Source organism: Streptomyces sp. Da 82-17 (assembly GCF_046098215.1).
In the GTDB taxonomy this organism is placed as follows: domain Bacteria; phylum Actinomycetota; class Actinomycetes; order Streptomycetales; family Streptomycetaceae; genus Streptomyces.
This window is the reverse complement of sequence record NZ_JBJURH010000006.1, coordinates 285,137-341,143: the sequence shown is the minus strand read 5'-3', so window position 1 is coordinate 341,143 and position 56,007 is coordinate 285,137. Positions and strand designations below refer to the sequence as shown.

Annotated in this window: 52 protein-coding genes, 4 tRNA genes and 1 other RNA gene (2 of these 57 only partly in view); 26 read left to right on the top strand and 31 right to left on the bottom strand. The window is 72.7% G+C overall.

Translation table 11 applies throughout. The annotated features are described in order from the left end of the window. The 3 genes from purD to ffs form a co-directional block, all read right to left on the bottom strand. On the bottom strand, nt 1-1,040 hold the 5' portion of the coding sequence (gene purD, locus ACIDOF_RS13350; protein ID WP_409006037.1) for a phosphoribosylamine--glycine ligase. It extends 235 nt beyond the left edge of the window; the window shows 1,040 of its 1,275 coding nt (coding positions 1-1,040); the start codon lies at nt 1,038-1,040; its stop codon lies off the left edge, out of view. Nucleotides 1,041-1,198: 158 nt separating this feature from the next. Next, nucleotides 1,199-3,589, bottom strand: a complete 2,391-nt coding sequence (locus tag ACIDOF_RS13345) for a DNA polymerase III subunit gamma and tau (RefSeq protein WP_409006036.1) — start codon at nt 3,587-3,589, stop codon at nt 1,199-1,201. Between the two features lie 108 nt (nt 3,590-3,697). After that, an RNA gene (gene ffs, locus ACIDOF_RS13340) (signal recognition particle sRNA small type) lies at nt 3,698-3,796 on the bottom strand. Between the two features lie 72 nt (nt 3,797-3,868). On the opposite strand from ffs, the gene ACIDOF_RS13335 reads away from it, so the two are divergent. Beyond that, nucleotides 3,869-3,956: transfer RNA gene (locus ACIDOF_RS13335), tRNA-Ser, on the top strand. Nucleotides 3,957-4,036: 80 nt separating this feature from the next. Here the strand turns inward: ACIDOF_RS13335 and ACIDOF_RS13330 are convergent. Beyond that, a complete protein-coding gene (locus ACIDOF_RS13330) occupies nt 4,037-4,789 on the bottom strand; it encodes a helix-turn-helix domain-containing protein (protein ID WP_409006035.1) in 753 nt (250 codons plus the stop codon). A gap of 6 nt (nt 4,790-4,795) precedes the next feature. Here ACIDOF_RS13330 and ACIDOF_RS13325 point away from each other — a divergent pair, with 6 nt between their 5' ends. Beyond that, nucleotides 4,796-5,167: a hypothetical protein gene (locus tag ACIDOF_RS13325; RefSeq protein ID WP_409006034.1), complete on the top strand. Its 372-nt coding sequence runs from the start codon at nt 4,796-4,798 to the stop codon at nt 5,165-5,167. 182 nt (nt 5,168-5,349) lie between these two features. Further along, nucleotides 5,350-5,766, top strand: coding sequence for a VOC family protein (locus ACIDOF_RS13320; protein WP_409006033.1), 417 nt, complete (start codon nt 5,350-5,352; stop codon nt 5,764-5,766). Nucleotides 5,767-5,786: 20 nt separating this feature from the next. Here ACIDOF_RS13320 and ACIDOF_RS13315 read toward each other — a convergent pair whose 3' ends face one another. Beyond that, nucleotides 5,787-6,641: a LysR family transcriptional regulator gene (locus ACIDOF_RS13315; protein WP_409006032.1), complete on the bottom strand. Its 855-nt coding sequence runs from the start codon at nt 6,639-6,641 to the stop codon at nt 5,787-5,789. Between the two features lie 171 nt (nt 6,642-6,812). Between ACIDOF_RS13315 and ACIDOF_RS13310 the strand changes: the two genes are divergently transcribed. Beyond that, a complete protein-coding gene (locus ACIDOF_RS13310) occupies nt 6,813-7,862 on the top strand; it encodes an EamA family transporter (RefSeq protein WP_409006031.1) in 1,050 nt (349 codons plus the stop codon). A gap of 6 nt (nt 7,863-7,868) precedes the next feature. Here the strand turns inward: ACIDOF_RS13310 and wrbA are convergent, their stop codons facing one another. Then, complete coding sequence (gene wrbA, locus ACIDOF_RS13305) at nt 7,869-8,468, bottom strand: NAD(P)H:quinone oxidoreductase (protein ID WP_409006030.1); 600 nt, start codon at nt 8,466-8,468, stop codon at nt 7,869-7,871. 179 nt (nt 8,469-8,647) lie between these two features. Between wrbA and ACIDOF_RS13300 the strand changes: the two genes are divergently transcribed. From ACIDOF_RS13300 to ACIDOF_RS13280, 5 genes are all read left to right on the top strand, one after another. Beyond that, nucleotides 8,648-9,316 carry a TetR/AcrR family transcriptional regulator gene (locus ACIDOF_RS13300; protein ID WP_409006029.1) on the top strand — a complete coding sequence of 223 codons (669 nt, stop codon included), beginning with the start codon at nt 8,648-8,650 and terminating at the stop codon, nt 9,314-9,316. A gap of 17 nt (nt 9,317-9,333) precedes the next feature. Further along, the gene (locus ACIDOF_RS13295) at nt 9,334-9,888 is read left to right on the top strand and encodes a MarR family winged helix-turn-helix transcriptional regulator (RefSeq protein WP_409006028.1); all 555 of its coding nucleotides are present in this window, start codon (nt 9,334-9,336) and stop codon (nt 9,886-9,888) included. 38 nt (nt 9,889-9,926) lie between these two features. Further along, nucleotides 9,927-10,640, top strand: a complete 714-nt coding sequence (locus ACIDOF_RS13290; RefSeq protein WP_409006027.1) for a TetR/AcrR family transcriptional regulator — start codon at nt 9,927-9,929, stop codon at nt 10,638-10,640. Continuing rightward, nucleotides 10,637-11,233, top strand: coding sequence for an HhH-GPD-type base excision DNA repair protein (locus ACIDOF_RS13285; protein ID WP_409006026.1), 597 nt, complete (start codon nt 10,637-10,639; stop codon nt 11,231-11,233). Before ACIDOF_RS13290 ends, ACIDOF_RS13285 begins: the two co-directional genes overlap by 4 nt. Before the next feature lie 131 nt (nt 11,234-11,364). After that, entirely contained in the window at nt 11,365-12,249 is an 885-nt protein-coding gene (locus ACIDOF_RS13280) for a 2-hydroxy-3-oxopropionate reductase (protein ID WP_409006025.1), read from the top strand. 88 nt (nt 12,250-12,337) lie between these two features. Here the strand turns inward: ACIDOF_RS13280 and ACIDOF_RS13275 are convergent, their stop codons facing one another. Continuing rightward, entirely contained in the window at nt 12,338-13,873 is a 1,536-nt protein-coding gene (locus tag ACIDOF_RS13275) for a helicase HerA-like domain-containing protein (protein WP_409006098.1), read from the bottom strand. 390 nt (nt 13,874-14,263) lie between these two features. On the opposite strand from ACIDOF_RS13275, the gene ACIDOF_RS13270 reads away from it, so the two are divergent. Both ACIDOF_RS13270 and ACIDOF_RS13265 read left to right on the top strand, forming a co-directional pair. Further along, complete coding sequence (locus ACIDOF_RS13270; protein ID WP_003955420.1) at nt 14,264-14,560, top strand: type II toxin-antitoxin system VapB family antitoxin; 297 nt, start codon at nt 14,264-14,266, stop codon at nt 14,558-14,560. A gap of 185 nt (nt 14,561-14,745) precedes the next feature. Further along, complete coding sequence (locus tag ACIDOF_RS13265) at nt 14,746-15,372, top strand: LytR C-terminal domain-containing protein (RefSeq protein WP_409006024.1); 627 nt, start codon at nt 14,746-14,748, stop codon at nt 15,370-15,372. 52 nt (nt 15,373-15,424) lie between these two features. On the opposite strand, the gene upp is transcribed toward ACIDOF_RS13265, so the two are convergent. Continuing rightward, nucleotides 15,425-16,060: a uracil phosphoribosyltransferase gene (gene upp, locus ACIDOF_RS13260; RefSeq protein ID WP_409006023.1), complete on the bottom strand. Its 636-nt coding sequence runs from the start codon at nt 16,058-16,060 to the stop codon at nt 15,425-15,427. Between the two features lie 196 nt (nt 16,061-16,256). On the opposite strand from upp, the gene ACIDOF_RS13255 reads away from it, so the two are divergent. The 9 genes from ACIDOF_RS13255 to ACIDOF_RS13215 all read left to right on the top strand — a co-directional run bounded on the left by ACIDOF_RS13255 (nt 16,257) and on the right by ACIDOF_RS13215 (nt 22,177). Then, complete coding sequence (locus ACIDOF_RS13255) at nt 16,257-16,460, top strand: hypothetical protein (RefSeq protein ID WP_409006022.1); 204 nt, start codon at nt 16,257-16,259, stop codon at nt 16,458-16,460. A 185-nt stretch (nt 16,461-16,645) separates the two neighbouring features. Further along, on the top strand, nt 16,646-17,185 hold the full coding sequence (locus ACIDOF_RS13250) for a hypothetical protein (protein ID WP_409006021.1): 540 nt from the start codon (nt 16,646-16,648) through the stop codon (nt 17,183-17,185). A gap of 55 nt (nt 17,186-17,240) precedes the next feature. Next, on the top strand, nt 17,241-17,669 hold the full coding sequence (gene tadA / locus ACIDOF_RS13245) for a tRNA adenosine(34) deaminase TadA (protein ID WP_409006097.1): 429 nt from the start codon (nt 17,241-17,243) through the stop codon (nt 17,667-17,669). Between the two features lie 109 nt (nt 17,670-17,778). Then, nucleotides 17,779-17,863 (top strand) — tRNA-Ser (locus tag ACIDOF_RS13240). A 99-nt stretch (nt 17,864-17,962) separates the two neighbouring features. Next, nucleotides 17,963-18,223, top strand: a complete 261-nt coding sequence (locus ACIDOF_RS13235; RefSeq protein ID WP_409006020.1) for a hypothetical protein — start codon at nt 17,963-17,965, stop codon at nt 18,221-18,223. Nucleotides 18,224-18,700: 477 nt separating this feature from the next. Continuing rightward, the gene (locus ACIDOF_RS13230; protein ID WP_409006019.1) at nt 18,701-18,865 is read left to right on the top strand and encodes a hypothetical protein; all 165 of its coding nucleotides are present in this window, start codon (nt 18,701-18,703) and stop codon (nt 18,863-18,865) included. Nucleotides 18,866-19,057: 192 nt separating this feature from the next. Beyond that, nucleotides 19,058-19,918 carry an RNA polymerase sigma factor SigF gene (locus ACIDOF_RS13225; RefSeq protein WP_409006018.1) on the top strand — a complete coding sequence of 287 codons (861 nt, stop codon included), beginning with the start codon at nt 19,058-19,060 and terminating at the stop codon, nt 19,916-19,918. A 517-nt stretch (nt 19,919-20,435) separates the two neighbouring features. Further along, entirely contained in the window at nt 20,436-21,290 is an 855-nt protein-coding gene (locus ACIDOF_RS13220; RefSeq protein ID WP_409006017.1) for an RNA polymerase sigma factor SigF, read from the top strand. 128 nt (nt 21,291-21,418) lie between these two features. Then, nucleotides 21,419-22,177, top strand: a complete 759-nt coding sequence (locus tag ACIDOF_RS13215) for a hypothetical protein (protein WP_409006016.1) — start codon at nt 21,419-21,421, stop codon at nt 22,175-22,177. A gap of 55 nt (nt 22,178-22,232) precedes the next feature. On the opposite strand, the gene ACIDOF_RS13210 is transcribed toward ACIDOF_RS13215, so the two are convergent. Next, on the bottom strand, nt 22,233-22,436 hold the full coding sequence (locus ACIDOF_RS13210; protein WP_409006015.1) for a hypothetical protein: 204 nt from the start codon (nt 22,434-22,436) through the stop codon (nt 22,233-22,235). Between the two features lie 188 nt (nt 22,437-22,624). On the opposite strand from ACIDOF_RS13210, the gene ACIDOF_RS13205 reads away from it, so the two are divergent. From ACIDOF_RS13205 to ACIDOF_RS13195, 3 genes are all read left to right on the top strand, one after another. Further along, the gene (locus ACIDOF_RS13205) at nt 22,625-23,095 is read left to right on the top strand and encodes a MarR family winged helix-turn-helix transcriptional regulator (RefSeq protein WP_409006014.1); all 471 of its coding nucleotides are present in this window, start codon (nt 22,625-22,627) and stop codon (nt 23,093-23,095) included. 20 nt (nt 23,096-23,115) lie between these two features. Continuing rightward, nucleotides 23,116-25,599: an MFS transporter gene (locus tag ACIDOF_RS13200; RefSeq protein ID WP_409006013.1), complete on the top strand. Its 2,484-nt coding sequence runs from the start codon at nt 23,116-23,118 to the stop codon at nt 25,597-25,599. A 121-nt stretch (nt 25,600-25,720) separates the two neighbouring features. Next, nucleotides 25,721-26,536 carry a YceI family protein gene (locus ACIDOF_RS13195; RefSeq protein WP_409006012.1) on the top strand — a complete coding sequence of 272 codons (816 nt, stop codon included), beginning with the start codon at nt 25,721-25,723 and terminating at the stop codon, nt 26,534-26,536. 10 nt (nt 26,537-26,546) lie between these two features. On the opposite strand, the gene ACIDOF_RS13190 is transcribed toward ACIDOF_RS13195, so the two are convergent. From ACIDOF_RS13190 to ACIDOF_RS13140, 11 genes are all read right to left on the bottom strand, one after another. Next, nucleotides 26,547-27,326, bottom strand: a complete 780-nt coding sequence (locus ACIDOF_RS13190; RefSeq protein ID WP_409006011.1) for a TetR/AcrR family transcriptional regulator — start codon at nt 27,324-27,326, stop codon at nt 26,547-26,549. 103 nt (nt 27,327-27,429) lie between these two features. Continuing rightward, on the bottom strand, nt 27,430-28,953 hold the full coding sequence (locus ACIDOF_RS13185) for an MFS transporter (RefSeq protein ID WP_409006010.1): 1,524 nt from the start codon (nt 28,951-28,953) through the stop codon (nt 27,430-27,432). 92 nt (nt 28,954-29,045) lie between these two features. Continuing rightward, nucleotides 29,046-31,115 carry an ArnT family glycosyltransferase gene (locus tag ACIDOF_RS13180; protein WP_409006009.1) on the bottom strand — a complete coding sequence of 690 codons (2,070 nt, stop codon included), beginning with the start codon at nt 31,113-31,115 and terminating at the stop codon, nt 29,046-29,048. Next, nucleotides 31,112-32,464 (bottom strand): glycosyltransferase, encoded by a 1,353-nt coding sequence (locus ACIDOF_RS13175; RefSeq protein ID WP_409006008.1) that lies wholly within the window; start codon nt 32,462-32,464, stop codon nt 31,112-31,114. The genes ACIDOF_RS13180 and ACIDOF_RS13175 overlap by 4 nt, the downstream gene beginning before the upstream one ends. 25 nt (nt 32,465-32,489) lie before the next feature. Then, nucleotides 32,490-34,115, bottom strand: a complete 1,626-nt coding sequence (locus tag ACIDOF_RS13170; RefSeq protein WP_409006007.1) for a sensor histidine kinase — start codon at nt 34,113-34,115, stop codon at nt 32,490-32,492. Further along, on the bottom strand, nt 34,112-34,873 hold the full coding sequence (locus ACIDOF_RS13165) for a response regulator transcription factor (RefSeq protein ID WP_409006006.1): 762 nt from the start codon (nt 34,871-34,873) through the stop codon (nt 34,112-34,114). The genes ACIDOF_RS13170 and ACIDOF_RS13165 overlap by 4 nt, the downstream gene beginning before the upstream one ends. 166 nt (nt 34,874-35,039) lie before the next feature. Next, nucleotides 35,040-35,867: an amidohydrolase family protein gene (locus ACIDOF_RS13160; RefSeq protein ID WP_409006096.1), complete on the bottom strand. Its 828-nt coding sequence runs from the start codon at nt 35,865-35,867 to the stop codon at nt 35,040-35,042. Nucleotides 35,868-35,928: 61 nt separating this feature from the next. Continuing rightward, complete coding sequence (locus ACIDOF_RS13155; protein WP_409006005.1) at nt 35,929-36,387, bottom strand: antibiotic biosynthesis monooxygenase family protein; 459 nt, start codon at nt 36,385-36,387, stop codon at nt 35,929-35,931. A gap of 79 nt (nt 36,388-36,466) precedes the next feature. Next, nucleotides 36,467-37,381, bottom strand: a complete 915-nt coding sequence (locus ACIDOF_RS13150) for a DUF2797 domain-containing protein (RefSeq protein ID WP_409006004.1) — start codon at nt 37,379-37,381, stop codon at nt 36,467-36,469. A 106-nt stretch (nt 37,382-37,487) separates the two neighbouring features. Further along, nucleotides 37,488-37,560 (bottom strand) — tRNA-Arg (locus ACIDOF_RS13145). A 267-nt stretch (nt 37,561-37,827) separates the two neighbouring features. Further along, nucleotides 37,828-37,918, bottom strand: a tRNA-Ser gene (locus ACIDOF_RS13140). 281 nt (nt 37,919-38,199) lie between these two features. Here ACIDOF_RS13140 and ACIDOF_RS13135 point away from each other — a divergent pair. Both ACIDOF_RS13135 and ACIDOF_RS13130 read left to right on the top strand, forming a co-directional pair. Further along, on the top strand, nt 38,200-38,664 hold the full coding sequence (locus ACIDOF_RS13135) for an SSI family serine proteinase inhibitor (protein ID WP_409006095.1): 465 nt from the start codon (nt 38,200-38,202) through the stop codon (nt 38,662-38,664). A 275-nt stretch (nt 38,665-38,939) separates the two neighbouring features. Beyond that, entirely contained in the window at nt 38,940-43,970 is a 5,031-nt protein-coding gene (locus ACIDOF_RS13130) for a PAS domain-containing protein (protein ID WP_409006003.1), read from the top strand. Nucleotides 43,971-44,088: 118 nt separating this feature from the next. Here the strand turns inward: ACIDOF_RS13130 and ACIDOF_RS13125 are convergent, their stop codons facing one another. From ACIDOF_RS13125 to ACIDOF_RS13085, 9 genes are all read right to left on the bottom strand, one after another. After that, nucleotides 44,089-45,735 carry a long-chain fatty acid--CoA ligase gene (locus ACIDOF_RS13125; RefSeq protein WP_409006002.1) on the bottom strand — a complete coding sequence of 549 codons (1,647 nt, stop codon included), beginning with the start codon at nt 45,733-45,735 and terminating at the stop codon, nt 44,089-44,091. 147 nt (nt 45,736-45,882) lie between these two features. Next, nucleotides 45,883-46,428, bottom strand: a complete 546-nt coding sequence (locus ACIDOF_RS13120) for a SigE family RNA polymerase sigma factor (protein ID WP_409006001.1) — start codon at nt 46,426-46,428, stop codon at nt 45,883-45,885. A gap of 187 nt (nt 46,429-46,615) precedes the next feature. Then, a complete protein-coding gene (locus ACIDOF_RS13115) occupies nt 46,616-47,329 on the bottom strand; it encodes a glycoside hydrolase domain-containing protein (RefSeq protein WP_409006000.1) in 714 nt (237 codons plus the stop codon). A gap of 336 nt (nt 47,330-47,665) precedes the next feature. Beyond that, nucleotides 47,666-48,832: a lipid-transfer protein gene (locus ACIDOF_RS13110; RefSeq protein ID WP_409005999.1), complete on the bottom strand. Its 1,167-nt coding sequence runs from the start codon at nt 48,830-48,832 to the stop codon at nt 47,666-47,668. Next, nucleotides 48,829-49,242 (bottom strand): MaoC family dehydratase, encoded by a 414-nt coding sequence (locus tag ACIDOF_RS13105; protein WP_409006094.1) that lies wholly within the window; start codon nt 49,240-49,242, stop codon nt 48,829-48,831. The genes ACIDOF_RS13110 and ACIDOF_RS13105 overlap by 4 nt, the downstream gene beginning before the upstream one ends. 5 nt (nt 49,243-49,247) lie before the next feature. Next, nucleotides 49,248-50,297 (bottom strand): acyl-CoA dehydrogenase family protein, encoded by a 1,050-nt coding sequence (locus ACIDOF_RS13100; protein WP_409005998.1) that lies wholly within the window; start codon nt 50,295-50,297, stop codon nt 49,248-49,250. Continuing rightward, nucleotides 50,297-51,211 carry a bifunctional MaoC family dehydratase N-terminal/OB-fold nucleic acid binding domain-containing protein gene (locus ACIDOF_RS13095; protein WP_409006093.1) on the bottom strand — a complete coding sequence of 305 codons (915 nt, stop codon included), beginning with the start codon at nt 51,209-51,211 and terminating at the stop codon, nt 50,297-50,299. Before ACIDOF_RS13095 ends, ACIDOF_RS13100 begins: the two co-directional genes overlap by 1 nt. Nucleotides 51,212-51,306: 95 nt before the next feature. Continuing rightward, the gene (locus ACIDOF_RS13090; RefSeq protein ID WP_409005997.1) at nt 51,307-52,479 is read right to left on the bottom strand and encodes an acyl-CoA dehydrogenase family protein; all 1,173 of its coding nucleotides are present in this window, start codon (nt 52,477-52,479) and stop codon (nt 51,307-51,309) included. A 245-nt stretch (nt 52,480-52,724) separates the two neighbouring features. Beyond that, the gene (locus ACIDOF_RS13085; protein ID WP_409005996.1) at nt 52,725-53,036 is read right to left on the bottom strand and encodes a hypothetical protein; all 312 of its coding nucleotides are present in this window, start codon (nt 53,034-53,036) and stop codon (nt 52,725-52,727) included. A gap of 262 nt (nt 53,037-53,298) precedes the next feature. Here ACIDOF_RS13085 and ACIDOF_RS13080 point away from each other — a divergent pair, with 262 nt between their 5' ends. Further along, nucleotides 53,299-54,192, top strand: a complete 894-nt coding sequence (locus ACIDOF_RS13080; RefSeq protein ID WP_409005995.1) for a bifunctional DNA primase/polymerase — start codon at nt 53,299-53,301, stop codon at nt 54,190-54,192. Between the two features lie 280 nt (nt 54,193-54,472). Here ACIDOF_RS13080 and ACIDOF_RS13075 read toward each other — a convergent pair whose 3' ends face one another. Both ACIDOF_RS13075 and ACIDOF_RS13070 read right to left on the bottom strand, forming a co-directional pair. Further along, complete coding sequence (locus ACIDOF_RS13075; RefSeq protein ID WP_409005994.1) at nt 54,473-55,411, bottom strand: SUMF1/EgtB/PvdO family nonheme iron enzyme; 939 nt, start codon at nt 55,409-55,411, stop codon at nt 54,473-54,475. 50 nt (nt 55,412-55,461) lie between these two features. Beyond that, nucleotides 55,462-56,007: the 3' portion of an aminotransferase class IV family protein gene (locus ACIDOF_RS13070; RefSeq protein WP_409005993.1), read on the bottom strand. The gene runs 240 nt beyond the window's last position; only the last 546 of its 786 coding nucleotides appear in the window; its start codon lies off the right edge, out of view; the stop codon is at nt 55,462-55,464.

The window sequence follows — 56,007 nt, the reverse complement described above, 5'->3', positions numbered from 1 at the left end:
TCGGCCACCTCGTCGAGGCCGCCGATGGGGTCGCCGGTGCGGGGCGTTCCCGGGTAGTTGTGCGAGGCGACGACCACGGTGACGGCGGCGTCCTCGCTCCAGTTCAGCGGCGGCTCGTCGGCGAGGGTGCCCTGCGCGGCGTGCAGCAGGACGCCGGCGAGCGGGGTCTTGAGGCGGGCCAGGACGACCTGCGTCTCGGGGTCGCCGAAGCGGGCGTTGAACTCGATCACCCGCACACCGCGCGAGGTGATGGCGAGGCCCGCGTACAGCAGTCCGGAGAACGGCGTTCCACGGCGCCGCAGCTCGTCGACCGTGGGCTGGAGGACCGTCTCCAGGACCTCGTCGACCAGCTTCGGGTCGGCCCACGGCAGCGGCGAATAGGCACCCATGCCGCCGGTGTTGGGGCCTTCGTCGCCGTCGAGGGCGCGCTTGAAGTCCTGCGCGGGCGTGAGCGGCAGGACCGTCACACCGTCGGTGATCGCGAAGAGGGAGACCTCGGGGCCGTCCAGGAACTCCTCGATCACGACGCGCTCGCAGGCGTTCGCGTGCGCCCGCGCGGCCTCCAGGTCGTCGGTGACGACGACGCCCTTGCCGGCCGCGAGACCGTCGTCCTTCACCACGTACGGGGCGCCGAACGCGTCGAGCGCCTCGTCGACCTCGGCCGGGGTGGTGCAGACGTACGAGCGGGCCGTGGGCACACCGGCGGCGGCCATGACGTCCTTCGCGAATGCCTTGGAGCCTTCGAGCTGCGCGGCCTCGGCGGACGGGCCGAAGACGGGGATGCCCGCCGCGCGCACGGCGTCGGCGACGCCGGCGACGAGGGGCGCCTCCGGGCCGACCACGACCAGGCCGGCGCCGAGCTCGGTGGCGAGCGCGGCCACGGCGGCGCCGTCGAGGGCATCGACCGCGTGCAGCTCCGCGACCTCCGCGATGCCGGCGTTGCCGGGCGCGCAGTGCAGGGCGGTGACCGCCGGGTCGAGGGACAGTGAGCGGCACAGGGCGTGTTCGCGGGCGCCGCTGCCGATGACGAGGACCTTCACACGTGCAGCCTAGCCGGAACGTCCCGGTGCTTTTGTACGGGGCGACGGGCGTGAGACGCGCCGCCTTTCGTAGGTTCCTCTACGTGGCGGGCGGTCCCGGGGCTGCCGTGCGCACGGTCGGCGGCGGGCGCGGAGGTGGTCCGGCCCGGCCGCGTCGGCTACTCGTTCGTGAACTCCTCGACCACGGTCGCGCCCAACTCCCGCACGATCAGGTCGTGTCCGGACAGCGCTGTGTCGTCCAGGTCCGGGTCGTCGTCCGCCGGGACGTCGTCCTCGATGGAGTACGGCGGGGGTTCCGGGGCGGACGGCTCCGGTCGCGGGGCCGGGGCGGACGGCGCCGGCGCCGAGGACTGCTGCGGCGCCGGGCGCTGCGGTGCCGCGGACTGCGACTGCTGCTGCTGGGCCGGGGCCTGCGGCTGGGGCGCGGGCTGGCGCGGGGCCGGGGCCGCGCCGCCGCCGAAGTTGGCCGCTGCGGGCGGCGGGGCTGCGCCACCCGACGGGTCGACGATCGCCTCGATCTTCCAGTGCGCGTTGAACTGCTCGGCGAGGGCCTGGCGGAGCACGTCCTCGCTGCCGCTGCTCATGAAGTTGTCCCGCGCACCGGCGTTGATGAAGCCGAGCTGCAGGGTCTGACCGTCGAAACCGGCCACCGAGGCGTTCTGGCTGAGCAGGATCCAGGTGAAGCGGCGGCGGTTCTTGACCGCCTCCAGGATGTTCGGCCAGAGGCTGCGGGCGTCGATCCCCCCGGCCGGCGGCCCGGACGGAACCGCTCCGGCGGGCGGGCTCTGCGGAGGCTGCGGCGCTTGCGGTGCCTGCGGGGCGGCGGGCGCGGGGGCAGGGCTCGGCGGGTTCGGGCGACCGCCTCCCGCGGGCGCGGCGGTCGGCCAGGCCCCCGGCCGCGAGCCACCGGAAGCCGCACCGCCTGCGGGGGCACCGCCTGCGGGCGCACCCCCCTGACCGGCGCCGGAAACGGTCGGCCAAGCACCAGGCGCCGGGGCACCCCCCGGACCGCCCGACTGCGCAGGCTGAGCAGACGGCTGTACGGGCGCCGGGGCGGGCTCGGCGGGAGCAGGAGCGGGCGCGGAAGCAGGAGCCGACGCGGGCGTCGACGGGGGCGCGGACGCAGCGGCGGGGCTCGGGGCGGCCGGAGCCGGACCCGCCGCTTCCGGCGCTGCGGCAGCCGGAGCGGGCGCCCCAGCCCCGGCCCCAGCGCCCGCCGCGGGAGCCGAACCCGGAGCAGCCCCCGGAGCAGCCCCTCGCACCGCAGCCCGAGCAGCGGCCGGGCCGCCGCCGGGCGGCACGGGAGGACCGGCGGGCGGCATGGGCGCGTGCGCCTCCGGCCCCGGCGCGTACCCCATGGCGGGGGCCTGGCCGCCCCCGGCGTTGAAGTTGCCGCCGCGCTCCAGGCGGTCGAGGCGGGCGAGGACGGCGCGCTCGTCGTCGTAGGCGGCGGGCAGCAGCACGCGCGCGCAGATCAGTTCCAGCTGGAGTCGCGGCGAGGTGGCGCCGCGCATCTCGGTGAGGCCTTGGTTGACGAGGTCGGCGGCGCGGCTCAGTTCGGCGGCGCCGAAGACTCCGGCCTGTGCCTGCATCCGCTCCACGACGTCGGCGGGGGCGTCGATCAGACCCTTCTCCGCGGCGTCCGGCACGGCGGCGAGGATCACGAGGTCGCGCAGCCGCTCGAGCAGGTCGGCGACGAAGCGGCGCGGGTCGTTGCCGCCCTCGATGACGCGGTCCACCACCTCGAAGGCGGCGGCGCCGTCACCGGCCGCGAAGGCGTCCACCACGGAGTCGAGCAGCGAGCCCTCGGTGTAGCCGAGCAGGGCCGTCGCCATGGCGTATGTCACACCGTCGGCGCCCGCGCCCGCGAGGAGCTGGTCCATGACGGACATGGAGTCACGCACGGAGCCAGCGCCGGCCCGCACCACCAGAGGCAGCACCCCGTCCTCCACGGGGATGTCCTCCTTGCCGCAGACCTCGCCGAGGTAGTCCCTGAGGGTGCCCGGGGGGACCAGGCGGAAGGGGTAGTGGTGCGTACGCGAGCGGATCGTGCCGATGACCTTCTCGGGCTCCGTCGTCGCGAAGATGAACTTGAGGTGCTCCGGCGGCTCCTCGACCACCTTCAGGAGGGCGTTGAAGCCCGCCGAGGTGACCATGTGGGCCTCGTCGATGATGTAGATCTTGTACCGACTGTTGGCCGGGCCGAAGAATGCCTTCTCGCGCAGGTCACGGGCGTCGTCCACGCCACCGTGCGAAGCCGCGTCGATCTCGATGACGTCGATGGAGCCCGGTCCGTTGCGCGCGAGGTCGCGGCAGGACTGGCACTCCCCGCAGGGCGTCGGAGTGGGACCTTGCTCACAGTTGAGGCAGCGCGCCAGGATGCGCGCGCTGGTCGTCTTGCCGCAGCCGCGCGGGCCACTGAACAGGTACGCGTGATTGACCCGGTTGTTCCGCAGCGCCTGCTGCAGCGGGTCGGTCACATGTTCCTGCCCGATGACCTCGGCGAACGACTCCGGGCGATAACGGCGGTACAGCGCAAGGGACGACACGCATACGAGGTTATCGGTGCCCACTGACAACCGGTCCCGCCCACGGACACCGCCGATCTGCCCGGGACGGCGACGGCCCTGCCCGACAGGGCGGCGGTCCTGTCCGGGAACGCAAACGCCCCCCACGCACCCGCCAGAGCCGACCTACCCTTGCTGCCTTCCGGCCCTGGGGGAGTTCAGTCAGATAGCGCCACGTGAGGGGCTGCGCCAAGAGTACATGCTCCGGGCCGGGGGGAACGAGTTCGCGAGCACTCCTCAACGTCTTGTATTGTTTGCGGCGGAGGATTCGCCTAGAGGCCTAGGGCGCACGCTTGGAAAGCGTGTTGGGGGCAACCCCTCACGAGTTCGAATCTCGTATCCTCCGCCAGTGCCTCACCGGGCACGAAGTCGAAGGGCCCCACCGTTCGCGGTGGGGCCCTTCGACGTTGTGCGGCTCTGCGTGCGGCTCTACCGCGTACGAACCTGTGCCGCGCGCAGTGATCCCGGAGTGCGGCCCAGCATCGTTCGGGACGTGCGGGTCAGGTGGGGCTGGTCGGCGAAACCGGCCGCCGCCGCGGCGTCCGCGGCGGAGTTGTGCGGCAGTGCCGCGACCGCCTCGCGCAGTCGCGCCCAGCGGCGCAGCAGGACGAGCGGAACGCCCGCCGCCGCCCGCACCAGGGCGCGCAGCCGGGGCTCGGACAGCCCCACGTCGGCGGCGATCTCCCGCAGCGGCGCATCGGCGACGTGCCGTACGGCGTGCAGCACGCGCGCGTCCAGGGCGATTTCGGAGCCGGCGAGGGTGCGCAGCTGTGCGTGAAGTTCGGCGTCCGCCGCGGCGAGGTCGGGCGGCCCGGCGTCCGCGGTGACCGGACCGAGCGCGGCGAGCAGACGTCGTACGGCGTGGGGGTCGAGGCGGACGAGGCCGAGGGACGGGTCGAGGCGCCAGGGGTCGATGAACAGGGCCGCGTAGCCGGATGTGGTGGCGCAGGTGTGGGCCAGCTGCGGGGGCACGAGCAGGCCCGGCGCGGTGAGGGGCGGGCGGGCGTCGCGGCCGAGGACGGCTTCGCCGGAGGTGGGCAGGACCAGCTTCCAGGCGGGGTGCCGGTGGCGAGTGACGGCGAAGGGCTCGGACTCGGCGAAGAGCGTCGCCTCGGGGCCGGTCGCGAACATCCGGAGGCGATCGTTCTGTTCAAGCGTCCAGGCGCGGGATGAGTCGAGCATCGCGGCATGGACTCTATGGCGGCTGTCGCGCTCGCGCTCTTCCTTGTAGTGACGGGTTTCACGCACTTCGTGTTTCCGCGCTACTTCCGGTCGCTGGTGCCGGAGTGGCTCGGGCGGAGCGCCGGCGTGCTCGTGGGGGTTTCCGGGGTGGTGGAGGTGTTCGTGGGGGCGCTCGTGCTGCTGCCCGCGAGCCGGGTGTCCGGGGCGTGGGCGGCAGCGGGACTCTTCGCCGCGTATCTCGTACCGCATCTCGACGCGCTGCGGCCCGTGCACCGCGGGCGGCCGGGTCTGCTGTGGCGGCCTGCGGGGCTGGCGGGGCGGCTCCTGGTGAACGCCGGATACGTGGGCTGGGCGGTGGCAGTGGCGCTCGCGGCGTGACGGGTCCGTTGTCCGTCCAGGCTCCGTTGCCGTCCAGGTGCGTTGCCGTCGAAGGGCCGTTGCCGTCCGGGTGCGTTGCCGTCGAGAGGCCGTCGTCGTCGAAAGGCCGTTGTCAGTGGGCGCGACTAGCCTGAATCGGGACAGCTGGATTGCTTGGTTTCATCCCGATCCGGGAGGTTTTCATGGCTTCGCGTCTCAACCCGTACCTCAGCTTCGACGGCGACGCCCGGCAGGCTCTGGAGTTCTACAAAGAGGTCTTCGGCGGCACGCTCTCGCTGAACACCTTCGGCGAGCTGGGCGGCCAGTCCGGCGGCGCCGACGCCGACAAGATCATGCACGGCATGCTGGAGACGACCAGCGGCTTCACGCTGATGGGCGCGGACACCCCGCCCGGCATGGAGTTCAAGGCGGGCAGCAACTTCGCGGTGAGCGTCAGCGGCGACGACGACGCCGAGCTGCGCGGCTACTGGGAGAAGCTCTCCGCCGACGGAAACGTGTCCGTGCCCCTGGAGAAGCAGATGTGGGGCGACGTCTTCGGCATGTGCACGGACAAGTTCGGCGTCCCGTGGATGGTCGACATCGGCGAACCGCAGAGCTGAGCCGCCGACGCCGCGCGTGCTCAGGACGTGAGCGTCTCGCGGGCCAGAGCGACCAGGTCGGGGATCGCCGGATGGCCGCCCCGTTCCCGCCAGGCGAGCAGGACCGGCACATCCGGTGCGTCGACGAGGGGGCGGTAGGCGACCGCGGGGTGCGCGTTCATACGGGGAGTGGACTCGGGCGTGACGCCGATGGCGCGGCCCGCGGCGATCGCGGCGTGCCAGTCGTCGGTGTTGGTCACCGACACCACGGACGTGGGCCGTCGGGTGGCCGGCCACAGGTCGAGGTTGGTGATGCCGGAGACGGTGTTGATCGCGACGGGCTGGTCGGCGAGGTCCGCGAGGGTCAGCTCGGCGCGCTGCGCGAGCTCACTGTCGGCGGCCATGACGGCCACGCGGCGCTCGGTGAGCAGCGTCGTGGCGACGAAGCCGGGCACGTCGAGCGGAGCCCGCAGGAGCGCCGCGTCCGCCCTGCCCTGGGTCAGCCCGGCCGTGCGGTCGTCGATGCGCAGCAGCTCGAGCGGGGTTTCCGGGTGCCGGCGGTCCCAGCGGCGGAGCAGTTCCGAGGTGTGCTCGCCGAGTGCGGGGCCGGTGTGGCCGAGGCGCAGCGGCCAGGCGGACAGGGCGCCGGGTTCGAGCGCGGCGTCCACGGCGGCGACGGCCGCGGCCGCACGGTCGCGGAACACCCGGCCTTCCGGGGTGAGTTCGAGGTGATGCGTCGAACGGTCGACGAGCCGGGCGCCGAAGTGGTCCTCCAGGGCGCGCAGGGTGCGGGACAGCGCGGGCTGACTCATGTGCAGCCGGGCCGCGGCGCGGGTGATCGTGCCCGCTTCGGCGATCGCGAGGAAGCAGCGCAGATGCCGCAGCTCCACAGCCATGGTCCGCCCGCCTTCCTCACCGCTGTACGGCTACTTCCTCACCGCTGTACGGCTGCCCGTACGGACGTCCCCGTGCGGCCATCCGTGCGGCCATCTGGTCATGCGTCGTGAGCATAACCACGGGTCGTTGTGCATTTCACGTGGGACGGAGGGCTCCGTAGCGTGGAGGGCATGACGACGACCGCCGCCTCCCGCTCCGCTTCCGCGTCCGCGCGCACGCCCGCCGAGGTGGGCGCGGGGACCGGGCCGACGGGCGGGCGGGGCCGGCTCGTCGGCGTGGGACTGGTCGTGGCGGGGGCGCTGTCGACGCAGTTCGGCTCGGCGGTCGCGGCGCTGCTGTTCCCGCGGGCCGGTGCGCTCGGCATCGTGACGCTGCGGCTCGTGCTGTCGGCGGTGCTGCTGCTCGCCGTGTGCCGACCGAGGCTGCGCGGGCACGCGCGGGCGGACTGGGCCGTGGTGTGCGGGTTCGGGCTCGCGCTGGGCGGGATGAACACGCTGTTCTACCAGGCCATCGAGCGGATCCCGCTGGGCCCGGCCGTGACGTTGGAGGTGCTGGGCCCGCTCGCGCTGTCCGTGATCGCCTCGCGGCGGCTCGCCAGCCTGCTGTGGGCGGCGCTCGCGCTGGTCGGTGTGTTCCTCCTCGGTGAGGGCGGATTCGGTCAACTCAACGTCGCGGGCGTCTCGTTCGCGCTCGGCGCCGGGGCGATGTGGGCCGCGTACATCCTGATGAGCGCGCGGGCCGGGGCGCGGTTCCCGCGGGCGGACGGGCTCGCGCTCGCGATGGGCGTGGCGGCCGTGGTCAGCCTGCCGATCGGGGTGGCGAGCGCGGGCTCGGCGCTGTTCGTGCCGTCGACGCTCGCGCTGGGTCTCGCGCTCGCCGCGATGTCGTCCGGACTGCCGTACTCCCTCGAGCTGTTCGCGCTGCGGCGGCTGCCCGCGTCGACCTTCGCCGTCCTGATGAGCCTCGCCCCCGCGGTCGCCGCGCTGGCCGGACTCCTCGTACTCGACCAGGAGTTGGCGGCCCTGCAGTGGCTGGCCATCGCGCTCGTGATCGCGGCGAGCATCGGGGCCGTGCGTACGGGATCGGGGCGGCGTCCGCGCGCCGCACGACTCGGCCGTACGAGACGGCTCACGAGGCGTGCGACGCGTACGGCACGCACGGAACGTACGAAGCGCGGCGTGGTGGCGTCCGGTGGGGACCAGGAGTCCGGGCGGGAGTAGCCGGGGTTACGCGGCCACCTTCTCCGTGAGGCGTGCGAGGCGCTCCCCCTGGTGGCGGGCCGCGTCCAGGGCGGCGTCCGTGACCGGGCCCGCGGATCCGGCGTGCACCGTGCCGTAGGGGTTGCCGCCGGCCGCGTACACCTTCTCGTCCGTGAAGCCGGGCGAGACGATCAGCGAACCCCAGTGGTGCGCGGTGTTGTAGAGCGCCAGGAGCGTGGACTCGTTGCCGCCGTGCAGGTTGTGCGCGCTGCTGAAGCCCGTGAACGGCTTGTCCTGGAAGACGCCCTGGGCCCACAGGCCGCCGGTCGAGTCGATGAACTGCTTGAGCTGCGACGCGATGTTGCCGTAGCGGGTGGGCGAGCCCAGGGCGTAACCGTTCGCCCAGGTCAGGTCGTCGAGCGTGGCGACCTCGACCTGGTCCTTCGTCGCGTCGACGTGCTCGCGCCAGGCCGGGTTGGCGTCGATGGCGGCGTCCGGGGCGAGCTCGCCGACGCGGCGCAGGCGGACTTCGGCGCCCGCCTTCTCCGCGCCCTCGGCCAGCGCCTGGGCGAGGGCGTGCACGGTGCCGGTGGCGGAGTAGTAGATGACGGCGATCTTGGCGCTCATGGCGGACCCATCCTTTTCGCGTACGTCTGCACGTCTGCACGACACCGGGGGCGAAGCGGATTGCTATCCGTTTCCGGTGCCACGACCCAGTGAAGCGGATCGTTATCCGGTTCGCAAGGGGTCCGGGGAAGCTAAACGGATAACTTTCCGCACCGCCGCGGCCCGCGTACGCTCAGGACATGAGCGCCACCCGCGACCAGCCCACCCCCGACGAACCGGCCACGGACCGACCCGCCCCCGACCGGCCGCGCCTCCAGCTCCCCCTCGTCGACCAGCCGCCGCCGGAGCGCGCCGACGCCGCCCGGAACCGGCGGAAGATCCTGGACGCGGCGGCCGGGCTCGTCGCGGAGCGGGGCGCGGACGCGGTCACGATGAACGCCGTCGCGCATGCGAGCGGGATCGGCGTCGGCACGGTCTACCGGCGGTTCGGCAGCGTCGCGCAGCTGCTCATCGCCCTGCTCAACGACCGCGAGATGCAGCTCCAGGAGGCCTTCATCAGCGGGCCGCCCCCGCTGGGCCCGGACGCGCCGCCCGCCGAGCGGCTGCGCGCCTTCCTGCACGCACTCGCCGACCACGTCGACGAACAGCACGCCGTGAGCCTCGCAGCGGAAGCCGCCGATCCGGGGGCCCGGTTCCGCGAGGGGCCGTACGCGACGGTGCACACGCACGTGGCGATGCTCGTCGGACAGGTGCGGCCGGAGGCGGACGCGGCCGTGCTCGCGCACCTGCTGCTCGCCCCGATGGCGCCGAGCCTGCTGCACCACCTGCGCGCCGAACGCGGCTACTCGGCCGAGCGGGTCAAGGGCGCGATCGACCAACTCCTCCGCCTTGACCTCAAGTTCGATTGAGGTTCTACGTTCGCCGCATGACGACGACACAGCGCACGCCGCAGCCGACACCGCAACCGACATCAGAACCGACGCCTCAGCCGACGGCACCGCCCACGACGCAGCAGACGACACCGCCCGCGGCGCGGTTCACGTACTCGCACGACGACGAAGGGCTGCTCAACCAGCCGATCGGGTACTGGAGTTGGGCCGCCAACAAGGCCGTCATCGACTACATCCGCGCGGGCCTGGCGGAAGTCGACCTGACGCAGCCCCAGTGGTGGGTGATCAACCAGGTGCGGGACGGGGCCCGCTCACGCGCGGAGGTGTCCACGATGCTGAGCGGCTACCTCGGAGTGGGTGACGCGCTGCAGGCCGACATCGACGACCTGCTCGCCCGCGGCCTGCTCTCCGGCGAGGCCACGATCTCCCTGACCGGTACGGGCGCCGAGCTCCTCGAACGCGCCACCGTCCGTCAGCGGAAGAGCCTCGCGCAGATCCACGAAGGGGTGTCGGACGCGGAGTTCCTCACGACGATGAAGGTGCTGCAGCGAATGATCCACAACACCGGCGGCAAGGCCTGGCACCACTAGCCGTCCCTCGACAGGACCGGCCCCCGTACCCTGCCCCCATGCCCACCGACCCGGCCGATCCCGCCAACCCCACGGGCCCCGCGGGCCCCACCGGCCCCGCCGCCGAAGCGCGCCCCGCCCCGCCCGAGCCCGGCACCGTCCGCCCCGGTGGCCGTACCGCCCGGGTGCGGGCGGCCGTGCTCGACGCCGCCGGGGACGCGCTCGCGGAGGGCGGGTTCGCGGGGCTCGACCTCGGCGACGTGGCCCGGCGGGCCGGGGTCGGCAAGACCACCGTGTACCGCCGCTGGGGCTCGACCACCGCCCTGGTCGCCGACCTGCTGGCGGACATGGCCGAGCAGTCCTCGCCCCGCACGGACACGGGCGCGCTCCTCGACGACCTTCGCGCCAACGCCCACCTCGTCCGCAGCACTCTCGCCGACCCGCGCCAGGGCCCCCTGTTCCGGGCCGTGATCGCCGCGGCGACCTGCGACGAGCGGACCGCGCAGGCCCTGCACCGGTTCTACGAGATCCGCGTCGCCGAGTGGGCGCCCTGCGTCGAACAGGCCGTCCAGCGCGGCGAGTTGCCCCCGGACACGGATGCGCGGGAAGTCGTACGCGCCGTCTCCGCGCCCCTCTACCACCGGTTCCTGCTCTCGGGCGCCCCGCTCGACGAGGCGTCCGCGGAGCGCGCGGCACAGGCGGCGGCCGCGGCGGCGCGCGCGGGCGCGTACCGGGCGACGCCCGCGCCGCCCTGCGCGATCATCGAGGCATGAGCAAAGCATCGAAAACCGCCGACATCCACCTGGCCCAGGAGCCGAAGGCCGACGCGCTGCTCGGGCGCAGCCCCCTGGCCGCCCTCGTGGGCATGCTGCTCGACCAGCAGGTCCCGATGGAGAAGGCGTTCGCCGGGCCGTACGTCATCGCGGAGCGTCTGCAGGCCGACGACCTGGACGCGCACGACATCGCGGCGTACGACCCGGAGCAGTTCGCCGAGCTGATGAAGGAGAAGCCCGCCGTGCACCGGTACCCCGGCTCGATGGCCGGCCGGGTGCAGAAGCTCTGCCAGTACCTGGTGGACGAGTACGACGGCGACGCCGAGGCCGTCTGGCGGGACGCGAGCAGCGGCAAGGAACTCCTCGCCCGCCTCAAGGCCCTGCCCGGCTACGGCGACCAGAAGGCGCAGATCTTCCTGGCCCTGCTCGGCAAGCAGTACGGCGTCACGCCCACCGGCTGGCGCGAGGCGGCCGGCGTCTACGGCGAGAAGGGCGCGTTCCGCTCCGCTGCCGACATCACCGGGCCCGAGACGCTCGCGAAGGTGCGGGCGTACAAGCAGGAGATGAAGGCCGCCGCGAAGGCCGAGAAGTAGCGGGTCGCGCCGGACGCCCGGGGCTGTCCTTGACAGGGGATTTCGCTCAACGGAGCATTGATTCCGGATAACGGAAGCAATGTGCACCGACAGCGCGCGACACCGTGAGCAGGAAGCAGGGGCAGGCAGTCATGGCAAAGATCGGTTTCATCGGCCTCGGCATTATGGGCAGCCCGATGGCGGTCAATCTCGTACGTGCCGGGCACACCGTCACCGGCTGGAACCGCACCGCCGCGAAGACCGCACCGCTCGTCGAGGCGGGCGGCGCCGCGGCCGACACCATCGCGGACGCGGTGCGCGACGCGGACGTGGTGATCACCATGGTCCCGGCGTCCCCCGAGGTCGAGGCGGTCGCGTACGGGCCCGACGGGATCCTGGAGAACGCCCGCCCCGGCGCCCTCCTGATCGACCACTCCTCGATCACCCCGCAGACCTCCGTCGACCTGGCCGAGAAGGCCCGCGACCACGGCATCCGCGTCCTGGACGCCCCGGTCTCCGGCGGCGAGGCGGGCGCGGTCGAGGGCGTCCTGTCGATCATGGTCGGCGGCGACAAGGCCGACTTCGACGACGCCCGGCCGGTCCTGGAGGCCATGGGCACGACCATCGTGCACTGCGGTCCGCACGGCGCAGGACAGACCGTGAAGGCCGCCAACCAGCTGATCGTCGCCGTGAACCTGGAGGCCTGCGCCGAGGCGATCACGTTCCTGGAGAAGTCCGGCGTCGACCTGAAGGCGGCCCTGGAGGTCCTCAACGGCGGCCTCGCCGGATCCGCCGTCCTGACCCGCAAGATGGAGAACTTCCTGCTCCACGAGTACCGGCCGGGCTTCAAGGTCGACCTGCACCACAAGGACATGGGCATCGTCACCGAGGCCGCCCGCAACGTCGGCGCGGTGCTGCCCGTCGGCTCCGTCGCCGCCCAGCTGATCGCCTCCGCCCGCGCTCAGGGCTGGGGCGACAACGACCACTCGGTGCTGCTCAAGGGCGTGCAGCGGCTCAGCGGCGACGAGACCGCCTGACGTGTGCGGCTGAGGCCGTGGCCCTCGAAGGCTGAGGCCGTCGCCCTCGAAAGCTGAGGCCGTAGCCCTCGAAAAGGGGCCGGCGGCCTCAGCGTCTGCGGCGGGTGCCGAACACCGACCGGGAGATCTCCCGCCCGATCTGCGTACCCAGGGAGCGCGCAAGGGACTTGAAGATCCCCGAGCTCACCACCTGATCCACCATCGAGCCTCCACGCTCCCCGGAACGCGCCGGCTCCCGCCGTACGGACTTCTCCGCCTCCGCCGCGTCCGCCGCCGCCCTCTTCTGCTCCTCCCGCTCGGCCTCCCGCGCGGTGAGCACCTCGTACGCGGACTCCGGATCCACGGCCTCCGCGTACCGCGCGTACAGCGTCGAGGACTTCACCGCGCGGTCCAGCTCCGCCGCGTCGACCGGGCCCATCCGGGACTCGGGGGCGCGCAGCCGGGTCGCGGCGACCGGGGTGGGCGCCCCCTTCTCGCTCAGCACGGTGACGACGGCCTCGCCGGTGCCGAGCGAGGTCAGCGTCTCCTCCAGGTCGTACGCCGAGTTCGGGAAGGTCTTCACCGTAGCCCGCAGCGCCTTCTGGTCGTCCGGCGTGAAGGCGCGCAGCGCGTGCTGGACGCGGTTGCCGAGCTGGGCGAGGACGTCGCCCGGCACGTCCTTCGGCGTCTGCGTCACGAAGAAGACGCCCACGCCCTTCGACCTGATCAGCCGCACGGTCTGCGTGATCGCCTCCAGGAACGCCTTGCTCGCCCCGTTGAACAGCAGATGCGCCTCGTCGAAGAAGAAGACCAGCTTGGGCTGCTCCACGTCGCCGACCTCGGGCAGGTTGTTGAACAGGTCGGCCAGCATCCACATCAGGAACGTCGAGAACAGCTGCGGCTTGTCCTGCACGGCGGGCAGTTCGAGCACCGACACCTGCCCCCGCCCGTCCGCGGCCGTACGCAGGAACTCGCTCACGTCGAACTCCGGGTTCCCGAAGAACGGCGCCATGCCCTGCGCCTCGAACGCGGTCAGCGCCCGCAGGATCACCCCGGCCGTGACCGTGGAGAGACCGCCGATGTTCTTCAGCTCCGGCTTGCCCTCGTCCGAGGTCAGGAACGCGACGACGGCCCGCAGGTCCTTCAGGTCGTGCAGCTCCAGGCCCTTCTGGTCCGCGTAGTGGAAGATCAGCCCGAGCGACTGTTCCTGCGTCTGATTGAGCTGCAGCACCTTCGACAGCAGCACGGGCCCGAAGCTCGTCACCGTCGCCCGTACGGGAATGCCCTGCCCGAGCCCGCCCAGCGCGTAGAACTCGCACGGGAACGACCTGCCCTGCCAGTCCTGCCCGACCTCGCCGGAGCGCTGCCGCAGCTGGTCGTTCGCCTCGCCGTCCGCCGCGAGCCCCGACAGGTCGCCCTTCACGTCGGCGAGGAAGACGGGCACGCCCTGCGCGGACAGTTGCTCGGCGATCAGCTGCAGGGTCTTGGTCTTGCCGGTGCCGGTGGCGCCGGCGACCAGGCCGTGCCGGTTGAGCATCGGCAGCGGGATGCGGACCTGCGCGTCCGGCAGGCACGCGCCGTCCCACAGCAGCGCGCCGAGGTCGAGCGCGGGCCCGGCGAAGGCGTAGCCCGCGGCGATCTCCATGGCCTCCTGCGGCAGCGCCCGGCCGGAGCGCACATGGTCCCCGGCGACCGGCGGCGCGGACTGCGCGGCCGGTGCGGGGGCAGGGGCGGCGGGCGCGGGATCGGCGGTCGCCTCGTCGGTCACGTCAGCCGCGGGGGCCGGGGCCTCGCCCGTCCGGGGGATGCGCTCGGCGGCGGTAGTCGGGGCCTCGCCCGCCGGTGGCGTGGGGGTGTCGATGGGGGCCGACCGGTCCGGTGTCCCCGCGGGCGTCCGCGGCTCGCTCTCGCTCATTTCAGGCCCCTGTTCCCGGTTTCACAGTCACCGGTATGTCGGCTTTGCGGCGGCATATTCCAGCCTCGCACTCGGTCGCCATGGCTGCGCCCGGAGCCCCTTGCCCGGTAGGCTTTCCGTGTGATCTTCAAGCGCATCGGAAACGGCCGGCCGTACCCCGACCACGGCCGGGAAAGCACCCGGCAGTGGGCGGACGTCGCGCCGCGCCCGGTCCGCCTCGATCAGCTCGTGACGACCAAGGGCCAGCTGGACCTGGAGACCCTCCTCGCCGAGGACTCCACGTTCTACGGCGACCTCTTCGCGCACGTCGTGAAGTGGCAGGGCGACCTGTACCTGGAGGACGGCCTGCACCGCGCCGTGCGCGCCGCGCTCCAGCAGCGCCAGGTCCTGCACGCCCGCGTCCTCGAACTGGGCTGATCCCGCCCGGACTTCGACCCGTACGCCCGCCTTCGGCGGCACGGGGCGGTGCCCGCGGCTCCGAACGTCCGCCGCTGCCCTTCTCGTACGCATCCGCCCCGCTGTTGGCCCTTTCGGGTTGGCTCGCGCCCGGGCGATTGATCATCTAGTAGGCATTGCGCTCCGGCCGCATTACGCTGCCGCTCATGAGCATGCTCACACCCCCCGGAATGGGCGGCGAATACCGCATCACGGGGGACAAGTACCCGCGGATGCGACGCAGTCGGCACCGCCGGATCGTGCTCGTCGTACTCGCGTCGGCCGCGGCCCTCGCGCTCGTCGGCTACGGCGTCGCCCAGCTCGTCGACGTGTTCTCCGGCGACGAGAAGCGCGGCACCGTCGCGGCGGACCGGCCCGACTGCAAACCCGCGCCGAAGCCGTCGCCCTCCCCGAAGGCGCTGCCGAAGCCCGCCCAGATCACGGTCAACGTCCTCAACGCCACGCCCCGCAGCGGCCTCGCCAAGAAGACCGCCGACGAGCTGAAGAAACGTGGCTTCACGATCGGCGAGGTCGGCAACGCCACCAAGGAGTACGACAAGAAGGTCGACGCCGCCGCCGTGCTCCTCGGCCCCAAGTCCGCCCTGGAGAGCGGTCTGCCCGTGCTCGGCACGCAGCTCGCGGGCGCCGAGCGGAAGACGGACGACCGCAAGGGCAAGGAGATCGACCTCATCATCGGCAAGGCCTTCACCGCCCTCGCGAAGAAGGAGGACGCCGAGAAGGCCCTGACCAAGCTGGCCGAGCCCGCCCCGACGCCCTCCCGCGGCAACTGCTGAGGCCCCCGGGAAGATCCCAGGGGCCTCGGAAGGCGTTCAGGCGTCCGGAGAGCTACTCCGCGGCGCCGTACATCCGGTCGCCGGCGTCGCCCAGGCCCGGCACGATGTACCCGTCCTCGTTCAGGCGCTCGTCGACCGCGGCCGTCAGCACCGTCACCGGCGTGCCCGCCAGCTCGCGCTCCATCACCTCGACGCCCTCGGGCGCCGCGAGCAGCACGACCGCCGTCACGTCGTCGGCGCCGCGCTTGATGAGCTCCTGGATCGCCGCGACGAGCGTGCCGCCCGTCGCCAGCATCGGGTCCACCACGTACACCTGGCGCCCCGACAGGTCCTCCGGCATACGCGTCGCGTACGTCGAGGCCTCCAGGGTCTCCTCGTTGCGGACCATGCCGAGGAAGCCGACCTCGGCCGTCGGCAGCAGCCGCACCATGCCGTCCAGCATGCCGAGACCGGCGCGCAGGATCGGCACGACGAGGGGGCGCGGGCGGGCCAGCTTCACGCCGGTGGTCGGGCCGACCGGGGTGTCGATGTCGACCTGGTCGGTGCGCACGTCACGGGTGGCCTCGTAGGCGAGCAGGGTGACCAGCTCGTCGGCGAGGCGGCGGAAGGTCGGGGAGTCGGTGCGCTTGTCGCGCAGCGTGGTGAGTTTGTGCGCCACCAGCGGGTGGTCGACGACGTGCAAGCGCACAGGATCCTCCGTGGGTCTGATCTGCGGTGGGTCTGATCTGCAACAACGGCCGCAGCAGCGACCCGCCTCTCAGGCTACCGGGGCCCCGCCGCCCCCGCGCCCGCCGGCTCCGTACCCCCTCGGTCGCATCAAACCGGCCACCCGGGGGAAAGTGGAGGGAACGGACGACCCCCACTGGGCAGGGTGGTGGAGCCAGATGCAGGACGGCGACGCAGAGCCGGAGCAGCTCGACGACCAGCGGCTCGATCCGCTGGAGAGCGATGCGGAACGGCGCCGCCGCCGCGCCCAGTTCCTGCGCGAACTGCACGAGGCGAAGGAACTGCGCGCCCGGGTCCAGCCACGCAAGGCGCGCGCGGCCCGCATGCGCCAGCAGATGCGGATGCGGACCTTCCGCTGGTAGTCGCCGGAAGGGGCCGCGGGACGCGGCACGCGGCTCGCCGCAGACACAGCGGGCGGAAGACCTCTCGCGGCGGCTCTGTTTCTGCCACGATTCCGATGGGCGGGCGCACTTCGCGGCTCCCCCGCCCGCCAACCTCCGCCGGGGGGAACCCCAACCGGCACGCCTGAAGACCAGTGGGAGTCACGGTGTACTTCGCCGCACTGCTCGCGCGCACCGAAGACGGGTGGGAAGCGAGCGACACAGAGCTCGACGATGTGGAGACCCTGTCGGATCTCACCGACCTGGCCCGCGAGGCCACGTCGGGCGGATACGACGACGAGACAGTGCTCGTTTTCATCGAGCAGGAGGACGCCTGGTTCGGCATCGTGCGCGTCGAGGGTGAGGACGACCCTCGTATCTACGTCTCGGACGCGGCCGCCGCGTCCCGCAGCAGCTACGGCGAGATCCTGCTCACGGACGAAGTCCTCGGCCGTGAGCCCGGCTCGTCCGACGACTCGGCGCACCTGGAGGAGCTCGTCGACCTCGACGGCACCGAGGACGGCGAGCCGGAGAGCAGCGCCGACGACGACAGCGACGACTCGGTGCCGGCCGGGCCGCTCGGGGACACCGCGATCCTCGACGACCTCGGCCTGTCCGAGAAGGAGCTGCTGACCCTGAACACCGACGCCCTGGGCACGATCGCGGACGCCCTGGGCGCCTCGGACGTCCTCGAGGCCGTCCGCTAGTGAACGAGCTGCACCACCTGTGAACGACCCGATACGGGACCGCTGGCAGCCGGCGATGCGACTCGCCCTCGAAGAGGCCGAACAGGCCGCACTCGGGGGCGACGTGCCCGTCGGCGCCGTGGTCCTCTCCCCGACCGGCGAAACCCTCGCCACCGGCCACAACGAACGCGAGGCCATCGGCGACCCCACCGCGCACGCCGAAGTGCTCGCGCTGCGCCGGGCCGCGGCCCGGCTCGGCGAGTGGCGGCTGCCCGGCTGCACGCTCGTCGTGACCCTCGAACCGTGCGTCATGTGCGCGGGCGCGCTCGTCCAGGCCCGCGTCGCGCGCGTGGTCTACGGCGCCAGGGACGAGAAGGCCGGCGCGGCCGGCTCGCTCTGGGACCTCGTCCGCGACCGCCGCCTCAACCACCGCCCCGAAGTCATCGACTCGGTCCTCGCCGATGTCTGCGCGGACCAGCTGACCCGCTTCTTCCGCGACCGCTGAGCCCCAGCCCCGGTGGTCGTACCCGTGAGAACCGCTCAACGAAGCCTTCGTAGCCGCTTCGGGGATACGGATTTCAGAGCACGGGCACCTTTGGGCTAGGATCTCTCTCGGTAGCGTGTCCGAGCGGCCGAAGGAGCTCGCCTCGAAAGCGAGTGTGGCGCAAGTCACCGAGGGTTCAAATCCCTCCGCTACCGCTCAGGGAAGTGACCCCGATCCGTACGAACGGACCGGGGTCACTTTCGTTGTTGGCGGCGACGCGCTGTGCGGGCGCCCGCACAGCAGAAGGGTGAGCGATGTCCGAGGAACTGCCGGACAAGGAGAGCCCCGAGGAAGCCGGCGTCTGGGAAGTGCGGCTGGGGATCTACGCGACCGAGCGGCAGGCCGAGGAGGTCAAGGAGCAGATCGCCCGGCTGCTCTGCCCCGACCCCGACCACGCCCCGCCGTGCCCGGTCCCGTGGTCGGTGAACGTGCTGCACGGCTCGGACCTGGACGACGAGGACCCGTATCCGGAACTCGTCGAGCAGGCGCGCGCGGAGCGGGGCATGGGGTCCTGAGGCGGCCCGTGTACGGCGAGAGCCCCGGTGCCGTGACGGCGCCGGGGCTCTCGTACGAGGAGGCCGGGGGAAGCAGCATCGGGGGGACAAGCCGCTCCCCCCGATGAGGACCGGACTCACAAGTCCACGTCGCGTTCAGGGGGAAGCTCACGACGCGGACCCCGCAGTGGAGCCGGGTCCCTGCCCTGCGGATTCCTGCCAGATCCGCCGGGCTCACCACCCATACTGCTCCGCCGACGCCCGCCCCGGGCCCGGCAAAGGGCCTTGGCGTGAGGGCCGTTGGTCCTTAAAAGCCGTGTGAGGGCGAGAGCGCCCACCCCGTGTGCGTACGAAAGCGCCGGCGCTGGGCGCGTACGAGCGTGTCGGTGCACCGGGGGCGCGGGCGCCGGGGCGTGCGGCCACTGGCGTGATCCACTCCGCGCGTTAGACTCACCCGACTGCACGCCGGGGACAGGATCAGGCAGGGGAGGCCGGGACGTGGTGCAAGCCAAGAAGATCGCCCTTTACGTGGTGGCCGTCTTCGTCCTCTACACGATCATCAACTCCCCCGACCGGGCTGCCGACCTCGTCCAGGTGGGCTTCGAAGGGATATCCGACGCCGCCCAGGGCGTCGGCGACTTCATGACTCAACTCGTGCAGTAGGCAACGCTCGTACGACCTCTCACCGGAATCGGTGGGGGGTCTTTTGTACGTTTGACCCCAACTTGCCCTCAACACGGCGTTATCGGGTGCTTGCACACAGTGCACATGTCTTGTGATGCTATGACCGCTTTTGACGGATGAGTGGAACGGTTCGATCAGAACGGTTCGTTTCGAAAAGGGGTGGCGTTGACCGTGCCGGCCAGTACTACGCCTCAAGTGCCGCCCCAGGACGCCCCGCAGGAGGCGGACCGGGCCGCGGCCGGGGCGGCGGAGGCGTCGCCCGCCAGAAAGCGGGGCGCGGACACCCGAGCGCTGACCCAGGTGCTGTTCGCCCAACTCAAGGACCTCACCCCGGGAACCCCGGAGCACGGCCGGGTGCGCGCCGCCCTGATCGAGGCCAACCTGCCGTTGGTGCGCTACGCGGCGGCACGTTTCCGCAGCCGCAACGAGCCGATGGAGGACGTCGTCCAGGTCGGCACGATCGGCCTGATCAACGCCATCGACCGCTTCGACCCGGAACGGGGCGTGCAGTTCCCGACGTTCGCGATGCCGACCGTCGTCGGCGAGATCAAGCGGTACTTCCGCGACAACGTCCGCACCGTGCACGTGCCGCGTCGGCTGCACGAGTTGTGGGTGCAGGTGACCGGCGCCACCGAGGACCTCACCACGGCGTACGGGCGCTCCCCCACGACCGCCGAGATCGCCGCGCGGCTGCGGATCTCCGAGGACGAGGTGCTCGCCTGCATCGAGGCCGGACGGTCGTACCACGCAACGTCGTTGGAGGCCGCGCAGGAGGGCGACGGGCTGCCGGGGCTGCTCGACCGGCTCGGGTACGAGGACCCCGCGCTCGACGGCGTCGAGCACCGCGATCTCGTCCGGCACCTGCTGGTCCAGCTGCCCGAGCGGGAACAGCGGATCCTGCTGCTCCGCTACTACAACAACCTGACGCAGTCGCAGATCAGCGCCGAGCTCGGGGTCTCCCAGATGCATGTCTCGCGGCTGCTCGCGCGCAGCTTCGCCCGGCTGCGGTCGGCCAACCGCATCGACGCGTAGCCCTCCCGGGGGGGGCGGGGCGCTTCCCGGGCCACGTTTCGTGCCGTCGGCTCGGGCGGCGTCGATCGCCCTTCGGGCTCGTCCTCAAGCGCCGGACGGGCTGATTTCCCTCGCGGACCGGACAGGCGCCCAGGCTCAACTCCCCCTGCGCGTCGCCGGACAGGGCGTCGGGCAGGCCGATTCGCCCGCCTGCCACCGTGCGCCCCTCGTACTCCCCTCCCCGGGTCGCCCGGGTGCGCGGCATACTCCGGTCAACCTGGGCAGGTCGGGGTTCCGTACAAGGGAGCGAACTGCCACCGTGAAGGGTGGAGCACGATCTTGGGGCTTGCCGACAGAAAAGCCGCAGACCGGGCTTTTCCTGCACAGATTTGTCGACTTGGCGCTACAGCGTGTTGCCGACATGTGACATTCTGCTGGAACCGCGTTTGCCGCAGCCGCATGACCGGTATTCAGGTGGAGGCTGCGTTCCTGAAGACGGAGCGCCCGCCGCGACCGTCCGCGACCTCAAGGGGGTGGCATGTCCGCAGAACAGGGCAGCTCGAAGGTGCTCACGCTCACGAAGAGCGACCCCGGTGCAGCACCTGTGGGGCTCGGTCACGAGCCATCGACAGCCATCGACACCCGCACCTTGTCCCGTTCCCTGTTCCTGCGCCTGGCCGCGCTGGACGAGGACAGCCCGGAGCGCGCGTACGTCCGTGACACGCTCATCGAGCTCAACCTGCCGCTGGTGCGGTACGCGGCGGCGCGGTTCCGCAGCCGCAACGAGCCGATGGAGGACATCGTCCAGGTCGGCACGATCGGCCTGATCAAGGCGATCGACCGCTTCGACTGCGAACGCGGCGTGGAATTCCCGACGTTCGCGATGCCGACCGTCGTCGGCGAGATCAAGCGCTTCTTCCGGGACACCAGTTGGTCGGTGCGCGTCCCTCGGCGGCTGCAGGAGCTGCGGCTCGCGCTCACCAAGGCCAGCGACGAGCTGGCGCAGAAGCTGGACCGCTCGCCGACCGTGCCCGAACTCGCCGCCGTCCTGGGCGTGTCCGAGGAGGACGTGGTCGACGGCCTCGCGGTCGGCAACGCGTACACCGCCTCGTCGCTCGACTCCCCGGCGCCCGAGGACGACGGCGGCGAGGGCTCGCTCGCGGACCGCCTCGGGTACGAGGACAGCGCCCTTGAGGGCGTGGAGTACCGCGAGTCGCTGAAGCCGCTGCTCGCCAAACTCCCGCCCAGGGAACGGCAGATCATCATGCTCCGCTTCTTCGCGAACATGACGCAGTCGCAGATCGGCGAGGAGGTCGGCATCTCACAGATGCATGTCTCGCGCCTGCTCACGCGCACGCTGGCGCAGCTCCGCGAGGGCCTGATCGAGGACTGAACCGGCCCGACGAGGCGGCTGGGGTTCTCATTTGACGGACCGTCAGCCACACTGGCGCGATGACACGAGCCGGTATCGCTTGGGCACGCAGCCGCCGAGGCGCCGTGACTACGGCCTCGGTGGCTGTCGTGTGTCTGGGAACGCTTCTCGCCGCCTGCGGAGGGGACTCCTCCGGGGAGGACGACGGGTACGTGGCGGTCGGCGCCGTGGGAGCCACGCCCGACAGAGCCCCGCAACGCGGCGCCGCCCCCACCGGTGACGTACGGATGGTGCCGTTGGAGGGGGAGGAGAGCGGGGAGGGCGGCGGTTCCGGGCCGCCCGAGTCCGGAGGGGCTGCAGAGAACGGGGGCGGCGCGGGGAGCGAGGCCTCCGAGGGGGCGTCCTCCGACGGGGCCGGGGAGCAGGCGCCGTCCGCCGAGCCCGAGCCGTCCGAGTCAGGCGCGGCCGGGGGCGACGGCTCCGGCGGCTCCGGAGGCCCTGGTGGCTCTGGGGACTCCGCGGGCGGCAACTCCGGTTCGGGCGGGGGAAGTTCAGCGGAACCCGACGCTCCGTCCGGCGGTGGCGAGGAACCCTCCGGCCCTGCCGTCCTCAAGGTCGTAGGCGACCCCGTGCGGAAGGCGCTGGACGAGCGGTGGTGCGAGAAGGTGACCGTGAAGTTCCGCAACTCCGGTGGCACACCGGTGCGTTCGGGGACCGTCACCTTCGGCACGCATGTGATCGGCGCGCTCGGCGTCGACTGGGCCACGATCGAGTCGGAGCGGAAGCTTCCGGCGCCGGTCGATCCGGGCGAGACCGTCACCGAGTCCTGGAAGCTCTGCGTGGACGCCTGGCGGGTGCCGCTGGGCATGCACATCGAGACCCAGGACGTCTCGGTGAAGTGGAAGTAGGCCTCCGGCGCCTGCGGTGCCACCCACGGGCGCCCGTCCCGTACCGGCCGGGGGTCTAGGCGAGCGCCAGCCAGGCCACTCCGGCCACGACCGCCACCGCGAGGACGACGCCGACGATCAGGCCGACGCGCGAGCCGCCGCCGGTGGACTGCTGCTGCTGCGGGGCCGCCTCCTCGACGAAGGCGCGGAACATCTGCGTGCTGCCCGCGGGGTCGTTGCCGCCCTGAGGGCCCTGCGGGGCGTGGGGGTTGTGTGCCATGGCCCAGGACCCTAGCGAATCCGGGGGGTCCGCCCAAGCCCCGGGTGACTCTCGGTCGCGGGCGTGCACGGACCGTCCCCTTTGCCGGAGCATTGCCAGCTTTTTAGCCGCTGAGCCCCTTTTTAATTTGCCTTCGGCAACCAACCGCTTCTATCGTTGCTCTAAGCAACAAACAGTGGAAGGTGGCCATGGCCGCACAAGCCCGGTACGAGGAACTCGGTCGCCAGCTGAGCGCCATCGGCGCCGTCAAGCGTGAGCTCGCCCGGACGCTGCCGGTCGAGTGCCCGGCCGGATCCGCGATCGTCCTCGCCCTCCTGGACAAGTACGGCGAGATGCGGATGAGCCGGCTCGCGGAGCTGCTCGCCGTCGACATGTCGGTGACCAGCCGCCATGTCGCGCACGTCGCGGACCGAGGCTGGATCGAGCGGTCCCCCGACCCCGACGACCGGCGCTCGCGCATCCTGCGGCTCACGGCCGAGGGCACGGAGATGCTCCGCACGCTCTCCGAGCGCCACACCGCGGCGCTCGCCCACTACCTGCAGGACTGGTCCGACGACGACGTCGACCAGCTCAGTGCGCTGCTCGCCAGACTGCGGGCCAGCTTCGGCGACTGCCGGCAGGCCCGCGCACACACTTCGCCCACCCGTACACCCGCGTAAGAAGTAAGAGAAGGAAGTCCATGGCAACGACCACACCGACCGGTGTGCGGGGCAGCCATGCCAAGCATGGAGGCCACGGCGGCCAGGCGGGTCAGCACGACGGCTCGCCCATGACGCACCGGCAGATCATGGAGGCGCTGTCGGGCCTGCTGCTCGGCATGTTCGTCGCGATCCTCTCCTCGACGATCGTCTCCAACGCCCTGCCCGAGATCATCTCCGACCTCGGCGGCGGCCAGTCCGCGTACACCTGGGTCGTCACGGCCTCGCTGCTCGCGATGACCGCGACCACCCCGCTGTGGGGCAAGCTCGCCGACCTGTTCAGCAAGAAGCTGCTCGTCCAGATATCGCTCGTCATCTTCATGGCGGGTTCGGTCGTGGCCGGGCTCTCGCAGGACCCGGGCATGCTGATCGCCTGCCGCGTGGTGCAGGGCGTCGGCGTCGGCGGTCTCTCCGCCCTCGCGCAGATCGTGATGGCGGCGATGATCTCGCCGCGCGAGCGCGGCCGGTACAGCGGCTACCTCGGCGCCACCTTCGCCGTCGCCACCGTCGGCGGCCCGCTGCTCGGCGGTGTGATCACCGACCACTGGGGCTGGCGCTGGTGCTTCTACGTCGGCGTGCCCTTCGCGGTCGTCGCGCTGATCGTGCTGCAGAAGACCCTGAAGCTGCCCGTGGTGAAGCGGGACGTGAAGGTCGACTGGGGCGGCGCCTTCTTCATCTCCGCCGCCGTCTCCCTGCTCCTGGTCTGGGTGACCTTCGCGGGTGACAAGTACGACTGGCTGTCCTGGCAGTCGTACGCCATGGTCGGTGGCTCGGTGCTGCTCGCGCTGATCTTCGTGTTCATCGAGACCAAGGCCAGCGAGCCGATCGTGCCGCTGCGGCTGTTCCGCAACAAGACGATCACCCTGGCCTCGCTCGCCTCGCTCTTCGTGGGCATCGCGATGTTCAGCGGCACCGTGTTCTTCAGCCAGTACTTCCAGCTGGCGCGGGACAAGTCGCCGACGATGTCCGGTGTCATGACGATCCCGATGATCGGCGGCCTGTTCATCTCGTCCACGGTCTCCGGTCAGGTCATCACCAAGACCGGCAAGTGGAAGGCGTGGCTGGTCAGCGGCGGTGTCCTGGTGACGGCGGGCATGGGCCTGCTCGGCACGATGCGGTACGACACCGAGTACTGGCACATCGCGGTCTTCATGGGCCTGATGGGTCTCGGCATCGGCATGATGATGCAGAACCTGGTGCTCTGCACCCAGAACCAGGTGGACCCGAGCGACCTCGGCGCGGCCAGCTCCGTCGTCACCTTCTTCCGGTCCCTCGGCGGTGCGATGGGCGTCTCCGCGCTCGGCGCCGTGATGGCCACCCGGGTCACCGACTACGTCAAGGACGGCATCGCCGAGCTCGGCCCCAAGGCCGCCGGCCTGGCCGGACACGGCGGCACCGGTGGCGGCGCGATCCCGGACCTGGACGAGCTCCCGGCCCCGATCCGCACCGTGATGGAGAGCGCGTACGGACACGGCGTCGCCGACGTCTTCCTGTACGCGGCGCCCGCGGCGCTCCTCGCCTTCCTGCTGACGCTGTTCATCAAGGAGGTCCCGCTGAAGACCGGGGCCATGGCGAAGGCCACGGCGGCGGACGCCCCGGACGCGACCGCCGCGCTCCCCGAACTCCCCGAGCCGGCCTCCGCGCCGGCCCCCACCGAGCAGCGCGAGGAGGCGCAGACGATCGTGCAGGGTACGACCGGTCAGCCCGGCATCGAAGTGCGCGGCCTGGTCCGCGGCGGCGAAGGCGTGCCGGTCCCACGGGCCGCTGTCACGCTGATCTCCCTCGGCGGACGCCAGTTGGGCCGCACCATCGCCCAGCAGGACGGCGGCTACGTCCTGGACGCCCCCGGCGCCGGTTCGTACGTCCTGATCGCCTCGGCGGACGGGTTCCAGCCGCAGGCCTCCACGGTCGTCGTCGGCGACGAGCCGCTCGCCTACGACGTGCTGCTCAGCGGGACCAGCGGGCTCGCCGGTGTCGTGCGGGCGGCGGACGGCGGGAAGCCGGTGGCCGGCGCGATGGTCGTCGTGACCGATGTGCGCGGCGACGTGCTCGCGACCGGACTGACCGGTGAGCAGGGCGAGTTCACGTTCGGCGAGCTCGTGCCCGGGCCTGTGACCCTGGCCGTGAACGCCGAGGGCCACCGGCCGCTGGCGCTGCCCGTCGACGTGGCCGGGCAGGGCGTCACCCGGATCGAGGTGGCGCTGCAGTCCGGGGCGCGGGTGCAGGGCACCGTGCTCGCGGCGGGCGGGCCGCTGCGGGACGCGCGGGTCACGCTCGTCGACGCGGCCGGGAACGTGGTGGCCACGGCGACCACGGGTGAGGACGGCGCGTACGCCTTCACCGACCTGGACAGCGGCGAGTACACGGTCATGGCGAGCGGCTACCCGCCGGCGGCCATGGCGCTGACCGTGAACGGCACCGACGCCGACGGTCATGACATCGAACTCGCCCACCCGGAGGCGTAGTTCAGGACTCCGGTCGCCGTGTCCGTTCCGAGCGGAGGCGGGCACGGCGAGCGGCAGGAGGAGGGCCCGGCGGGCAGGGGACGGCCCGCCGGGCCCCATATTTTTCAGCGAGGAGTGGAACGTGGGACTCAGCGCACGGATTCGTACGCGTGACGGGTGGGCCGTGCAGCACGCCGTCGTCACCCTGACCGACATGCGCGGCGCCCAGGTGCTGCGCGCCGAGGCGGACGAGGAGGGCGTGGTCCGCGGGGACGGGCTCGCGCCCGGCCCGTACACGGCGATCGTCACGGCCGTCGGGTACGCGCCCGCCGCGGCCACGGCACTGGTCTCGGCGAGCGGCCGGGCCGACCTGGGCACGGTGACGCTGACCCGGCAGGGCGGCGCGGAACTGCCGCCGCCGGGGGTGTGGACCCTCGACCCGGCGCATTCGTCGGTGGGCGCGGTCGCCCGGCACCTGGGGATCTCCAGCGTGCACGGCCGGTTCACGGAGTTCGGCGGGCGGATCGAGATCGCCGAGGACCCGCTGGCCTCGCGGGTGGACGCGGTGATCAGCTCGGCCTCGGTGGACACCGGGAACGGCATGCGCGACAAGCACCTGGTGTCGGCGGACTTCCTGGACGTGGAGCGGTTCCCGGAGATCCGGTACAGCAGTACGTCGGTGAGCGCCGCCGGGACCGACCGGTGGACCGTGCACGGCGAGCTGTCGCTGCACGGGGTGGTCCGGCCGGTCGACCTGGACCTGTCGTACCTGGGCACGGGGCCCGACCCGTGGGGCGGGCTGCGCGCCGCGTTCCACGCGACGGCGGAACTGCGCCGCGAGGACTTCGCGATGAACTACAACCAGGTGGTCCAGGCGGGCATCTCGGCGATCGGCGCGACGCTGCGGGTGGAGCTGGACATCCAGGCGGTGCAGGGGGAGTCGCTGCCGGGCGCCTGAGCCGCTGCCCTCACCCCTCGCCCGCTCGTTCGACCATCGCCTCGATGCCCGCGATCATCAGGTCGAGGGCGAAGCTGAAGTCGGCGTCCCAGATCTCGGTGACGGTGCGGCCGGCGTGGGTGTCGATGACGTCCTTCAGCTCGTCCAGCTGTTCCGCCATCTGCTCGTCGGCCTTGAACGCGGCCATCGCCTCGCCGTAGTACTCGTCGACGGTGAGGCCGGAGGCGGCGCAGCGCTGGATGTAGTTGCCCTCCATCGTGCCGAAGCCGTACGCGAACTGGAACACCGCCGCCGTCGCCCCGGTCCGCGCGGCCGGGGGCAGCCCGGTGGTGCGGATGATCTTCTGGACGGCCTCGGCGAACGCGATGGAGTGCGGGCCGATGTTCAGGTACGTGTTGAGGATCGCCGAGACCCACGGGTGCCGGACGAGCACCTCGCGGTAGTCCGCGGCGAGTCGGCGCAGGTGGACGCGCCAGTCCTGGCCGTCGTCGGGGTCGGTCAGCGGGAGTTCGCCGAAGACCGCGTCGACGGCCAGTTCGAGGATGTCGTCCTTGGTGTCCACGTACCAGTAGAGGGACATCGCCGTGACGTTCAGCTCGGTGGCGATGCGGCGCATGGACAGCTTGCCGAGGCCCTCGGCGTCCAGGAGCCGGATGGCGGTCGCGACGATCCGGTCGCGGTCCAGGCCCTCCGGCTGCTCGGCCCTGCGGGCGGCGGGGCGGGCGGTCCGGTTCTCCAGCCAGACGCTGGAGCGCGCCGGGTTCCTCGCGCGGTTCGCTGCGCTGACCATGGGGGCCTTCCTCTGTCGTCGTACGGGCACCGTTTGTGCTTGGCACCGTACCTGGGGCTGCCGCCCCAGACCCCGCTCCCTCAGTCGGCCTTCGGCCTCGTCCTCAAACGCCGGACGGGCTCATTTTCTCCGCCCGCGCCAGCATCGCCGCCGCCACGAGTCCCCCCGCGAACACCGCTGCCGCGCCGACCAGTTGGCTGGTCTGCAGGCCGGAGGCGAACGCGTCGGCGATCTGGCGGCGTTCGGCCGTGCTGCCCGCCGCCGCGAGGGCCGCCGGCAGGGACGCGGCGGTGACGGAGACGAGCGCGGCGAAGCGGGCGTTGAGGACCGCGCCGAGCACCGCGACCCCGAGGCCGTTGCCGAACTCGGCGAGCGTGCCGTTGATGCCCGCGCCGACGCCCGCCTTCTCCGCCGGGATGGCGCTCATGATCGCGTTGGCCATGGCCGGCTGCGACACCGCCATGCCCGCCCCGAACAGCACGAGCCCGAGCAGGATTCCGCCGTACGAGCCGTCCGTGCCGCCGCCGAGCAGGGCGATGGACGTGAGCCCGGCGGCCACCATGGTCATGCCGAGGACGACCGTACGGGGCGTGCCCAGCTTGACGACGACCTTCGGGCCGAGGCCCGTCAGGTTGAGCCCGACGATGGTCAGGGCGAGCGGCGCCATCCGCAGCCCGGCCTCCAACGGCTCGTACCCGAGGACGAATTGGAGGTGCTGGGTGAGCAGGAACAGCGATCCTCCCATGCCGAACACGACGAGCAGCGAACCCGCGATCGCGCCGACGAACTTCGGGCTGCGGAAGAAGTGCATGTCGAGCATCGGGTACGGGGTGCGCAGCTCCCACAGCGCGAAGAGCGCGAGCACCACGACGCCGACGGCCGCGGGGACCAGGACCTGTCCGGAGGTCCAGCCGTGCTCGGGGCCGACGATGATCGCGTAGACCAGCGTGGCCATGCCGATCGTGGAGAGCAGTGCGCCGAGCAGGTCGGGCCGGTCGCCCTGGGGGTTCTTCGACTCCGGGACCAGCTTGACGACGGCCGCGACGCCGAGGACCGCGACGGGGATGTTGATCAGGAAGATCGCGCCCCACCAGTAGTGGTTCAGGATCACGCCGCCGATCAGCGGGCCCGCGGCGAAGCCGAGCGAGCCGACCGTGGCCCACAGCGCGATGGCCTTGACCCGCTCGGCCTCGTCGAAGATCTGGATGACCACGGCGAGGGTCGTCGTCATCAGGAGCGCGCCGCCGATGCCCATGCCCGCGCGGGCGGCGATCAACTGCCCGCTGCTCTGGGCGAGTCCGGCGCAGAGCGAGCCGATGCCGAACAGCACGAGCCCGGCGGTCAGCATCAGCTTCCGCCCGTACCGGTCGGCGGCGTTGCCCGCGGTGAGCAGCAGCCCGGACTGCACGAGCGAGTACGCGTTGATCATCCACTGGATGTCGGCGGTGGACGCGTTCAGCTCCGTGGTGAGGGAGGGGATCGCGACGCTGAGGACGGTGTTGTCGAGCAGCACCGTCAGCTGGGCGAGGCAGATGACGCCGAGGATCAGCCAGCGCTGCGGGTGCCCGCCGGTGGTCGCGGCGGCCGGTGGCGGTTGGGGCTGCGATGGGTCGGTCGTCGCCGTCATGGGTCCCCCTGGTCTCGTGGGTCCGAAGTCTCTTGTACGGTGTAAAGGTCGCTTCCCTTACACCGTACAAGAGACTCTCCTGGGGCGTACTCCTATTTCCTCCGGGTGAGGTCGTAGAGGGTCGTGCCGTCGACGGTGGTCTTCTCGAAGTTCGCCGTGACCCAGTCGGTGAGGGCGGAGCTGCCGCCGCCCCTGCCCTGCCCGCCGCCGCCGCCGATGAACCAGTGGATCCTCCCGTCGGCCACGTACCGCTTGAACTGCGCGAGGGTCGGCGCCGGGTCGCTGCCGTTGAACCCTCCGATCGCCATCACCGGTTCCTCGGTGGCGAGTTGGTAGCTCGCGGCGTTCTGCGCGCCGACGGTGGCGGCGACCCAGGTGTACGCGCCCGAGCCCCGCTCCAGCTGCGCCTTCACCTTGCTGCCGACCTGGGAGCCGTTGAGCAGCCCGCCCATGCCGCCGCCTCCGGGTCGGGCGCCGCCGGCTCCTCGGGGACCGCCGCCGCCGGGTCGGCCGGGTCCGGTCTCGGGGGCGCCCTGGAGGGTGGGCGGGGGCTGCGCGCCCCGGGTGTTCGGTGGGGGAACCGGACGCAGGGCACCGCCCTCGGGGCCGCCCCGTCCGCCCGGGGCTGCGCCCGGCCCGCCGCGGCCGCCCGCGACCGTCGGGCCCGCCGTGACGATCGAGCCCGTGTGGCCCTCGCCGAGGGTCGTGACCGTGTACGCCGCCGGGCCCGCGAGGGCCGCGATCAGCCCCAACCCCGCTGCCGCCAGGCCCAGTCGACGACCGAGCCGGGCCGCGAGCAGCAGGCCGAGTGCCGCCGCGAGCCCACCCCCGAGCACCGCCCAGCGCAACCACGGCACGTACCCGGAGGAACGGCCGAGCAGGACGTACGACCAGGACGCGGTGACCGCGACCGTGCCCGCGAGGGCGGCGGCGGCCGGGAGGCGGCTGCGCTCCTCCCACAGGACCGTCGCGCCCATGCCGACGAGGGCCGCGAGGTACGGGGCGAGGGCCACTGTGTAGTACTCGTGGAAGATCCCCTGCATGAAGCTGAAGACGGCCGCCGTCGTCAGGAGCGAGCCGCCCCAGGCGAGGAACGCGGCGCGCGCCGTGTCCGTACGGCCCGCCCTGCGGGTCACGACCAGGCCCGCGACCAGCAGGATCAGCGCGGCGGGCAGCAGCCAGGAGATCTGGCCGCCGATGGTCGCGCCGAAGAGCCGGTCGACGCCGGTGTCGCCCCAGCCGCCGCCCCCGCCGGGTCCGCCCCCGCCGGGTCCGCCTCCGCCTCCGACGCTGCCTGTCTCCTCGCCGTTGATCCGGCCGAGGCCGTTGTAGCCGAAGGTCAGCTCCAGGAACGAGTTGTGCTGCGAGCCGCCGACGTACGGGCGCGAGGCCGCGGGCCACAGCTCGACGATCGCCGGCCACCAGCCACCCGACACCACCGACACCACGGCTGCGAGGGCGAGTTGGCCGAGGCGGCGGCGTACCGTCGTCGGGGCGCAGACCGCGTAGAGCAGCGCGAGCGGCGGCAGGATCAGGAAGGCCTGCAGGGTCTTCGTCAGGAACGCGAGCCCGACCGCGACCCCGGCCAGGACCAGCCACTTCGTACGGGCCTGTTCCAGGGCGCGCAGCACGCAGTACACGGTGACCGTCATCAGGAGCGCGAGCAGCGCGTCCGGATTGTTGAAGCGGAACATCAGCGCGGCCACCGGCGTCGACGCGAACACGACGACCGCGATCAGTCCCGCCGCCGGGCTGAACCGCCGCCGTACCGCCGCGTACAGCACCCCGGCCGTCGCCACCGCCATCAGCACCTGCGGCGCCAGGATCTGCCAGGAGCCGAGCCCGAAGAGGCGTACGGAGAGGGCCATCGGCCACAGCGCCGCCGGCGGCTTGTCGACGGTGATCGCGCTCGCGGCGTCGGACGAGCCGAAGAAGAACGCCTTCCAGGACTCGCTGCCCGCCTGAACGGCCGCCGAGTAGAAGGAGTTGGCGTACCCGGACGCGCTCAGGTTCCAGAGGTAGAGCGCGCCGGTCGCGGCGAGCAGGGCGAGCAGGAGGGGCCTGACCCAGCGGGGGTCGTCGGGGCGTCCGCGCCACAACTGCCGCAGGCGCGCCGGGGGTTGGGGGGCAGTGGTGGGGGCGGGCTGGGCGTGTGCGGTCATCGCTCGGTCCTGGTGGGGTGGGAGGGGGAGGTGCCGCGCTCCGTCTCCCGGCGGTCCGGGAAGACCCAGATCCGGTAGAGCAGGAAGCGGACGACGGTCGCCGCGAGGTTGGCGGCGACCAGCACGGTCAGCTCGGTGGCGTGCGCGACCCGGCCGCCGGCCGCGGCGTCGAGCGCCGCGAGGGAACCGCTGGTCAGCGCGAGACCGATGGCGAACACCACGAGCCCCTGGGCCTGATGGCGCACGGCCCGGCCCCGTCCACGTACCCCGAAGGTGAGCCTCCGGTTGGCGGCGGTGTTGGCGAGCGCCGAGACCAGCAGGGCCACGGCGTTGGCGACCTGCGCGCCCGAGCCGAGTGCGGTGCGCAGCAGCGAGTACAGCGCCAGGTAGAACAGCGTGGACAGCGCGCCCACGACGCAGAAGCCGACCAGCTGACGCGCCAACCCACCCGGCACACCGGCCAGTTGACGGTCCCGGGGGTCGTCCCCGAAGGGGCGCGCGAGCCGGTCGAGGGGGAGCGCGCCGACCGCGAGCGCCCGGCCGACCCGCCACACCCCCTTGAGGTCGTCGGCCGCCGTCCGGACGAGGTGCACGGTCGAGTCCGGGTCGTCCACCCAGTCGACGGGCACCTCGTGGATGCGCAGGCCGGCGCGCTCGGCGAGGACGAGCAGCTCGGTGTCGAAGAACCAGCCGGTGTCCTCGACCATCGGAAGCAGCCGCTCCGCCACCTCCCGCCGGATCGCCTTGAACCCGCACTGCGCATCGGAGAACCGCGCCGCGAGCGAACCGCGCAGGATCAGGTTGTACGTACGCGAGACGAACTCACGGCGCGGCCCGCGCACCACCCGTGAGCTGCGCGCGAGCCGCGAGCCGATCGCCAGGTCGGAGTGGCCGGAGATCAGCGGCGCGACCAGGGGGAGCAGTGCGTTCAGATCGGTGGAGAGGTCCACGTCCATGTACGCGAGGACCGGCGCGTCCGACCCCGCCCACACCGTGCGCAGCGCCCGCCCGCGCCCCTTCTGCTCCAGGCGGTGTGCCCGGACCTCGGGCAACTCGGCGTCGAGCCGGGCGGCGATCTGCGGGGTGCGGTCGGTGCTCGCGTTGTCGGCGATGGTGATCCGGAACCCGCCGCGCGGGCCGTCACCTCCGTCGACGCGCCCCGCCGCGCGGTACGGGAAGGTGCGGGTCAGATGGTCGTGCAGCCGGCGCACACAGCGGTCGAGGTCCTTCTCCTCGTTGTACACGGGCACGACCACGTCGAGAACGGGGGTGCCCAGCGGGCCTGCCGGGAGATGTGCGCGGGCCGGGAGCGGGTGCGGCCCCGGGGCCGGCGGAGAGTCGCTTCGCATACCGCGACACTCGTCAACTCCCCTGTCACGCCTGTGTGCTGAGGCTGTGCCCTGCCTGTGAGTCCGCGGGCGGTACGGCCGCGCAGGGCTCGGCGGCCGACTGCGGAACGCCCGCCTCCGCAGGGAGTCGTACGGCGAAGACCGTCCGGCCCGGCCTGCTCGTGACCGTCACCGTGCCGCCGTGGGCCGCCACGACCGCCTGCACGATGGCCAGCCCGAGCCCGGTCGACCCGGCGTGGCCGGAGCCCTGGTCGGCGGTGCCGGCACGGGACCGGGACGCGTCGCCGCGCGCGAACCGCTCGAAGACCCGCGGCAGCAGCTCCGCCGGAATCCCCGGACCGTCGTCCGCCACGTCGAGCCGGACCGCGGCCCCGTCCGTCCGCACGCGCGCGGTGACCGTCGTACCGGCCGGGGTGTGCGTGCGCGCGTTGGCCAGGAGATTGACGAGGACCTGCTGCAGGCGGGCCGCGTCGGCGCGGACTAGCGCAGGTTCCGGGGGCAGGTCGAGCCGCCAGTGGTGCCGCTGCCCGGCCGCCCGCGCATCGCCGACCGCGTCCACGACGAGCGGCGACAGATCCGTGGTCCCGTACGCGAGGGGCCGCCCGGCGTCCAGGCGGGCGAGCAGCAGCAGGTCCTCGACGAGGCCGGTCATGCGGGCCGCCTCGGACTCGATCCGGGCGAGCGCGTGCCGGGTGTCGGGGCCCGGCTCCTCGCGACCGCGCCGGGTCAGCTCGGCGTACCCGCGGATGGAGGCGAGCGGGGTGCGCAGCTCGTGGCCGGCGTCCGCGACGAACTGTCGTACCCGCGTCTCGCTCTCCTGGCGTGCGCTGAGCGCCCCGTGCACATGGTCGAGCATGCGGTTGAGGGCCGCGCCGACCTGGCCGACCTCGGTGCGCGGGTCGGCGTCGGGGACGCGTTCGGTGAGGGCGGGTTCGCCGCTGTGCAGGGGGAGTCGGGCCACGCGGGTCGCCGTCGACGCGACCCGGCGCAGCGGGCGCAGGGCGATGCCGATCATGGTGGCGCCCGCGATCCCGGCGGCCACGAGCCCGGCCCCGGCCACGCACAGCTCCACCACGACGAGGGTGCCGACCGTGTCCTCGACGCCCTTGGTCGGCACGCCGACCAGCAGCTCGCCCTCGGTGCCGTCGGGCACGTACAGGACGCGGTACTCGCCGAGTCCCGGCACGTCGACGTTGTGCGCCGCGCCGTCCTTCGGCACCGAGTCGAGGGCGGTGCGCTGGGCCGCGTCGAGCCCGGTCAGCTCGGCCCGCTCGCCGCGCCCGGCCGGGGCCTCGCTGACCGCCGCCTCGGTGACGTCGCCGTGCTCGACGACCGCGCCTATCGTGCCGAGCTCCGATCCGCCGAACGCGAGGAAGCGCAGCGGGTCCCGTACCTCGGGCATGCCGGGCGGCGCGCTCTTGGGCTTCGCCCGCGACTCGCGGTCGGCCACCTCGTGCAGCCCGCCGTCCAACTGCTCGTAGAGGTACGAGTGCAGCGCCACGGTCGTCACTGTCCCGATCACCGCGCAGACCAGCGCGATCAGCGCGATCGCACTGACCACGAGCCGGGCCCGCAGCGAGCCCGCCCGCCGGAACGGGGGACGGCCTCGGGGCGTCCGGGCTCCGGACGGCGGCTCGGGGCGTCCGCTCACGCCGCGGCCGTCGTCTCCGCCGGCTTGATCAGATAGCCGGCGCCGCGCCGCGTGTGGATCATCGGCGACCGCCCGGCGTCGATCTTCCGCCGCAGATACGAGATGTACAGCTCGACGACGTTGGCCTGGCCCCCGAAGTCGTAACTCCACACCCGGTCCAGGATCTGCGCCTTGCTGAGCACTCGCCGCGGGTTGCGCATCAGGTAGCGCAGCAGCTCGAACTCCGTCGCCGTGAGGTGGATCGACTCGCCGCCGCGCGTGACCTCGTGGCTGTCCTCGTCCAGCGTCAGGTCGCCGACCGCGAGCACGGACGCCGCCGCCCGCGCCGCCGCCCCCGACCGCCGGATCAGCCCGCGCAGCCGCGCCACGACCTCCTCCAGGCTGAACGGCTTCGTCACATAGTCGTCGCCGCCCGCCGTCAGGCCCGCGATCCGGTCCTCCACCGCGTCCTTGGCGGTGAGGAACAGCACGGGCACGTCCGGCAGTTCACGCCGCAGCCGCCCGAGGACGGTCAGCCCGTGCATGTCGGGCAGCATCACGTCGAGCACGACGGCGTCCGGCCGGAACGACCTGGCCGCCGCCACGGCCCCGGCCCCGTCGGCGGCGGTGCGGATCTCCCAGCCCTCGTAGCGCAGCGCCATGGAGAGCAGCTCGGTCAGGGACGACTCGTCGTCCACGACGAGGACCCGCACGGGGCTGCCGTCGGGCCGCAGCAGTTCGGTACGCGATGCGGTACGCGGTTCGAAACTCGTGGTCATACGCGCCACCCTGACCGCGCCCTCTGAGAACCCCCTTTCCCGAACCTGTGAATTTCCTGAGAAACGCCCGCCCCAGCGGTGGCCGCAACGGCAGCGACGGCTACGGCTACAGCTACGGCTACGGCTACGGCTACGGCTACGGCTACGGCTACGGCTACGGCTTCAGCTACAGCCCGAACAGCCGCGCCCCGTTGTCGTGGCACACCGCCCGCAGCCACGCGTCCCCGAGCCCGAGCCGTTCGAGCGCGTGGAGCTGGTGGACATACGGATACGGGATGTTGGGGAAGTCCGTGCCGAGCAGGACACGGTCGCCGAGGTCGGCGAGCCTGGCCCGTTCCCCGGCCGGGAAGGCGGCGAGCCGCTCGCTGAAGTCGGTGAACGCCATCGTCGTGTCGAGCCGCACCTCCGCGTACCGCTCGGCCAGGTCCAGGAAGTCCGCGTACTCCGGCATGCCCATGTGCGCCACGACGAGCCGCAGCCGGGGATGGCGCGCGAGCACCCGCCCCACCGGCTCGGGCCCGGTGTGCTTGCCGGGCTGCGGACCGGACCCGCAGTGCATCACCACCGGCGTGCCGGCCTCGGCGAGCAGTCCCCACACCGGGTCGAGCAGCTCGTCCGCCGGGTCGTAACCCCCCACCTGCACATGGGACTTGAAGACCCGCGCCCCCGCCTTGACGGCCTCGCGCACATATCCCTCCACGCCAGGCTCGGGGAACAGCGTCGCCGTGTGCAGGCAGTCCGGCGTGCGCCCGGCGAACTCGGCCGCCCAGCCGTTCAGCCAGGCCGCCATGCCGGGCTTGTGCGGATAGAGCATCGCCGTGAACGCCCGCACCCCGAACTCCCGCAACAGCGCGAGCCGTTCGGCCTCCTCCTGCCGGTACGTGATCGGCCACTCCATCCCGGTGAGCGGGCCGACCCCGTCGAAGTACGCCCAGACCTTGCGCAGCACCCGCTCCGGCATGAAGTGCGTGTGGACGTCGACGAGGCCGGGCACCCCGAGCCGCCGCCAGAACGCCCGTACGGCCTCGGGCTCGCTGCTCTCCCGGAGGGTCCGGCTACTGGTCCCGCTGTTCGCGCTGACCGCGTTGTCCCCGCACAAAGGAGTAGCTCCTCTCCACCTTCGTCACGTGCACCGAGTAGCTCTCGTACCAGTGCTTCCGGCCGTTGCGCTGGGCCGCGCGGTGCTCCGCCTGCGAGCGCCACTCCTCGATCGCGTCGGTGCTCTCGAAGTACCCGACGGTGATGCCGAGCCCGCCCGGCGTCCGCGCCGACTCCACCCCGAGGAACCCGGGCACCTCCTGCACCAACTCGTCCATCCGCTCGGCCACTTCGCCGTACCCCTGGTCCCCCTCCGTGCGCAGCGACGTGAAGATCACCGCGTAGTACGGCGGCTCGAACGCGGCGAGCGGACCGCCCGCCGAAGAACCCGAACCGGAACCGGAACCGGAGTCTGCCCCTGCGTCCGAACGCGAACCCGAACCCGTACCTGCGCCTGCACCCGAATCAGTGGTCATGCCACCCACTCTCGACACTCACCCCGCCCGTGTCCATGGCCCCACCCCCGACCAGGCGGGGCCGCCCCGGCAACTCCCCTCAGAACAGCCCGCCCTGCACGCCCCCGCCCGCCTCCTCCCGCACCGAAAGCGGCTCCACCGGAACGCTCACGCCGACCCGCTCCGCGTCCGCCGCGACGAGTTCCCAGCCGCCGAGCAGCCGCCCGTCCACGACCACCGGACCGCCCCCGTCCCGCGGCCGGAGGAACAGGTCCGGCCCGGCGGCCCCGACGAGCCGCCCGGCGACCCCGCCGCCGGCCACCAGCTCCCGCACGACCCGCACCTGCGCGGCCGGCTCCGCTCGCATCGCGTCGAGCCCGAACAGGTCCGTGTGGTCGACGGGTTGGAACTCCGACCGCTCCAGCGACTCGGGCCAGCCGGGAAGCGCGACGGCCCGCGCATGGCAGTCCCGGAGCTCCGCCAGCCGCTCCTCGACCGGCGGCAGAGCGAGCCGCACGGCCCGCTTGCGCGCGTACGGAATCCGGTCCGGCACCTTCAGCGCCGCCCCGAGCAGCTCCTCCGCCCGCCGCGCCGCCATCAACGGCCCCCGCCCGAGCCACGCGAACGCCACGGCCCCCTGCTCGTGCAGCCGCGCGGGCCCGCGCCGCACCCCCGTGATCCCCACCTTCAGCAACCCGGGCCCGAACCACGCCACATACACGGCGTACGGCCGCTGGTCACCGGCGTTGGTGTCCGCCGCGACGGAGAACGACCGGTCGATCCGCGCGCACTCCGCGCACTGGTCCCGCGTCCCCCGCCCCGGCACGACGGCCCCCACCGGACACGGCGTACGCCGCCCCGCTCTCCACACGCCGACACAGCGCCGCTCGCCCCGCGCCACGAACGCCAGCTCCTGCCCGAACGCGAGCGCACTGCCCCGCTCCCGCCCGGCCCCGAACCACCGCAGCTCAGGCCGCCCCTCGGCCCACCGAACCCCCGCACACGACCACGCCATGCCCCCAGCATGCGCCCCACCACTGACAACCCGAGGCGTTGTCCACAGGGCCGAGAACGCACACAACGCGAGAGGCCCGGACTTTCGTCCGGGCCTCTCATCTGTGTGCACTCGGCAGGATTCGAACCTGCAACCTTCTGATCCGTAGTCAGATGCTCTATCCGTTAAGCTACGAGTGCTTGTTTTGTTTTTTGTCTTCGCTCCCCGGCCTTTCGGCCCGCTCGCGGCGACAGGAAGAACATTACATGACTGCCGTCGTCATGTGAAATCCGATTGCCTCACCCCTTGTGACCTGCGGAAACGCATCTACGGACGCACTTGCGGCCGTGCCTGCGGACGCGCCTGCGGGTGGCGGCGGGCCGGCTCCGCCGGGTGCTGTCGACGGTCGGGGACGCCGAACGCACCGAAGCCCCGGTCCATCAGGACCGGGGCTTCGGATCTTGCTGCGGAGGCGGAGGGATTTGAACCCTCGATGGGCTTTAAGACCCAAACCGCATTAGCAGTGCGGCGCCATAGACCGGACTAGGCGACGCCTCCAGCACACCGCGCTCGCACGTGGTGCGTTGCAGATGATGACACAGCCCGCCGGGCTGTCACCAATCGCCCCCCACGGTACTAGGCAGGCAGGCGGCAGGGCAAAGCCTTAGGACCGGCGCGGCCTGCGGCGATGTGCGCGGGGGCGGGCGGAGCGCAACGTACGGGCGCTTCGGGCGTTAGTAGCGGTGAAGCGTTTCCCCTCCGCGGAGGCGCCGACGTCCCGACGTGCGGGCCTGCGTCCCGTGCGTCCCCGCAGTCCCCTAGTAGTGGAGTCCCCCGTGCTGCTGCGCCGTATCGCCTGTACCGCCGTCGCGTCCCTCGCCGCGCTGTCCGCGTCGCCCGCGCTCGCCCAGGAGGCCGCGCCCGTGCCGCGGTTACCGCTGGCCGAGCAGGACCACCTGACCGTGACCGTGTCGGACACCGGCACCGCCGAGGACGGCACGTACCGCCTGGAGTGCGGGAGCGACGGCAGCTTCGGCGGGACGCACCACCGCGCGGAGGCCGCCTGCGACCGGCTCGAACAGCTCGCGCAGGACGGCGAGGACCCGTTCGCGCCGGTGCCCGAGGGCTCGCTCTGCACGATGCAGCACGGCGGCCCGGGCACGGCCCACGTCACCGGCGTCTGGCAGGGCCGGCCGGTGAGCGCGTCGTACGACCGCAGCGGCGGGTGCGAGATCGGGCGGTGGAACGCGCTGGTGCCGGTGCTGCCGGACGTCGCGGGCGGCGGCCCCCGCACGGCGTTCTGAGACGCCCACCGAGGCCTCCTGAAGGGGTCTGCGGGCCAACTCCGGGGCGGGCGCCGGGGGTTGTGCGGCTCGTGTGCGGTGCGCGGGCGGGAGCCATGCACTCCCGTCACAGCGTGCGCGCGGGGCGCACACACCTCCTCCGTGCGACCTCCCTCTCATCCGGCGTCGCGAGCGCAACCCGTGCCCGTAGACTCCTTCCCGTGACACGCCAAGGGCCGCGGGACCGGGGGTCCCAGAGGCCGGCAAAAGGGCAGTAACAGGGAGGATCCGTCGTCGTGAGCAGCAGGCCATCCCGAGGCGCTGCTCGCCTCGCAGCCATACTCGACGCCCTTCCGGACGCGCTGTTGCTCGTCAACGCCAACGGCACGGTCGTCAACGCCAACAGCATCGCGCTGGACACCTTCGAGACGTCCGGCTGGTCCCTGGTCGGGCGTGGTCTGCTCGACCTGCTGCCGGAGTTCGACTCGCGGCTGATCCCGGGCTCGATGCGGCGCCCCGACTCCGTGGACGCGGACAGTCACGGGCGCACCAAGCCGCGGCGGATGACGGCACGGCGCACGGACGGAAGCGAGTTCCCGGTCGAAGTCACCAGTGCGAATCTGGAGGACTCCCGGGACGCGTACGAGTCGCACGGCAGTTACGGATATTCCGGCGACGAGCTCCTGATGCTCGTCGTACGGGATCTTTCCGGCACCGTGGACACCGAGGCGGAGCTGGCGCGTTCACAGCGGCAGACCGAGATGATCCTGCGCGCGGCGGCCGAGGGCGTCGTGGGCACGGACACCGAGGGCCGGGTCGTCCTCGTGAACCCGGCGGCCGCGCAGATCCTCGGCTACCGCGCGAGCGACCTGGGCGGCAAGGAACTGCACGCCCTGGTGCAGCACTCGCGGCCGGACGGCGAACCGTTCCCGTACGAGGAGAGCCCCCTCGCCGACACCCTGCGGTCCGGGCGCAAGCACCGGGTGCGCGGGCAGGTGCTGTGGGCGAAGGACGGCAGCAAGGTCAAGGTCGACCTGACGACGGCGCCGGTGCGGGACGGGGACCAGCTGGTCGGCGCGGTCCTGGCGTTCACGGACCGCCGCGCGTACGACGAACTCGTCGAGCAGCACGCCCTGGAGACCGCGAAGGCCGAGGAGCGGTACGCGGAGCTGGAGCAGCGCGAACAGCAGCGGTACGCCGAGCTGGAGCAGCGCGAGCAGCAGCGGTACGCGGAGCTGGAGGCGCGCGAGAAGGAGCGGTACGAGACGCTCGCCGAGCGCGAGAAGGATCGTTACGCGGCCCTGGCCGAGCGGGAGAAGGACCGGTACGAGGCGCTCGTCGAGCGGGAGAGCGAGCGGTACGAGGCGCTGTCGGCACGGCACGCCCAGCTGCTCGCCGTGCTCGGCGGTTCGCTGCGCGGGCCGCTGGAGGAGATGCGCCGCGAGCTCGGCACGCTCGCCGCGGACCCGGCGGGCCAGCTGTGGCCCGAGGCCAACCAGGTGCTGCACCACCTGGCCGCCGGATACGGCCGGATGACGGCGCTCGTCGACAACGTCCTGGCGTACCAGCACCTCGACACCGGCGCCGCCGAGCTGCACAAGCAACGCGTCCTGATCGACGGCGTGGTGGCCGCGGGCGTCGAGGGCGCCGTGGAGCTGATCGGCCCCGGCCGCGCCCAGTTCGCCGTGCACGCGCCGCCGTTGGAGGCCGAGGTGGACGGGCCGCGGCTCGCCACCGCGCTCGCGCACCTGATCGCGGACGTCGCCGGCATCGACGCGACGGGCAACGCGCGCGTGCCCGCGGGCCCGGCCGCCGCGGGCCAGGTCGACTCGACGATCGTGGTGGCCGCGGCCCAGCGCGGCGAGGTCGTACGCATCGAGGTGCGCGGTCCGTACGCGGGCGGCGATCCCGTGCATGCGCCGGTCGTCCGCGGCATCGTGCGGGCGCACGGCGGTGTGCTGCAGACGCACGAGGTGCCGGGGATGAGCGGCAGCGCGTACGTCCTGGAGGTCCCGCTGGGCGCTCCGGCGGGCACGGACGGGGCGGGTGCGCCGGAGGAGTCCGTTGCCGGGGCCTCCGATGTGGCCGCCGCATCCGCTGTGGGCGCTTCCGGGTCCGCTCCTGGTGTGGCTCCTGGCGGGGCTCTTGAGCTGGCCGCCGGGGCTACGGCTCCTGAGGGGGCTGCGGGAGGTGCGGTTCCTGAGGGGGCTGCTGCGGACGTTCCGGTTCCGGTGCCTGCCCAGCAGCAGACCGAGGGCCGGGGGCGGCGGCGGGCGCGGCGTGGGCCGTCGGTGGACGCGTTCCTCGACGACAGCTCCGCCGGTCCCGACGAGGCGGAGTCCGCGGAGAGTTCGGAGCCGGTGGAGGAGCCGCGCGGCCGTCGCCGCCGCCGGGCCGCCGCTCCGGAGGGGCCGCAGGGCGGGGACCTCGTACCCGCGCAGAGCTCCGACGAGATGCCGACCGACGGTACGGGTGTCGCCGAACTCGCGGGAGCCGCAGGTGTCGCGGATGCCCAGGCGGCCGCCGCTGTCGCCGGTACGGGACGCAGGCGGCGCCGGCCGGCCGCGGCCGAGGCGCAGGGCGAGGCGGCCCAGGGTTCCGTGGTGACCGCGGCCGAGCACGCCTCGGGTTCCGCGTCCGGCGCCGGGCAGCGGCTCGGCGACACGGTGCCGCCGCAGGGCATGCCGGTCCCGGCCGAGTCCGCGGGCGTCGCGCCGACCGGGCGCAGGGCGCGGCGGGGCGTGGAGGGGGCGCCGCAGGCGCTGGCCGCGCTGCCCGCCGCGGGGACGGAACAACAGGCCGAGCTCGCCGAGCAGGCCGCTCCGGGTACGGAAGAGAACGTTCAGGCGGGGCAGGCAGAGCAGGCGGCGCAGGCGGCTCCGGGCGCCGGGGTGGCCGAGGGCGCCGAGGTCGAGGTGCGGCCCCGGGGGCGGCGGGCGCGGCGTGCCCTCGCCGCCGCGCAGGAGCGTGCCGCGGCCGCCGAGCGCGGGCCGCGGACCACCTTCGCGCTGCCGCCCGCCGAGGCCGACCGCGCGCCCGAGGGCACGCCCGCGGCGCACGCCGCAGAGGCCGCGCCCGGGGCTGCCGTGCCCGGTGCCGCCGTGCCTGGAGCTGCCGTGCCCGGGGCTGCAATGCCTGGTGCCGTGCCTGTGCAGGAGGGCGTGCCCGCGCCTGCTGCCGTCGAAGTGCCGGACGCCGACGTCGAGTTGACGCACCCGGCGGACGTCGAGGGCGACCACGCCTACAACGCGCCCGCCGGTCCTGCCGCCGACCACACGCCGCCGCAGCCGCACCCCGTGCCGGCGCCGACCGGCAGGCGCCGGGCCCGCCCGGCGCCCGAGCCGGAGGCCGTACCGGTGCCTGTGCCTGCGCCTGCGCCTGCGCCTGCGCCCGAGGCTGTTCCCGTACCGGAGGCTGTGGAGGGCCCGGAGAACGTCCAGGGTGCGGCGGGTACGGAGGCCGCGCCTGCCGTGGCCGCCGCCGTGCCCGCCGCGCTGCCGCCCGAGCAGGAGCCCGTGGCGGCCGCGCCGCAGGAGGGCGAGCCGGTGCAGGCCGTACCGGCGACGGCACCGGAAGAGGCACCTCCGGCGGCTCAGGCACAGCAGGCAGCCCCGGCGGCTCAGGCTCCCGAGGCACCGGCCGTGGGCCCCGAGCAGGCCCCGGAAGCGGAAGCACCTGCTCCCGCCCCGGCCTCCGCTCCGGCCGCCCCGGCCGCCCCGGCCGAAACTCCTGAGGCAGCCCAGCCGTTGCCTCAGCCTCAGCCCCAACCGGAAGCCGCGCCCCAGCCCCAGCCGCAACCGCAGGCTCAGCCCCAAGCGCAGCCGCAGGCCCAGCGGAATCGGCTCGCGCAGCCGCTGCCCGCCGAGGCGGACGCTCCGGCAGGCGGGTCGAGCAACTCGACGCAGGGCCGGGCGATCAGCGTGCGCACGCTCGGGCAGGGCGTCCCGTTCGCCCAGCACATCGCGGAGCAGCAGCGGAAGCCCGGGCAGCCGGGTCAACCGACCCAGCCCGGCCAGCCCGGACAACCGGCTCAGCCCGGCCAGCCCGGCCAGCCCGGCCAGCCCGGACCGCTTCCGCCCCGGCCGCAGGGCCAGCCCGCCAACGCGACCAAGTCGCAGACGGGCAGCCTGAACACGTCCGGCGGTCAGTCGTCCGGCGGTTCCGGCCGCCGTCGCAAGCTGGGCACTCCGCAGGCCAAGCCCGAGGCGCAGGCCGCCGAGGCACCGCAGACACCCCCCGGCACCCCCGGCGCCCCTGGCCCGCAGCCGGGCCCGCAGCCCGCGACCGGCTCACTGCCCGGCTCGGGCCCCCTGCCGGGTTCCGGTTCGCTCCCGGGTTCCGGTTCGCTCCCGGGTTCCGGTTCGCTTCCGGGTTCGGGCCCGCTTCCGGGTTCCGGTTCGCTCCCTGGCTCGGGGCCGCTTCCGGGTTCCGGTTCGCTCGCCGGGGCCGGGCCGCTGCCCGGTGCCGAGGCGCATCGCTCGGAGGGCCGGTCGTACGCGATCGGCGCCCCGGACGAGGGTGCCGAGGGCCCGGAGCCGCTCGACGGTCCCGGCGGCGCGGTCGAGGTGGCGAACAGCCCGCAGCCGCAGCCGATGGACGACGAGCTGCCGCCCGAGCCGCTCGACAACCCGCGTCGGCTGCTCGTCTGGCCCGCGCCGGACATGTCCACCCAGCAGGCGCTGAGCGACCGCGGCTACCGCCCGGTGATCGTGAACTCCCGCGACGAGGTGGACGCCCAGATCGCGGCGTTCCCGGCCGCGCTGTTCGTCGACCCGCTGACCGGGCCGATCACGCGGACCGCGCTCCAGTCGCTGCGGCAGGCGGCGGTCGCGGCCGAGGTGCCCGTCCTGGTGACGGCCGGACTCGGCCAGGCCTCCCGCGAGGCGGCGTACGGCGCCGACCCCGCCGTGCTCCTGAAGGCGCTCGCGCCGCGGGACAGCGAACAGCACCCGCCGCGCGTCCTGCTGATCGAGGAGCACGACGAGATCGCGCGGGCGCTCACGGCCACGCTCGAACGGCGCGGCATGCAGGTCGCGCGGGCCAGCGCGGACGCGGACGCGGTGACGCTCGCGACGCAGATGCACCCGAACCTGGTCGTGATGGATCTGCTGCAGGTCCGCCGCAGGAGGGCCGGGATCGTCGACTGGCTGCGTGCCAACGGGCAGTTGAACCGCACCCCGCTGGTCGTCTACACCGCGGCCGTCGACCCGTCGGACCTGCCGAAGCTGGCCTCCGGCGAGACCGTGCTGTTCCTCGCCGAGCGGTCCACGAGCGCGGAGGTCCAGGCCCGGATCGTCGACCTGCTCGCGAAGATCGGCACCAACTGACCGGCACCAACTGACCGGCACCAACTGACCGTCGCCGACTGACCGTTGCCGTACGGCCGTTACGCGGATGGGGCGCTGTTTCACGTGAAACAGCGCCCCACTCACGTACCGAAAGGCCTCAGAACTTCTTGATGTCCAGCTCCCCGTCCGCGTACTGCTTCCGGATCACCTTCTTGTCGAACTTGCCGACGCTGGTCTTCGGGACCGTCGGGATGATCGACCAGCGCTCGGGCAGTTGCCAGCGGGCGATGTGCTCGCCGAGGAAGTCGCGCAGCGTCTCGAAGTCGGCGGTCGCGCCCTCCTTCAACACCACGGTGGCGAGCGGGCGTTCGCCCCACTTCTCGTCCGGTACGGCGACGACCGCGGCCTCGGCGACCTCCGGGTGGGCCATCAGCGCGTTCTCCAGCTCGACCGAGGAGATCCACTCGCCGCCGGACTTGATGACGTCCTTGGCGCGGTCGGTCAGGGTGAGGAAGCCGTCGGGGCTGATGATGCCGACGTCGCCGGTCTTCAGCCAGCCGTCCTCGCTGAACTTGTCGGCGGGCCGGAAGGGTTCGCCGTCCGCGCCGCCGTAGTACGCGCCGGCGATCCACGGGCCGCGGACCTCCAGCTCGCCGGCGGAGGTGCCGTCCCACGGCAGGTGCTCGCCCGCGGGACCGGTCAGGCGGGCCTCGACGCCGGCGGGGAAGCGGCCCTGGGTGAGGCGGTACCCCATCTCGTCGGCCTCGCTGACCCCGGCGGGCGGCCGGGCGACCGTGCCGAGCGGCGAGGTCTCGGTCATGCCCCAGGCGTGGCAGACGCGGACGCCGAGCTTGTCGTACGCCTCCATCAGGGAGGGCGGGCAGGCGGCGCCGCCGATGGTGACCTGGTCGAGGCTGTCGATGTTCCGCGGGTTGGCGGTGAGTTCGGCGAGCAGGCCCTGCCAGATGGTGGGCACGGCGGCGGCGTACGTGGGGCGCTCCTGCTCGATCATCTCGGCGAGCGGGGCGGGCTGCAGGAAGCGGTCCGGCATCAGCAGGTTCACGCCGGTCATGAAGACGGCGTGCGGCAGGCCCCAGGCGTTCACATGGAACTGCGGGACCACGATCAGGCCCGTGTCCTGGTCGGTGAGGCCCATCGACTGGGTCATGTTGACCTGCATCGAGTGCAGGTAGATCGAGCGGTGCGAGTAGACGACGCCCTTGGGGTCGCCGGTCGTGCCGGAGGTGTAGCACATGGCCGCGGCCTGGCGTTCGTCCAGCTCGGGCCAGTCGTACGCGGTGGGCTTGCCGGCGAGGAGCTCCTCGTACTCGTGCACCTGGACGTTCGCGTCGGCGAGCAGCGAGCGGTCGCCGGGGCCGGAGACGACGACGTGCTCGACCGGGGTGAGCTGGGGCAGGAGCGGGGCGAGCAGCGGGAGCAGCGAGCCGTTGACGATGATCACGCGGTCCGCGGCGTGCTTGACGATCCACACCAACTGTTCCGCCGGAAGGCGCAGGTTGAGGGTGTGGAGGACGGCGCCCATGGCGGGGACCGCGAAGTACGCCTCGACGTGCTCGGCGTTGTTCCACATCAGCGTCGCGACCCGCTGGTCGCCCTCGACGCCCAGGTCCTCGCGGAGCGCGTGCGCCAGCTGGGCCGAGCGCTCACCGATCTCGGCGAAGGTACGGCGGTGCGGCTCGCCCTCGCCGGTCCACGTGGTGATGGTCGATGTGCCGTGGACGGTGGACCCGTGGTTGAGCAGTCGGGTCACGGTCAGCGGTACGTCCTGCATGGTGCTCAGCACGGCGTCCTCCCGGTGGGCGCTACGGAGCAGTAGGGTTTCGCAGATTCTCACCGCATACCACGTGGTATGTCACTACTGCGACGCCGACCGTTGCCGAACGGACGCGTGATCCACATCATGCGGGCCCGGTCGCGGAGCCCCTCCGCCTCACTTCACCGGCGTCAGCTCCGGGTCCTGGCGCAGCTTGCCGAGGGCCCGGGACACTGCGCTCTTCACGGTGCCGACGGACACCCCGAGCACGTCGGCGGTCTGTGCCTCGCTCAGGTCCTCGTAGTACCTGAGGACGACCATCGCGCGCTGGCGGGCCGGGAGTTTCATGATCGCGCGCCACATGGCGTCCCTGAGCGCCTGCTGCTCGGCCGGGTCGGCGAGCGGGAGCGGGTCCGGCTCGGGCAGCTCGTCGCAGGCGAACTCGTCGAGCTTGCGCTTGCGCCACTGCGAGGTCCGGGTGTTGAGCAGGGCCCGGCGCACATAGCCGTCGAGGGCGCGGTGGTCCTCGATCCGCTCCCAGGCCACGTATGTCTTGGTGAGGGCGGTCTGCAGGAGGTCCTCCGCGTCGCAGGGGTCCGCCGTCAGCGAGCGCGCGGTGCGCAGCAGCACCGGCCGACGGGCGCGCAGATACGAGGAGAACGACGGGTACCGGGCGTTCGCGCTTCCCCCGGTGCGGACGGGCGGCCCATCGATAACGGTCATGGCTCCACGCTAGAAGCGGCCCCACCTCCGCGGATCGGCCCCAGGTCCCGAACCCGCGTCCCCCTCAGGTTGTAGGGGTGGGGCCCGCCTCACCTCCTGAGGGTGGAGGGGCCCGGGACCGCCCCCGAAGGGTGATCCCGGGCCCGCCGTACACCGGGTCGTACGGAAGGGGAGGTTCCGGTGAGGGTCAGCCGATCCGGGCGACCGGCGCGTCCACGATGTTCCGGTCGATGTGCAGGGTGCGGCCGCCGTGCTTCTCCTTCACGTCGCCCTTGTACTGGTGGATCCGCTTGTGCGGGTACCAGGCGCCCGGCCGGAACACCGGCTCCTTGTTGAGGTTCGGCTTCACGCCCCAGCGCGCGAACCACACCACCTCGGGCAGGTCCGTCACGCCCTTCCTGCGCGCCAGCTCCATGTGCCGTACGCCGGAGTCGGCGCTGCTGTAGAAGCCGGTGACGTACCCCTTGCCGCGCACCTCGCGGTTCCAGGCGCGGACGAAGGACAGGGTCCGCGCCCGGCACTTCGCGTCGCGCAGGTCGTACGACTCGACGTCCAGGTAGAGCGGGCTGCCCTGGCGGAAGCCGTGCGCGCGGGCGCGGCTGACGGCGTCGCGGCCCTCGGCGCGGCCCTGGCGTGCGGGGTTCGGGCCGATGCGGACGTTCTGCTTGTTCTTGGCGAAGACGCACGGCGGCTGCGAGCCGACGTACAGCGGCAGCACGCCCCAGCCCAGGGCGTGGACGTCCTGCAGCCAGATGCGGTCGAGGTTCGGCTGGTGCTTGCAGTGCCGGCCGCGGCCGCCGAAGTAGACGCCGACGGCGCGGTAGTCGGAGTGCCGGCGCCAGGCCCGCATGGTCCCGAGGGACGGGGCGCGGCAGGTGTCGAAGGCCCAGCCCTTGAACACCCTCGGCTTCGGACGGGCCGCCGCCTGCCCGGCGACTTCGGCGGCCCCGGGCCCGGCGGAACCGGGCCTGGCGAACCCGGACCCGGCGGACCGGGCGGACCCGGCGTACGGCCCTGCGGGCGACCCTGCCGCGGTGGGCGGCGCGGCCAGAGTGAGCAGACCCAGGACGGTGACGAGCAGCCCAACGAGCGGCTTCCGTCGGCCACTTCGGGCCGACCGTCGGCCTACCGGACTGATGTGGTTGATTCGACTGATTCGACTGATTCGGGACATAACCGCGAGTCAAGGTGCCCGCCCCGCCGTGCGCGCCGAGGACACGCGCACGGCGGCCGCGCTTCAGCCGTCCGAGGTGAGCACGAGCCCCGAAGTGGGCACGCCCGTACCGGCGGTGACGAGGACGCGGGACGCTCCCGGGACCTGGTTGACGGCGGTGCCGCGGACCTGCCGTACGCCCTCCGCGATGCCGTTCATGCCGTGCAGATACGCCTCGCCGAGCTGGCCGCCGTGGGTGTTGAGGGGCAGCGCCTCCTCGGCGACGAAGTCCGCGGCCTCGCCCGGCTTGCAGAAGCCGAACTCCTCCAGCTGCATGAGGACGAACGGGGTGAAGTGGTCGTAGAGGATGCCGACGTCGATCTCGGCCGGGGTCAGTCCCGAGCTGCGCCACAACTGCCGGGCCACGACGGCGGATTCGGGCAGTCCGGTGAGGTCGTCACGGTAGAAGCTGGTCATCTGTTCCTGCGCCCGGCCCGCGCCCTGCGCCGCCGCCGCGACGAGCACCGGGGTCTGCCGCAGCGACCGCGCCCGCTCCGGGGTCGTCACCACGATCGCCTGGCCGCCGTCGGTCTCCTGGCAGCAGTCGAGCAGCCGCAGCGGCTCCACGATCCAGCGCGAGGCGGCGTGGTCGGCGAGTGTGATCGGCTTGCCGTGGAAGTACGCCGCCGGGTTGGTCGCCGCGTACTTCCGGTCGGTGACGGCGACCTGGCCGAACGCCTCGGGGCCGAGCCCGTACGTGTGCAGATAGCGCTGAGCGGCCATCGCGACCCAGGACGCCGGGGTGAGCAGCCCGAACGGCAGGGCCCAGCCGAGCGCGGCGCCCTCGGCGGAGGGTTCGCGGTGCTGCACGCCGGAGCCGAAGCGGCGGCCGGAGCGCTCGTTGAACGCCCGGTAGCAGACGACGACTTCGGCCACTCCGCCCGCCACCGCGAGGGCCGCCTGCTGCACGGTCGCGCAGGCCGCGCCGCCGCCGTAGTGGATGCGCGAGAAGAAGGAGAGCTCGCCGATCCCGGCCGCCTGCGCGACGGTGATCTCCGGGCTGGTGTCCATCGTGAACGTGACCATGCCGTCCACGTCGGCGGGGGAGAGGCCCGCGTCGTCGAGCGCGGCGTGCACGGCCTCGACGGCGAGCTTCAGTTCGCTGCGCCCGGAGTCCTTGGAGAACTCGGTCGCGCCGATGCCCGCGATCGCCGCCCGCCCGCCGAGGCTGTCCCGGTTCCGTACGCTCACGCGCCCGCCTCCTCGGACGGCCCGGACTCCTCGGGAAGGGCCACGGTGACCGTGCCCGTGACGTGGCGGCCGATGCCGTTGGTTCCGCTGACGGCGATCTGCGCGGTGCCGTCCGCGACCTCGGTGACCTCACCGGCCAGCACCATCGTGTCCCCCGGATAGTTGGGCGCCCCCAGCCGGATCTTCACCTTCCGCAGTACGGCCGCGGGGCCCAGGCAGTCGGTGACGTACCGGCCGACCAGGCCGTTGGTCGTCAGGATGTTCATGAAGATGTCGGGGGAGCCCTTCTCCTTCGCGAGCTCCGCGTCGTGGTGCACGTCCTGGTAGTCCCGCGAGGCGAGCGCCCCCGCGACGATCAGGGTGCGGGTCACCGGTATCTCCAGGGGCGGCAGTTCCGCCCCGGCGCGCAGGTCTTTCACGAGCGCTCCCCCTCCTCGATCGCGTCGTCCCCGTGCGCTATCAACTCCCCCAGGTCCGCGAGGAGTTCGGCCCCGCCCCCGAGGTACGCGTCCAGCTGCCGCCCCCACAGGAAGTGCCGGTGCACCGGGTGGTCCAGGTCGGCGCCGGCGCCGCCGTGCAGATGCTGACCCGCGTGCACGACCCGGCGGCCCGCCTCCGACGACCACCAGGCGGCGGTCAGGGACGCGGCCCGGTGGTCGAGCCCCTCGTCCCTGCGCCAGGCAGCCTCGTACGCGGTGACCCGGATCGCCTCGATGTCCATGTACGCGTCGGCCGCCCGCAACAGCACCGCCTGCTTGGCGGCGAGCGGCTTGCCGAACTGCTCGCGCGTCGAGGTGTGTTCTACGGCACGGGCCAGCGAGCCCGCGCACACCCCGGCCTGCAGTCCGGCGAACGCGGTGCGCGCCGTCGCGAGCACGTCGTCGTACGCCCCCGCGCCGCCGAGGCGCTCCCCCGGCGTGCCGTCGAGGACGAGGCGCCCCGCCGACCAGGGCGCGGTCAGCTCGACCGGCTCCACCTCGGCGTCCTCGGCGCGCACCAGCCACAGCCCGTGGTCGGCGGCGGCCACCAGCACGTACGTGGCGTCGCGCAGCCACGGCACCCAGCCGACGGTGCCGGTCAGCCGGCCCGCGGCGTCCGCGCGTACGCCCGGCTGTGCGGGGAACGCCCCGGTCGCCACCTCCGTGCCGTCCTCCAGGGCGGGCAGGAGGCGTTCGCGCTGGTCGGCGGTGCCGTGCGAGGCGACGGCGAGCAGGCCGTACGCGCCGGACGCGGCGAACGGCACCTGCGCGGTGCGGCGGCCCTGTTCCTCCAGGAGCAGCACGAGGCCGAGCAGCCCGGTCTCGCGGACGGCCCCGCCGAGCCCGGCCGCGCACAGCTCCTTCCACAACTCCCGGTCGCTGTCCGTGCCGAGGGCGGTGAGCCGCTCGGGCGTCGACAGGTCGCTGAAGATCCGCGCCGCGAGCTCCAGGGCCGCGGACTGCTCCTCGGTCGGGGTGAAGTCCATCAGTCGACGCTCCCCGGGACGGCCCGGAACACCGGGAGGACGAGGTCCTTCTCCACCTGCCGGTACTCCACCCGGACCGGCATCCCGATCCGCACCTCGTCCGCCGGCACCCCGACGACGTTGCTGATCATCCGTACCCCTTCGGCGAGTTCGACGAGGCCCACCGCGTACGGCGGGTCGAAGGCGGGGAAGGGCGGATGGTGCATGACGACGTAACTGAAGACCGTGCCGTCGCCGCTCGCCTCGACCGTGTCCCAGCGCGGTGAGCCGCAGCCGTTGCACCCCGGCAGCCAGGGGAAGCGCAGGGTCCGGCAGTCCGCGCAGCGCTGGACGAGGAGCTGCCCGCGCTCGACACCGGCCCAGAATCCGGCGTTGTCCCGGTTGATCACCGGGCGGGGGCGTGCCGGGGGCTGTTTGCCGCTCGGTGCCCCGCGCGGTCTGCTGCGCGCGGGTGCGTACTTGAGGATCCGGAACCGGTGCGTCCCGGCCGGTTCGCCGTTCGCTCGGACATCCATCCGCGTCGTCACGAAGTGCCCCGTACCCAGTTTGGTGGTCTTCTGCGCCGAGACGGACTCGATCACGGCGTCGAAGGTGATCAGGTCCCCCGGGCGCAGCGGCCGCAGGTACTCCTGCTCGCAGTCGGTGGCCACGACCGAGGTGAACCCGGCGCCGTCGAGCAGCCCGAACAGCGCGTCGTACGCCGCCGAGCGGCCCGCCCCGCCGTGCCCGGAGAGCCCGCCCATCGTCCAGGCCTGCAGCATCGTCGGCGGAGCGACCGCGTCCGGCCCGGAGTACGCCGGGTTGGCGTCGCCCATCGCCTCGCACCAGTGCCGGATCATCGGCTCGTTCACCGGGTCCTTGCCGACCCCGGCCTCGGCTGCGGGACTGCCCTCGTACGTCTTCAACTCCCGCAGGAACGCCGCGAGTTCCTGCTCCTCGGCGGCATCGGTGGACTGCCGGGCGCTCGACGAACCCTGCGCGCCCTCCGCCCGCGTCCCGCGCGTACCGCTCACCGGCGCACCTTCCTCATGCCGAGCCGCATCGTCGCGACGATCTCCCGCTGCACCTCGCTCACCCCGCCGCCGAAGGTGTTGATCTGCGCCGCCCGGTTCATCCGCTCCAGCTCGCCGTCCCCGTCCCGCCCGATCCCGTACGCCCCGGGCGACCCGGCCCGGACGAGGCCTGCGTCGCCGACGATCTCCTGGCACATCCGGTACACCTCGACCGCCGACTCGGTCCCCGCGAACTTCACGCCGCTCGCGTCCCCGGGGGCGAGGCGGCCCGCGCCGACGTCGCCGACCAGGCGCCAGTTGAGCAGCCGGGTCGCGGCGAGCCGGGCGTGCACCTCGGCCAGGCGCGAGCGCACCCAGGGCGTCTCGGCGGGGCGGCGCCCGGTGACGGGGTCGGGGGTGCGGGCGAAGGCGAGGGCGCTCGCGTAGCAGTCCTCGGCCTGCATGCCGATCGCGGCGAGGGCCACGCGCTCGTGGTTGAGCTGGTTGGTGATCAGGCCCCAGCCGCCGTTCTCCTCGCCGACCAGGTTCGCGGCGGGCACCCTGATCCCGTCGTAGTACGTGGCCGTCGTGGTCAGCCCGCCGACCGTCTCGATCGGCGTCCAGGAGAACCCGGGCGCGTCCGTCGGCACCAGGACGATCGAGATGCCCCGGTGCTTGGGCGCCTCCGGGTCGGTGCGGCAGGCGAGCCAGATCCAGTCCGCCTGCTGGGCGTTGGACGTGAAGATCTTCTGCCCGTCGATCACCCACTGGTCGCCGTCTCTCGCGGCCCGGGTGCGCAGGGAGGCGAGGTCCGTACCGGCCTCCGGCTCGCTGTAGCCGATCGCGAAGACCAGCTCGCCGCTGAGGATCCGGGGCAGGAAGTACGCCTTCTGCTCCTTTGTCCCGTACTTCATCAGGGTCGGCCCGACGGTGTTCAGGGTGACCATCGAGACGGGCGCGCCCGCGCGGTACGCCTCGTCGAAGAACACGAACTGCTCGTCCGCGCCCCGCCCCTGGCCGCCGTACTCGACGGGCCAGCCGAGCCCCAGCATCCCGTCCGCCCCGATCCGGCGCAGCACCTCCCGCTGGCCGGGGCCGTCGACCGGCGGCCGCTCGCCGAGGACCTGCCGGAAGTACGCGCGGAGTTCGGCGCGCAGCCGCTCCTGGCGCTCGGTGGGGGCGAGATGCACGGCGTCCCTCCTGGGAGCTCGTACGGGCTGACTGACCTTGCGGGACAGGTTTCTGACTGTCCGTCAGAAACCGGCTCGCTGTCAAGGTCACGGCACCAGCCGCCGGCGCGAGACCGGGCGGGCGGACCCCCGGCACGCCGACGCGGCGGCACAGTCCGTGCCGCCGCGTCGACGCAAACACCCCCCGCCGCGCGGAGCCCCGCCCTCCCCCCTCTGGAGGGCGCGACTCCACGCGGACCGGCGGCTTACCAGAGCTGGGTGAAGGCGAAGTCGTACGTCTCGTTCGACTGGTCCACGGCCGTGAACGCCGAGCCGTTCACCTGGGCGTTGTTGTTCTGGTTGGAGGCGCCGGCGCCGGTCGCCACCTGCTGGTTCGTGGCCGAGTTCCCCTCGTTCTCGCCGCCGACGCCACTGCCCGTGACAGTCGCCACAGCCGCGTTCGATCCGTCACTCGCGAAGCCCCCGTTGTCCGCCTGGGCCACGCCCGTGAACAGCGCCGCGGCGAGCGGCAGGGAGGCGGCGGCGGCGAGTACGCGAGCGGTCCGGATGCGTGCCATGTGTTTCCTCCAAATGCGACCGGCCCAGCCGGCCGGTCCGGTAAGTACCCCTGGTCCAGGGGCAGTTGGCCGACCGCCCCTGCGATGTTCACGACGTCGCGAGAGCAGAGGTGCCCACCGCACCCCCACCGAACCGCCCCGCCCCCCGCCTTCCCTCGCAAGCGTGAGCCCGCCCGGCTAAACCCCGACCCTCGGCCGCGAGCGACACCACGAGCCTCGAAACCCCCTTCCCTTCCTCGAACGTACGTACGAAAATAGAGCCATGGCCACCACCGATCGGCAAGCCACCACCCTGGCCCTCGCCCATGCCCTGTCCGCCGCCGAGCGTGGGCTCGCCGTCATCCCGCTCTCCCGCACCAAGCTCCCGGCCCTGCGCTCCCCGCACCGCGACGAGCCGAACCCGCCCGCCGCCTGCCACGGCGAGTGCGGCCGCCCCGGCCACGGGGTGTACGACGCGACGACCGACCCCGTCCGCATCCGCGAGCTCTTCGCCGCCGCCCCCTGGGCCACGGGGTACGGCATCGCCTGCGGACTTCCCCCGCACCACCTGATCGGCATCGACCTGGACGACAAGCCCGGCCCCGAGAGCCCCGGCACCTCGGCGACGCTGCGCGAGCTCGCCCTGCGGCACCTCTTCTCGATCCCGGACACGGTGGTCGTCCTCACCCCGAGCGGCGGGCGCCACCTGTGGCTCTCCGGCCCGCCGGACGTCGTCGTGCCCAACTCCGCGAGCCGGCTCGCCCCCGGCATCGACGTCCGGGGCGCGGGCGGGTACCTCGTCGGCCCCGGCTCCCGCACCGAGCACGGGGTGTACGCGACGGCCCCCGGCACGGCCCACCTCGCGCCCGCGCCCTGCCCCCGCACACTCCTACACCTCCTCGCACCCCCACCGCGGCCACGCACGCCGCCGCACGCGGGCCAGGCGGGCCCGGCGACCTCCGCGCAGGCCGAGGGCCTGATCCAGTTCGTCCTCGGCGCCCGTACCGGCCAGCGCAACACCCGCCTCTTCTGGGCCGCCTGCCGCGCGTACGAATCCGGAATGGGCGAAGCCCTGGCCCCCCGCCTCCAGGCAGCAGCAACCCGCACGGGCCTCCCGGAACCGGAAGCGCGGGCCACAATCGCATCGGCGGCCCGGGCAACGGGGAGGCGGGGGTAGGGAGTTCGGGGCCGGGAGTTCGAGGGCAGGGAATTCGGGGGCTGGGAGGGGAGCAGTGCGCTGCGGGCAACGCGAAAGGCCCCCGACCGAAATCCCCGGTCAGGGGCCCTCAACACCCGCGGTGGGTGTGGGATTTGAACCCACGGTGACTTGCGCCACGACGGTTTTCAAGAGCGTCAAGCTTGCAGCACAAACGTGCTGGTCAGCAGCCGTTTAGGCTTCTGGCGCGGGGGCTCTGGCCCACACATGGCCCACAGCTCCTCGAAAAGGGCCCGCAGAGTCACCCCTTGCGAGGGGTCATCTGCTCGGGCGTCGCCACGCACCGGAACCCGGTGTCGTCGTCGTGCATCGTGTCGTTGGCGTCGTTGGACACCGCCGGCGCTCCCCGGAACAACGGGCTCGTGAAGGCGCTCCCTCGAAGTTCGTAGCGGCCGGGGGTGGTCGCCGTGGCCAGCCACTCCCAGACGTTGCCCACCATGTCGTAGACGCCGTACGGCGAGACGCCACTGTGGTACCGGGAGACCGACGTCGTTCGCTCGACCCCGGTCTCGCGGACATTGCACTTCGCGGCGGTCTTCTGGTCCCCCCACGGGAAGGTGCGGCCGGATATGCCGCGCGCCGCCTTCTCCCACTGCTCAGCCGTCGGGAGTGACTTCCCTGCCCACGTCGCGTACGCGTGCGCGTCCTTCCACGTCACGTGCACCACGGGGTGGTCGTACAGCTCACGAGGACATCGGCCGTTCTCCCAGTGCTCAGGCACAGGGTGCCGGGCAGCAGCACAGAACCTCGCGTAGTCGGCGTTGGTCGTCGGGAACGTGTCGATGTGGAACTCGTCCACCCACACCGGTTCATCGTCCTCCCCGGACAGGAAGATCCCTTCGGGCACATGGGCCATGAGCTTCCCGTCGCCCGGATGCTTCACGTACTCGCCGCTGCTGGTCCCGTCTTCGTCAGGCTCGATGACGGCGTGGGCGGGAACGTCGTCCGCCGCCAAGATGCCGACGAATCGCCCCTGGGCATCCTGGTCCGCCTTGGCCAACAGGGTGTCCAGGGCGGCTTGGTTCACCATGCGGAGAGATGCTTGTTCGCCGTCGGCCTCCCACCTCGAAACGATGCGGTCGGATACCCCCAGCTTCTCCGCGAACTCCATAAGGCTCATGCGTACGGCTTCACGCAGGGCCTTAACTTCACGTCCGGTCCATTTCGTAACGAGTGGCATGGGCTACCTCTGTCGTGAGTCGCGGCCCTCGAAAGGGCCGCGGCACGCGTCTACACACGGTCTCCGGGAATTGCGGCGTAGGCGTCACGCATCGCTGTGAGCACAGGGTGGTCCTGCGGGAACTGGACGTCGTCGATCGCGCTCACGGAGCGGACACCGATCGTCGTGTTCGTCGCGAAAGCCGCGGCCATGTTCGGGATGTCCGCGAGCCGCACCGGAGCGGTCACCTGCTTCGGGGCTTCGAGCCCTTGGAGGAGGAGCATCGTCGTACCGGGCAGCACCGGCGCGTCAGGCCAGACGACAGTGCCGTCCTGATCGACGAACCCCAGATTCCACGTGCCGCCCTCGGAAACCCGGCCGTCGGGCTCGAGGAACACGGCGTCGTCGAATCCCGCTAGTTGAGCGTCACGACGCAGTCGAAGTTGAGGGTGAAGACCGATGTGCTTCACCTCGGCGTTGTCGCGGGTGAAGGTGAAAGTCTTGGCCGTGAGGGGTGGCGGCGGCATCGCTCCGGCCGGCCGCAAGTTCACCAGGATGTGAGGGTCCTTGGCGTCGCTGGGACGGCCCATGTCGAGGGCGGGATCGAAGACGGTGAC

Bases quoted from the DNA above. Each gene is read 5' to 3' on its own strand.
- ACIDOF_RS13330 (WP_409006035.1), bottom strand. From the start codon at position 4,789: ATGCTCGACTCATCCCGCGCCTGGACGCTTGAACAGAACGATCGCCTC.
- ACIDOF_RS13325 (WP_409006034.1), top strand. From the start codon at position 4,796: ATGGACTCTATGGCGGCTGTCGCGCTCGCGCTCTTCCTTGTAGTGACG.
- ACIDOF_RS13320 (WP_409006033.1), top strand. From the start codon at position 5,350: ATGGCTTCGCGTCTCAACCCGTACCTCAGCTTCGACGGCGACGCCCGG.
- ACIDOF_RS13315 (WP_409006032.1), bottom strand. From the start codon at position 6,641: ATGGCTGTGGAGCTGCGGCATCTGCGCTGCTTCCTCGCGATCGCCGAA.
- ACIDOF_RS13310 (WP_409006031.1), top strand. From the start codon at position 6,813: ATGACGACGACCGCCGCCTCCCGCTCCGCTTCCGCGTCCGCGCGCACG.
- wrbA (WP_409006030.1), bottom strand. From the start codon at position 8,468: ATGAGCGCCAAGATCGCCGTCATCTACTACTCCGCCACCGGCACCGTG.
- ACIDOF_RS13300 (WP_409006029.1), top strand. From the start codon at position 8,648: ATGAGCGCCACCCGCGACCAGCCCACCCCCGACGAACCGGCCACGGAC.
- ACIDOF_RS13295 (WP_409006028.1), top strand. From the start codon at position 9,334: ATGACGACGACACAGCGCACGCCGCAGCCGACACCGCAACCGACATCA.
- ACIDOF_RS13290 (WP_409006027.1), top strand. From the start codon at position 9,927: ATGCCCACCGACCCGGCCGATCCCGCCAACCCCACGGGCCCCGCGGGC.
- ACIDOF_RS13285 (WP_409006026.1), top strand. From the start codon at position 10,637: ATGAGCAAAGCATCGAAAACCGCCGACATCCACCTGGCCCAGGAGCCG.
- ACIDOF_RS13280 (WP_409006025.1), top strand. From the start codon at position 11,365: ATGGCAAAGATCGGTTTCATCGGCCTCGGCATTATGGGCAGCCCGATG.
- ACIDOF_RS13275 (WP_409006098.1), bottom strand. From the start codon at position 13,873: ATGGAGATCGCCGCGGGCTACGCCTTCGCCGGGCCCGCGCTCGACCTC.
- ACIDOF_RS13265 (WP_409006024.1), top strand. From the start codon at position 14,746: ATGAGCATGCTCACACCCCCCGGAATGGGCGGCGAATACCGCATCACG.
- ACIDOF_RS13255 (WP_409006022.1), top strand. From the start codon at position 16,257: ATGCAGGACGGCGACGCAGAGCCGGAGCAGCTCGACGACCAGCGGCTC.
- tadA (WP_409006097.1), top strand. From the start codon at position 17,241: ATGCGACTCGCCCTCGAAGAGGCCGAACAGGCCGCACTCGGGGGCGAC.
- ACIDOF_RS13235 (WP_409006020.1), top strand. From the start codon at position 17,963: ATGTCCGAGGAACTGCCGGACAAGGAGAGCCCCGAGGAAGCCGGCGTC.
- ACIDOF_RS13220 (WP_409006017.1), top strand. From the start codon at position 20,436: ATGTCCGCAGAACAGGGCAGCTCGAAGGTGCTCACGCTCACGAAGAGC.
- ACIDOF_RS13210 (WP_409006015.1), bottom strand. From the start codon at position 22,436: ATGGCACACAACCCCCACGCCCCGCAGGGCCCTCAGGGCGGCAACGAC.
- ACIDOF_RS13205 (WP_409006014.1), top strand. From the start codon at position 22,625: ATGGCCGCACAAGCCCGGTACGAGGAACTCGGTCGCCAGCTGAGCGCC.
- ACIDOF_RS13200 (WP_409006013.1), top strand. From the start codon at position 23,116: ATGGCAACGACCACACCGACCGGTGTGCGGGGCAGCCATGCCAAGCAT.
- ACIDOF_RS13190 (WP_409006011.1), bottom strand. From the start codon at position 27,326: ATGGTCAGCGCAGCGAACCGCGCGAGGAACCCGGCGCGCTCCAGCGTC.
- ACIDOF_RS13185 (WP_409006010.1), bottom strand. From the start codon at position 28,953: ATGACGGCGACGACCGACCCATCGCAGCCCCAACCGCCACCGGCCGCC.
- ACIDOF_RS13180 (WP_409006009.1), bottom strand. From the start codon at position 31,115: ATGACCGCACACGCCCAGCCCGCCCCCACCACTGCCCCCCAACCCCCG.
- ACIDOF_RS13175 (WP_409006008.1), bottom strand. From the start codon at position 32,464: ATGCGAAGCGACTCTCCGCCGGCCCCGGGGCCGCACCCGCTCCCGGCC.
- ACIDOF_RS13165 (WP_409006006.1), bottom strand. From the start codon at position 34,873: ATGACCACGAGTTTCGAACCGCGTACCGCATCGCGTACCGAACTGCTG.
- ACIDOF_RS13155 (WP_409006005.1), bottom strand. From the start codon at position 36,387: ATGACCACTGATTCGGGTGCAGGCGCAGGTACGGGTTCGGGTTCGCGT.
- ACIDOF_RS13150 (WP_409006004.1), bottom strand. From the start codon at position 37,381: ATGGCGTGGTCGTGTGCGGGGGTTCGGTGGGCCGAGGGGCGGCCTGAG.
- ACIDOF_RS13120 (WP_409006001.1), bottom strand. From the start codon at position 46,428: ATGACCGTTATCGATGGGCCGCCCGTCCGCACCGGGGGAAGCGCGAAC.
- ACIDOF_RS13100 (WP_409005998.1), bottom strand. From the start codon at position 50,297: ATGGACTTCACCCCGACCGAGGAGCAGTCCGCGGCCCTGGAGCTCGCG.
- ACIDOF_RS13085 (WP_409005996.1), bottom strand. From the start codon at position 53,036: ATGGCACGCATCCGGACCGCTCGCGTACTCGCCGCCGCCGCCTCCCTG.
- ACIDOF_RS13080 (WP_409005995.1), top strand. From the start codon at position 53,299: ATGGCCACCACCGATCGGCAAGCCACCACCCTGGCCCTCGCCCATGCC.
- ACIDOF_RS13075 (WP_409005994.1), bottom strand. From the start codon at position 55,411: ATGCCACTCGTTACGAAATGGACCGGACGTGAAGTTAAGGCCCTGCGT.